Source organism: Yersinia aldovae 670-83 (genome assembly GCF_000834395.1).
GTDB lineage: Bacteria > Pseudomonadota > Gammaproteobacteria > Enterobacterales > Enterobacteriaceae > Yersinia > Yersinia aldovae.
On sequence record NZ_CP009781.1, the window covers coordinates 3,514,597 to 3,572,267 of the forward strand.

Sequence of the window (57,671 nt, forward strand, 5' to 3'; positions counted from 1 at the left end):
AATTTTTGTTGTTGACGCTCCAGCTCTTTTAGCAGGTCAGTTCTGACCTCCCCACGCTCAAGAACATCAATTAAATCAGATGCGGTACGGAAAAATGTGAGTGCGGTGGCAATGTTGTCTAGTGAACGCTGGCTTTGTAATTGTTGTAATAAAAATTCCATTCTGAGCCAGGTGCGCATTTTTTCATTGAGCGGATGTTCAAAAAGTATTGTTGAGGTGAGGTCACTCATCGATGTAGATCCTGTTGGGCCGCTGCTGCCAAGTTTAAATACTGTTGGTGCAAGGAAGCAACACGCGGGGCGATCATGTGTGGATCGCCGCTATTGTCAATAATGTCATCAGCACAGGCCAGCCGTTGTTGCCGGGAAACCTGTGATGCTAAAATATATTCTGCCTGTTGGCGAGTAATACCATCCCGGTCTATGGTTCGAGCGAGTTGTATTTCAGGCGCTACATCTACTACTAACACACGATTAGCACGCTGATGTAAACCATTTTCAACCAACAGAGGGACAACCCAAAGTGCATAAGGTTTATCAATACTGGCTAATTGGCGCTGAGTTTCTTGCTGAATCAGTGGATGCAGCAATGAATTTAACCATGCTTTTTCCTCTGGCTCACTGAAAATTTTGCGGCGCAATGCGCCCCGGTTCAACCAACCATCAGCTTGCAAAATAGTATTGCCATAACGGGATGCAATGGTAGATAACGCTGCTGTGCCCGGCTCAACTATCTGACGGGCAATAATATCAGCATCAACCAGCGGGACACCCAAATGGGCAAATGCATTTGCAACGGTACTTTTCCCGCTACCAATTCCACCGGTGAGAGCCACAATATAGGTCATTGCCTGGCCTTACCTACTGTTATTCGATGGCTGAATTGTATCTGAAAGCACAGGGGAAGGCATAGCGTGGAATGCATTCTATCTGGGGATGGAGAAATAAGTTGTACAGGAAATAAGTAAACAGCCCGGCTGATAAATAAAGATGTCACCAGTGATATTCAGGTAATTTGTGGGATTGTAGCGTAAATAAAGGTGGATTCGCAGTCTTGTCGTAGAATTATTCATGCGTATGATAGCTTCACTGGGATGGCGTGATTTACGCCCGATCACATTTTGCGATCTATCGCCAATAACCAGGAAATTATAAGTCATGCGTATTGAAGAAGGTTTGAAATTAGGCTTTAAAGATGTATTAATCCGCCCTAAACGCTCAACACTGAAAAGCCGCTCTGAAGTGAGCCTGGAACGTCAGTTTACTTTCAAACATTCAGGTTGGAATTGGTCCGGTGTGCCTATCATTGCCGCTAATATGGATACTGTTGGCACCTTCCGCATGGCCGAAGTTCTGGCTTCATTTGATGTTCTTACCGCAGTCCATAAACATTACACGGTTGAACAGTGGAGCGATTTTGTTAAACGAGTTCCTGAATCTGTCTTACGCCATGTCATGGTGTCGACTGGCACGTCTTCTGCCGATTTCGACAAAATGAAGCAAATTCTGGCGTTATCTCCGGCACTGAAATTCATCTGCATCGATGTGGCTAATGGCTACTCTGAACATTTCGTCTCCTTCCTGCAAAAAGCCCGTGAAGCCTGCCCGGACAAAGTGATTTGTGCAGGTAATGTGGTGACTGGCGAGATGGTAGAAGAGCTTATCCTTTCTGGTGCTGATATTGTTAAGGTGGGTATTGGCCCTGGTTCGGTTTGTACTACGCGAGTCAAGACCGGTGTGGGTTATCCGCAGTTATCTGCCGTAATTGAGTGTGCTGACGCAGCCCACGGCTTAGGTGGACAGATTGTCAGTGATGGCGGTTGCTCAGTACCGGGTGATGTTGCGAAAGCGTTCGGTGGTGGTGCTGATTTCGTGATGCTGGGCGGGATGCTGGCAGGGCATGACGAGTGCGAAGGCCGCGTCGTTGAAGAGAATGGCGAGAAGTTCATGCTGTTCTACGGTATGAGTTCAGAGTCTGCCATGAAGCGCCATGTCGGTGGTGTTGCTGAATATCGCGCCGCAGAAGGCAAAACCGTTAAGTTGCCACTTCGTGGGCCGGTAGAAAATACAGTGCGCGATATCATGGGTGGCCTACGTTCTGCCTGTACTTATGTGGGTGCATCACACTTGAAAGAGCTGACTAAACGCACCACCTTTATCCGCGTAGCGGAGCAAGAGAACCGAGTGTTTGGTAGTAACTAATTACTGATTCAGAAGGGCGTTATTTAACGCCCTTTTTCGAAATTCGCCTCTAATACAGAATTGTCCTCAGTTAGCTGTTTTAACCTATAACATCGCCTAGTTGGAATATGGGTAAATACATTGCGATCACTAAAACCCCCACGATACTGCCAATGACTAGCATCAGCAGAGGTTCCAGCATTTGTGTGAGATTATCAGCCAAATCCTGTGTTTGCTGTTGATGCCAATTAGCCAACTTTCCCAGTAGAACATCCAACGCACCAGATTCTTCGCCTACTCGAACCAACTGCTGGCATAGAGCTGGGAATAAATGATGTTGGGCAAGGGTGGTATAGAGTGGAGCACCCTGGCTTATCTGTTTTTGAATCTGTTTTAATGCTTGCTGATATGTATCATTAGTTATGGTGAGAGCCGCCGCTTTTAATCCTGCGACCAGTGGTAATCCAGCTTGTTGTGTAATCGCTAATGTTTGAAAAATCTGGCTCAGGCAACTTCCACGTATTAATGGAGAAATGAAAGGAAGGCGTAGGAGAAGCCTTTGTTCCAATAACTGCCAGTGAGGTTGTTTTTGGCGTAGATAACAATAACCAATACATAATATTGCAAGTAACAGAGCAATATAGGGGCCGTAAAGCGTAATAAATGCCGATATGAAAAGCAGACCCGCAGTCAGCGCCGGTAATGGTGTATCAAATGATTGATAAATTTGTGCAAACTCAGGAAGAACCATGACCAGCATCACAACAGCGACTACCAACGCAATAATGCAAACAAATACCGGGTATTTCAGCGCTTTTATCACTTTCTTTTGTAATTTTTGCTGCTGCTCCTGATATTGAACTAACTGAGTACAGCACTGTTCAAGATTACCGGTAAGCTCCCCCATCGCTATCACTGGTGGATATAATCGGGGAAACGTTTGTGGGTAATGTTCCATTGCTTCAGACAATGGTTTTCCCTGCGCAACTAACTGACTTATCTCGTGTAATAAGCAACGCCACGGTAATGCATCCATCTCTTTGGCTAAGAGTTGTAAGCTATTGACCAAGGGTAGACCGGCTTGAAGTAAAGTGGCTAACTGGCGGGTAACGGTAATCAAACGTTCCCCTTGCCAATATCGAATTGATAAGTGTTTTCCACTTTTTACACTTAATGGCTGTAACCCATGCTGGAACATATATTCATAGACACTATTTTTTTCTGCCGCCAGTATTGCCCCTGTTTGCAATTGCCCTTTGGTTGTCATCGCTTTCCAGTGGAATAAACGACTTTTTATCATAGGGTTACCTCCTCTTCAGTCAGGGCGGTGACAACACGATTAATCTCATCAAGAGTCGTGATTCCCTCCTCGACTAAAGTCAGGCCTGCGCAAAGTAATGTTATCTGCTCTTGTTCGTGGGCTATCTGTACCAGTTGTGATGGGCTGACATTATTGAGCAACGCATGTTGAATTTTTGGGGTTACATTTAACATTTCGTAAATCCCGGTCCGTCCATAATAGCCGGCACAGCAATGCTCACATCCCACCGCCAGATAATGCTGTAAGGGCGCGGTTCTGATTTTGGTTGGTGGCTGAAAGGGAGAGGGAGAGGGTTGACGGCAATGTAAACATAAACGGCGAACCAGTCTTTGTGCGATAACCAGTTTCAGGCTGGAGGCGATCAAATGGCGATCCACTCCCATTTGAGTCAGGCGTATCAAGGTTTCAGCTGTTGAGTTGGTATGTAAGGTTGAAAGTACTAAATGCCCTGTTTGGGCGGCTTTTACTGCTATCTCAGCGGTTTCGTTATCACGGATTTCACCGACCATAATGACGTCAGGGTCTTGTCGTAATATCGCCCGTAATACTCGAGAGAAATCCAACCCTATCTTGCTGTTAGTCTGCGTTTGGTTAATGCCATCAACGGGGATCTCAATAGGGTCTTCAACACTACAGATATTTCTATATGGCTGATTAAGTCGAGCCAGGCTGCAATAGAGTGTTATGGTTTTACCGCTCCCTGTCGGCCCTGTGACCAGAATTAAACCCTGAGGAGACGATAGCGCCTGCGTTAATTGTTGTTGGGCTGATGTTGTTAGCCCCAAGGCTTCCAACTTGGGTTGTTGTTGCATATTAAGTATTCGCAACACAATTTTCTCCCCATGCTGCATGGGGAGTGTGGCTATTCTCATGGAATAACGAGCCGTTCCGAGCTGCAAAGTGAGCTGGCCATCTTGCGGTAATCGCCTTTCAGCGATATTCAGTTTGGCCATAACTTTGAGACAACTGCTGATACGATCGGCTAATTCTACATCAGGAGGCGTGGATTCATGTAACACCCCATCTATCCTGAAGCGAACACGGTAGTGATGCTGATAAGGTTCAAAATGGATGTCTGATGCACGTTTCTGAATCGCTAAACTGAGCGTTTGCGTTATAAATTGAATAACAGGTACATCGCTTTCACTATCCAGCGATGTTTCATCCCAATTCTGCAACGGTGGTGTTGGCGTTTTGCCAATGGGTTGCTCAAGCTCATTTACATAGGCATTTTCTCTATTTTTCACTCTGTTACTTAAGTGGGCTTTAGCCGCGGATTCCAGGTGCAACGATTGTTCAATTTTGGCTTCCGGCCAATATTCCACGGCTATTTTACGCCCACATGTAAAACGCAGTGCAGTCAGTAATTCCTCTTTCACCGCCTCCGAAGAGGCGATAGAAAGACATTTCCGATCAAGTTTTAGTGCGACTACTCGATAGCGGCGGCAGAGTGTGTGCAATTCATCGCTGATTATTTCGCGAGGAAGTATGAGCCGGTCTGTCATTTTGATTATTCCTTATCATCAAATCGGAATACTGCTTTGCAGCTATCCGTTATACCGCTGTCCGTTGCGGTACATGTTTTTTCCCACACCAAATTACCATCGCTGTTTTTGGTTGGTGATAGTGCGAGAGTCAGCCCTGTCAGAGTATTTTGCCCTGTAAGGGTAATCACGCCCTTTGCGACACTCACGGCGCTGACATAACGCGATGACTGCCCAGCCGGGATCCCATGACTACTTGCGTTACAGTTATCCAGATTTGCTTGTTCCAAAGAGCAAAGCTCTATTGCCATTTTGTAAGGAACGATAGTTTGCAGCATATCGGTCAGCGCCGCTTTTTGGATATAACGCTGATAGGACGGAATACCGACACCACTGAGGACAGCAATGATAGCGATCGCAACCATCAGTTCAATTAATGTAAAACCCTTTTGATTAGCCATTTAGCACTCTCCTTGAGTATGAAAAAACGAGGTCAGGGTGCCGTAGTTAAATTGACAATAACAGAAGGATTACATTGAGTTGCGAGGCGTACTGTCGGATATTTTAGTTGTTGCAGAGGAGACACAGATAACTTCGGCGGCGCTCGCAAAACTGAACCAGAATCAAGTTATTGTTATGGTCCGCCGAAGATAATTTGATAGGCTTACTGGAAACGCATTGAGAGGTCTAAAGCCGTAACATGTTTGGTTAGCGCTCCGACTGAGATGAAGTCGATACCGGTTTCAGCATAACTGCGCAGGGTTTCCAACGTGACATTGCCTGAGACTTCCAATTGTGCACTGCCTTGTGTTTTGGTCCGTTCATCGCGCATTTTTACAGCATCGCGCATCATGGGAATAGTGAAGTTATCCAACATTACGATGTCAGCACCCGCATCCAATGCCTGCTGCAGCTCATCAAGGGATTCAACTTCAACTTCTACCGGGACATCGGCATGTATCCAAAATGCTTTAGCAACTGCGTCTTTGATAGAACCGGCTGCAATAATGTGATTTTCCTTGATAAGGAAAGCATCAGATAAACCGAGGCGGTGATTATTACCTCCACCGCAGAGAACGGCGTACTTCAACGCGGTGCGCAATCCAGGGAGGGTTTTTCGGGTATCGAGTAATTGGGTGTGCAGCCCAGCGAGTTCGGCAACATAGCGACTCACTTCTGTTGCAACGCCTGATAGAGTTTGCACGAAGTTAAGTGCGGTGCGTTCGCCGGTGAGCAGGATACGGGCAGGGCCAGTCAGCTTGCAAAGCCGCTGATTCGCCGCCAGTTTATCGCCATCATTAACTAGCCACTCAACTGACACCGTGGCCCCAAGTTGGATAAATACTTCATTCAGCCAGCGTTGACCACAAAAGATACCGTTTTCACGGGTAATGATAGTGGCAGTGGCTTGAGTCTCTGCGGGGAGCAATTGTGCTGTGAGGTCGCGGTCTGGGTTGACCTCGCCACCGAGATCTTCACTCAGAGCCTGAGCAACAGTAAAAGGGATATCACGTTGAATTCGTTCCAATAGCTCGGCGCGGCGGCTGTCGGCATTGTAGCTGCGGGTCGGCATATAAAACTCCGAAATGGCGGATAGATAGTCGTCTAAACATGCTACTCTGTTGCTGGCTGAAGTGCCATCAAAGAGCCGGTTGAATTGTACTATTTAGGGGCTTAGACAAACTATGCAGTTAGAAAACCACTGGCAGTTAGACAATGGCTGGATCTCCGGTGTGAAGCGGGTGGTTTCCCCGCATTTTGATAAGCGACCAGAAGGCGAAGCTCCTTCTCTGCTGGTGATTCATAATATCAGTTTGCCCCCTGGCGAGTTCGGTGGCCCTTATATCGATCAACTGTTCACTGGCACGCTCAAAGCCGATGAGCATCCCTACTTTGCCGATATAGTTCACTTACGTGTTTCAGCCCATTGTCTGATTCGCCGTGATGGTGAGATTATTCAATATGTTCCGTTTGATAAACGCGCCTGGCATTCGGGTGTTTCATCATTTGCCGGTCGTGAACGTTGCAACGATTTCTCTATTGGGATCGAACTGGAAGGGACTGATGTATTACCGTTTACCCCTGAACAATATCAGAGCCTGAGCGAGATAAGCGCCTTGCTGCTTGCCCATTACCCGATAACCGTAGAGCGGGTGACGGGCCACAGTGATATTGCTCCCGAGCGTAAAACTGACCCCGGCCCAGCTTTTGACTGGGTACGGTATCGACAAAGTGTGGCAGGGCTACCGGCATCATCATAATGTCGATTTCTTAATTAGTCAGAGGTTTATGGTTGAATGCTCGCCTGTCTATAGCCTCTTCTGATACTGTTGTATCTATAATGCCGGGAGGCGGATGTTCTGTTTCGGGGCTGGTTAAGTGCAAAGGGAGAATAAGAGCTAATGACACTGTTTACGCTGTTGCTGGTGCTGGCATGGGAGCGCTTATTTAAACTGGGCGAACACTGGCAGTTAGATCACCGCCTTGAAGTCGTATTTGCGCGTTTACATCGGTTTTCGTTAGGGCAAACCATGTTGCTGACCGCTGTATGGATGGGGCTGGTATGGCTGGTTTTACGATTACTGCAAAATATCCTGTTTGGTTTCCCTCTGTTACTGATGTGGATATTAATCTGCCTGTTATGTATCGGGGCGGGCGGCATTCGTAAACACTATCGCGCGTATTTGAAAGCGGCGCGGCAGGGTGATGTTCATGCCACGGATAAAATGGCAGAAGAGTTGGCGTTAATTCATGGTTTACCTCTGGATAGCACCGAGAAAACCAGGTTAGAATCCTTACAAAATGCTTTATTGTGGATAAACTTCCGTTACTACTTAGCGCCAATCTTCTGGTTTGTTGTTTGCGTTAACTATGGCCCGGTGGCATTAGCGGGTTATGCCATGTTGCGTGGCTACCAAACCTGGCTTGCACGTCATCAAACACCATTACAGCGATCTCAATCCGGTATTGACAGTATATTGCATTGGTTAGACTGGATACCCGTAAGATTAGTTGGAGTGGCCTATGCCTTATTAGGGCACGGCGAAAGGGCGCTACCTGCTTGGTTTGCTTCATTGGGTGACTTCCGCTCTTCGCAATTTCAGGTGCTGGTTCAATTAGCGCAGTATTCGTTGGCTCGGGAACCTCATTTGGATTCGGTACAAACACCAAGAGCCGCTGTCTCTTTAGCGCGAAAAGTAACGCTGACGGTGATTGTTGTGGTCGCGTTATTAACGATTTATGGTGCGCTGGTTTAGTCAATGGGATGTTTTTCGGGTTTATAGCGCTGGTAATGATTTATCAGCCTTTTAATGCAATTTCTTAGTATGAATTATTTCTATTTTTTCTTACTAATGAATCTTAGTCACTATTCCAATGTGGAATTAATTTTTTACCATTATTAATCAATGTATTGAGCTGGTTTTATTTGTGTTTATCTGCGATTGACAATCTGACGTCTAATCTGTCTACGTTATATATTTCCTCTTTGGAAAACTTCTGACTTTAAGTTTTACATCTGTACCATCCTCTGATTTTAATAGTTCGATTAAATTCCGAGCTATTCCTTTTTATGATTTTTCTATTTGCCATATCATTTGCCTGACCAATTTCTATTGGCTTATTTGCCCATGCGTTACTCAACTTATTTTAATCTGTATTTATATTTTAAATTGATTTGAATTAATGCGGGTTTGATTATGCCAATAACAAATCAGGAATATTATAATGAGTTCAATTTTTAAAGGTATAGGACGTTACTTAGGCAGTGGCTTTATCAAGAAAACCATTGCCTATGCGCAAATTTTTTTACAAATATTATTAAGCACACTTCCACTGTATTCGATGAGTTTCAGCACTCAGGCGAACAGTGATATTACGAAAAAAACAGTGCTTTTTAAGCGACTTTATACGCTCACTCCAACCGATACACTTGAATCGGTGGCATCAAACTATGGCTTATCTGTGGATGAGCTTTGGGCGTTAAACATCAATTTATATAATAACCGCAGTGCTTTTGACGCAGTCAAGTACGGTGCGGTTGTTTATATTCCTAACCAAGAAGAAGAGCAACAAGCGACGCAGCAAGCCTCTATGGTTGCTTCTCATTTGTCACAGGTTGGGAATTCGTTAAGCAGCGAGGACCGCGTAGGTACATTCTCTCGTTTAGCTAAGGGGATGTTGTTATCTTCCACGGCAAAAACAGTCGAGGAATGGTTAGGCCATATCGGTCAAGCCCAGGTTAAATTGCAAGCTGACGATAAGAATGACTTCAGTGGTTCAGAAGTGGATTTATTTATTCCCCTTTATGACCAACCTGAGAAGTTAGCCTTCAGCCAGTTTGGTTTTCGTCGTATTGATCAACGCAATATTATGAATATTGGGTTGGGGCAACGCCATTATGTATCTGACTGGATGTTCGGTTATAACATTTTCTTTGATCAACAAATATCAGGCAATGCTCATCGGCGCGTAGGGTTCGGCGGCGAATTGGCGCGGGATTACGTTAAGCTTTCGGCGAACAGTTATCATCGCTTGGGTGGCTGGAAGAATTCAACTCGGTTGGAAGATTATGACGAGCGAGCGGCTAATGGCTATGATATTCGCACAGAAGCCTATTTACCTCATTACCCGCAGTTAGGCGGGAAACTGATGTATGAGCAATACTTCGGCAACGAAGTTGCCTTGTTTAGCATTAATGAACGGCAGAAAAACCCATCAGCATTAACTGCTGGTGTGAGCTATACCCCAATTCCACTGGTGAGCTTAGGTCTTGATCACACGATTGGTAATGGTGGGAAAAATAAAACCGGCTTGAATTTAGCCGTTAATTACGAAATAAATACGCCTTGGCAGAAGCAGATAGATCCCGCGGCAGTACAAGCGACCCGGACTCTGGCAGGTAGCCGTATGGATTTGGTCGATCGCAATAACAATATCGTGCTGGAATACCGTAAGCAGCAGGTAGTGACATTAAATTTACCTGAAAAAATCAGTGGGAAAGAGGCACAGGTCTTACCGATAAATTATACCTTTAATGCCCGTCATGGTTTGGATCGTATCGAGTGGGATGCCGCCGATGTGATTCAGGCCGGTGGGCAAGTGAGCAGTCAGGGCAATTTGGCCTATCACGTCGCTTTGCCGCCTTATATTGACGGTGCGGCGAATGCTTATGTATTAAGCGGTCGTGCGGTTGATAAGAAAGGCAATTACTCTGTTTCCAGCTCAACGAATATTTACGTTACCGGCGTGAATATTAACAGTGTAAATAGTATTTCTTCATTAACACCGCCTACATTGCCAGCAAATGCAACCAGTCGTTCCATACTTCAGCTTGCATTAAAGACCGATGCAGGTAAACCGGTCAGCGGTGTTGCGGGCAATATCACTTTTGCAGTTCGCGATGTCACTGGCAATGTTCCTCGAGCCAGAAGTTTCACTCCGGTGGTGATCGGTGATGCACAGGAAATTCAGACCGGCGTTTATGAAGCTGCAGTCACCAGCGGTAGTTCGGTTGGGCGTTTTGAAATTACTCCGACGGTGCGTGGTGTTCAGCTAAATCCACTTATTCTGACCCAATCTGCCGATGCCACTACTGCGACGATTCATAGCAGCGCATCTGTTTCTATTTCTACGCCATCAATTACCACCAATGCTGCGGATAAAACCAAACTTGAAGTGCAAGTGACTGACGCATTTGGTCATCCGGTGCCGGGTGTTGAAGTGACATGGGTAAGCGATTTAAATTCGCCAGGCCTTGAGCACGTCACCAGTATTACTAACGAGCACGGTATTGCAGAAAACAATTTCAGCTCAACCGTGACAGGAACTGCCAATATTACAGTGCAAGTAGGCACTTCAACACCTGTTCAGGCGGGTGCGATTGAAATAAAGGCAGATAACAGCACCATGACGGTGAAAGCCAGTGACTTTACGGTCACGGCCACATCAGTTGTGGCTAATGGCACAGATAAAACCGTTTATAAACTGAAAGTGACGGACAAGCAGGGCAATGTTGTTCCCGCAGCCGCCGTGGAATGGTTGAGCAATATCGGTACATTCATCCAGGCTAGCCCAACGACCACCGGTGCCAATGGGGAAACCTTTATTGAACTGGTGAGTACCGAGGCAGGCACGGCTAAAGTGACCGCGACTATCGGTGGCACGCGTTATAACGCCAGTGATGTGGCCTTTATTGCCGATCGTCAAAGTGCCAAAATTACGTTACTTCCTGCGGGCAAGATTAAGGCCGCAGCCAATGATAATGATTGGATTACTCTCACAGCCAAAATTGTTGATGCGCACAATAACCCGATTAAAAATGAAGAAATTTTCTGGGGTACGCCCAGCCATAAGGTGAAGTTCAGTCCTGCTTCAGCAAAAACTCACACTAATTCTCAGGGTGAGTCAGAGATTAAAGTTGCCAGTGCTCAAGTGGGGGATGCTTCTGTTAGCGCACAGGTAGTTGCAAAGGATTTGTTAATTAACCAAGACAACCAAACGCTGACATTCAGCGCTGATACTGCTACCGCAGGTATTTCTAAATTTCTGACACCTGGCAATCAAGCGCTTATTGCCAATGGTGTGGCAACCGTCAGCTATACGGTATTAGTGGAAGACAGCAAAGGTCATATTGTGCCGAACAGTCAGGTTCTCTGGGAAACCGACTTGGGTGAATTTACTTCGTCGCAGACAACGACAACAGTGACTACTACGGATAGTAAGGGTGAAGCTAGTGTAGCACTGGCCAGTATTAAGGCGGGTTTTGCCAAGGTTAAGGCCGCGGTTAATGGGGTTCCAATTACATCATCGGCCAAGGTTGAATTTACGGCGGATAGTAGCACTGCGACCATCGCCATAACACCCGTCAATAAGCATGTTTACGTTGCTAATGGCGGCGATACCGTTACCTATAACGTTATTGTGTTAGACAAACACCACAATCCGGTTAGGGATGCAGATATAACCTGGAGTACGGTTAATAATCACGTCGTCAAGTATTCACCGGCGAGTAGCAAGACTGATTCAGATGGTAAAGCGACAGTAGCAGTAACATCCACGGCAGCCGGTAGCACTCAGGTTCAGGCAACGCTGGCTAACAATGCCACGGATCTTGCTGATCAAATTAGCTTTAATGCTGATCGCCAGACGGCAGTGATCAAGACTGTGGTGGTAAAAGGTAACAACCAGCCAGCACCTGATGGCTCTGATTTTGTCAGTTATGTAACGACAGTTGAAGATATTAACGGTAACCCGGTTAGCGGGATGATTCTAAGCTGGAACAGCAATATCAATAAGGTTACCAACCAGACCACCACCGATTCCAAAGGTATGAGTACTCAAACCATCACGGGTACACAGGCTGGTAAGGTTGAAGTTTCGGTAGCGTTAAATGAAGGTGATAATGCAAAAATTCCGGTGAAAAGTATTAATGAGGCTGAGTTTGTCGCGGTAACACCTGTTAATGCCAACTCATCCTTGTTATTACTGCCAAAGCTTATTATTGCTGATGATAAGCAAAATGCCACGCTGAAATTTACGCTGCGCGATGCTAATCACAACCCAGTTTCGGGTCTGGCGAATCAGATTAAGGTCACTCAGTCAGTAGCCAACTATGTAACAGTCGGAGCCATTGCTGAAACCACGGTAAAAGGGGTTTATGAAGCTGAGATCAAGGGCACGAAGGAAGGTACGGTGGATTTGATGGCCACAGTTACGGGCCACAATGTGAATAAAACACAACAGCTAACCTTACAGGCTGATCATTCAACTGCAAAATTACAATCAGTTACGCGAAATCAGACCACGGCTAAAGCTGACGGCAAGGAAAGTATTACTTATACCGCAACCGTGATAGATGCTTTAAATAACAAGGAACTAGCTAATGTTTCTGTAGGCTGGAGAACCGATGTTGGTGACATGGTGTCAATGACCAAAACCAATGCATCGGGTGTGACAACTGCCACCCTGACCAGCAAACAAGCCGGTAGTACCAAGGTAACGGCTATTGTCAGCAGTAACAGTGAAATAACGGCAGATGCAGTGAGCTTTATTGCCGGTGATATTTCGAAAGATCACTCAACCAGTAGTTTATCCTCTGCGGATCTGGTGGCGGATGGTGTGACTACCACCAAAGTGACGGTTAAGGTCAATGACCTCAACGGCAACCCATTAACTGGCCAGAGTGGGAAAATTAACGTCACTGCAATTGGCTTAACGGGGCTGGCTTTGCCGAGCCAATTTACTGAAGGGCCTGACGGTGTGTATAGCGCAACCATCACCGGCACTAAAGCGGGGAACGGTGAAATTGTTACTATGCTCGAAGGTAAAGAGTTAGCTAAACAGAAGTTGAACGTTATTGCTGATGAGAGCAGCGCCAAGATTGCTGGCGTGAAGCCATTGAACTTCGGGCCTCTTATCGTGGGCAATAAAGTGACTTATCAGGCGACTATTGCAGATGTTAACGATAATCAGTTAGGTGCAGGTATTCCGGTGCATTGGTCAGTCAACCGCGACACCCTGATGAGTAGTACCACGTTGACTAGCCTAACCAACAGTGCCGGTGTTGCAGAAATGGAAATCAGCCGTGATATGCAAGGTGATGCTCTGGTCACTGCCACGGTCAACAATCACAGTTTGAAGGCGACCGCAGTTAAATTTAGCCGTGGTGGCGTGGATATCAGTAAATCCAGCATTCAGTTTACGCAAGGAAAAATCATTGCTGGTAATTTAGATATTGCCACTATTCAGGTGGATATCCGTGACAGCAAAGGCAATTCGTTACCTAATCTGGCAGGCCAGATAACCACATCACCAAAAAGTGGGGAAAATGGTCTGACAATTAATACCAGCGATAATCCGTCTGGTGGCTATTTGGTCAAGATCACAGGGACTAAGGCCGGTAATCATGCTGTCAGTGTTTCTGTTGAGAATAACGTATTAAAAACAGTCAATGTGGAGATTGTGGGGGATACGCTGACGGCTAAATTACAGGCAATTAGCGTAAACAAAACGACGTTTAAAGCGAATGATGTTGATCAGGTGATTTATACCGTTGAGGTTGTGGATGACAATAAAAATCTGTTGGAGAACTACCCGGTTTCGTGGAGTTTAGCGAAGGGCGAAGGGACGTATGATGGCCAGAGCTACACCAACGCGATGGGCATCGCTGAAACCAGTCTGACAGCAAATCGTCTGGGTGAATATAAAATGGATGTATGGGTTAGAGGTAATAAGAACTCTGCTCAGATAACGGTACCGATTGTCAACAGTATCGCAGGGGATATGGACCCAAGCAAATCTAGTTTTGTGATAGATAGCGGGAACATTGATGCCAGTAATCAAACTGTAGCTAAGTTAACTGCCACGCTAAAAGATAAGTTTGGTAACTTATTAATCGGGCAGACGGTTAATATTAAAGATACTAATAGTCTGAAAGGCTTAACCATGAGTGATAACCCAATGAAAGATAATGGTGATGGGACTTACACTTCTGAAGTTACCGCTAAAATCAAAGGGGATACCAAATTTATTGCCAGTATTAACGGTAAGAATTTGACTCAGCAACCGATACTGATGGTGGGGAATGTTATTCCACAGTTGAGTTTTGGGAATAAGCAAATATCGAGAGTCTATACCCAAAAAGTAGAACAAATACAGTCTCTTAATGGTTTACCTTCTGGGGTTACCGCTAACTGGACCAGCAGTAATACGGAAGTGGCTAAAGTTGATTTAGCCAGTGGTAAAATTCAACTGCTCAAAGCAGGCATAGTAAATATTTCAGTCTATACGTCGCCAACTGAAAAATATGCGATGGGGACGGCCAGTTATCAGTTGACGGTGGACAAAGCGGATCCCAAACTTACCTTTAGTACTAATACACAATCATTAACATGGGGAGATACTGCAACGCCTCAGGATGCTAAATCATCAAATTCTGATGTGCAGGTGAAAGATCTGGTATTGAAGTGGGAAAGTAGCCATACAGATGTCGCCTCTGTTAATGCCTCAGGTGTAGTGAAATTAGTCAAACCAGGCACCACGCAAATAACGGTGATTTCTGAGGAAAATGAGCGTTTCAAGCATAGTGAGAGCCGTTATACCCTAGATTTGAGGAAATTTAAGCAGTCAATCAGCTTTGTTAAAAGCTCACAAGATATCGGTGTAGCACAGAATACCGTTGACTTGCTGAATCTTCAGCAAACACTCACGCCCAATGCTCAGTTACGAACTGAATTGTCATCGAGTGATACCAGTGTTGCACGGGTGAACTCTGGTAATAACAAAGTGGAGATTAGAGGCAAAGGTGGGAAAACTCGGATTACGCTGAAAGTGCTGGGTAATGATTGGTATGAAGAGCAATCAGCCCATTACGATCTGTTCGTCTATGGTAAGCCAAATGTCACAAGCTCCACACGAGTAAAAAGCAATGGTCGAGTGGTGGAAAATGCGAGTGTATGGTCACCGGTGTTTATTGATGATAGCTTAAAAGTAATACTAAGAAATTCAGATGTGGAATATGAAAGAGCAAATTCTGCTACTGTTATTTTATTGGGCGATAATAAGGAACTTGAGAAGAAAACTTTGAATATGGGCGGGGCCAGTACAACAACTGAGTTTGAATTTATGCCAAAACGTGAGTGGTTAAATATGTCACTGAAATTTAAAGCGGTTACTCATGGCGTTCTCAACGATACTGCCGATATTCCAGTGCAAGGGAGTGTTAGTGTAGAGAATACCTTTAAGCCAAATGAAATTTGGAGAGACGCGTTTGTCACTAAAAATTATACATTACATAACAGTGATCACTCGACGCGGGATACTTGTCCCGTAGTACCTGACCTGACAGCCATTCCTTATTCCAAAGTTAATTGGAAGCTGACGGTTAAGCTTGATAAGGAATTATTGCATCCGTTGACAATCGTTGGAATGTGGGCTGATACACCTCGTGATGGTGATGATGTAGACCATATTCTTGCTAAAAATAAAGTGGAACTATTTAATAGTTATAATGGAAGAGGTAGCAATGTATTAGATGCTTGGTGTGTAAAAAAAGATAATGGTGACATTTATACGCTTATGAAAATTGAATATATGGGCAAGACTTATAACTATAAAACCCCCAAATATTTATATTGGGATGGTAGCAATAGTTCTAAAAATAAAGGGATTGACCAGTCTGATGGATTTATACCCAACTAGTCAGCGTTTACATAGTATGAATTAACTCCGCTGCCGGAGAATATAAGAAAAACAAGAGGGCTGCGCCTACCGTGCAGCCCTCTTTTCTATTTTGTCTACGCCGCGATGCCAACAGCCCCCTCAGTCAGTATTTATCCGCCGGCGGTTCGCCAAATAGCGGCATCCCATTGTTATCCCAACTTATTGTTTTTAATCGCGTATGGCGGTTAGGATCATAAAGTGGATCGCCCTCAATTTCTGTGTAGTTACGCGCGTGATACACCAATACATCCTCTCCTTGCTCATTGACGGTAAAACTATTGTGTCCGGGGCCAAATTGACGATTTTGGTAATGCGTCCGAAACACCGGTGCGGGCAGTTTATGCCACTGCGCGGCATCCATGACATCAGCGTTAATATCCGCCCATAACAACCCAATACAATAGTTTTCATCAGTGGCACTGGCGGAATAACTGATAAAAATCCGTTCACCATGTTTGATAACCGCTGGCCCCTCGTTTACCCAAAAGCCTATGATTTCCCAGGGTAACTCGGGTTTAGATAGCATCACCGGCTCACCTTGTAGCGTCCACGGGTTCGCCATCTCAGCTAAATACAGATTTGAATTACCACGAATGGCCGGATCTTTCTGCGCCCATAAATAGTAGTGCTTGCCTTGATGGGTAAAATGGGTGGCATCCAGTGAGAAAGTATCCAACGGGGTGATGATTTGCCCTTTCTCAACCCAGTTGCCTGTTAGCGGATTGGCCGCATCGCACTCTAAAGCAAACATGCGGTGTTGGAATAAGCCGTCGGCAATGTCAGGTGAATGGGCCGCTGCGAAATAGATATACCATTTACCGGCAATAAAATGCAGTTCAGGTGCCCAGATCAAGGCACTCATTGGGCCTTGTTGTGGCTTATGCCACACCGTTACTGCCTCTGCCTGAGCTAAACCTATCAGTGATTTTGCACGGCGTAATTCGAGGCGATCATATTCAGGTACCGAGGCGGTAAAATAGTAATAACCATCCGTGTGCCGATAGATAAATGGATCAGCCCGCTGTTCAATCAAGGGGTTAGGGTAGTGATGCTCACTCATGGCAATTCCTTAATCTTATTTAGCTTCCAGTTGTTTACCGAGGCGATAGTCGCTCAATTCTTGGTAATTGTGGCGACGTTTTTCCAGATCGATTTGAATCTGCTGCATAAGTTTGCGATCCACTTTCAACAACCGCACCACACCGGCGGTAATTAAATAGCCAATTCCTGGAATCACAGTAAATAACAGCACGATACTGTTTAATGCGCTCGGTGCCTGATTGATGGCATCAGCCTGATAACCGGTGGCAGATAGCAGGAAACCGACCATCGCACCCGCCACGGCCAGACCCACTTTTAAGAAGAACAGATTGCCTGAAAAACTGATGCCAGTGATGCGTTTGCCGGTCTTCCATTCACCATAATCATCCACATCGGCCATCAGTGACCAGTGCAGCGGCGAGGGGATTTGATGCAAAATATTGAGCAGGAAGTAGGCTACGACAATCAGTGATGTCAGGTGCGGATTGAGGAAATAGAAGCCGCAGGAGAAAATCGCCAACACAATATTAGTCCAGAAAAACACCTTTAATTTGCAGAACTTATCGGTTAGCGGTTTGGCCAGCGCACTGCCAATCATCATGCCAATCACCCCCAGGCTGATAAACAGGCTGGCGAACGAGAAGGATTGCTGCATGACATAAGTGACGTAATACATGGTGGCCGCCATGCGGATAAAACCGGGGCAGACGTTACAGAAGGTCAGCAACAGAATGCGCACCCACTGGTCATTTTTCCACACATCGCGCAGATCGGATTTCAGGGCATCGTTAGTTGGAATGGCGGGTTTGATCCGTTCCTTTACTGTCATAAAACAGAACAAAAACATAAAGAAGGCGATGGTTGCCAGCACGCCCATTGCCATTTGATAGCCGCGTGCTTTATCCGCACCACCGAACCATTCCGCCATCGGTAACAATGTCATTGATAATATCAATGTCGCAATCCCGACCATGATAAAGCGGTATGACTGACAAGAGACGCGCTCTTTCGGATCAGAGGTAATCACGCCACCCAATGAACAATAAGGGATATTAATGGCAGTGTAAGACAATGACATTAAGAAGTAAGTGGCGAAGGCATAGATCACTTTGCTGTTATAAGTCCATTCAGGGGTAGTAAACATCAGCACACTGAATAAGACATAAGGCAGAGACATCCACAACAGATAAGGGCGGAAGCGGCCATAGCGACTTTGGGTGCGATCCGCGATTGCCCCCATTATTGGGTCAGTGATGGCATCCAAAACCCGCACTGACAGTAGCAGAACCCCCACGAGTGCAGGTGCCAGACCGAAAATATCGGTGTAGAAATAGTTCAGGAACAGCATGATTGCACCACCAATCATATTGCAGCCTGCATCCCCCATCCCATATCCGATCTTCTCTTTTACGGTAAGTGCAGTGGTCATGGATATTCTCTCCGTTATGGATCAGAAACTGTCATTGGGGATGGATTATTGCTGTTCTAATGGCGGAGACATCAGAAGTTAATGGTTGTAGAGATGGACAAACGAGTCATCGCCATCAAAGTGTGATCAGATCGACAAAAAACAGATTGGAAATTTAACATATAAGCATGACCGAACTGGATTGGATGATTAATTGCACCATTACCTTCCGCTTTAGCGGTAAATCAGACAGTTAAATTGGGCGGGGAGTTTTATTGTGGCGGTTGGTTTATTTTTGCTAAACAATAAAATAAACAGGCCAGCACTGGAAGCTGGCCTGAAAGGACTATTTTGTCAGATTTACCCGAAAAACCGGCTACATTCTGCTATCAGAATTTTGCGCGCTGATTACGATTTTTCAGGATATAACCCACCGCTAATACCACCACCCAGGCTGGAATTAACAGCACCGAAATCTGAATACCCGGTGTCAGAAACATAATCACCAAAATACCGGCCATAAAGGCCAAGCACAGATAGTTACTAAACGGATACCAGAATGCTTTGAATTGCGGGACAACGCCCTGACGGTTTTTCGCCGCACGGAACTTCAAGTGTGCGAGGCTAATCATCGCCCAGTTGATCACCAGTGCGGATACCACTAATGCCATCAGCAATTCAAACGCGCGGCCCGGAATCAGATAGTTAATCAGTACACAGAAAGCGGTGGCGAATGCTGAAACCGCAATGGCAATCACGGGCACGCCGCGACCATCTACTTTTAGCAGCATTTTCGGGCCATTACCTTGCTTGGCTAAACCGAACAACATGCGGCTGTTACAGTAAACACAACTGTTGTAGACCGATAATGCGGCGGTCAATACCACGACGTTCAATATCGTGGCGACGATATTACTGTCCAATGCATGGAAGATCAGCACAAACGGGCTGCCGCCTTCCACCACTTTGCCCCACGGGTAAAGTGACAACAAAATTGCCAGAGAACCGATATAGAACAATAGGATACGATAGATAACCTGATTGGTCGCTTTTGGGATGCTTTTAGCTGGGTCTTCTGCTTCTGCGGCGGTAATACCCACTAACTCCAGTCCACCGAAGGAGAACATTATTACCGCCATTGCCATCACTAACCCCATGATGCCATTGGGGAAGAAACCGCCCTGTGCCCATAAGTTGGTGACAGTGGCTTCCGGGCCACCCTGGCCGCTCAGTAATAGCCAGCCGCCAAATACAATCATCGCAATGATAGCGACCACTTTAATGATGGCAAACCAGAATTCCATCTCACCATACACTTTTACATTTGCCAGATTGATGGCATTAATCGCGAGGAAGAATACCGCGGCAGAGACCCATGTTGGGATCTCCGGCCACCAATATTGCACATAGATACCCACTGCGGTCAGTTCGGCCATTGCCACCAACACGTAGAGTACCCAGTAGTTCCAACCGGAGGCAAAACCGGCAAAATTACCCCAATATTTGTAGGCAAAATGGCTAAATGAGCCGGCTACCGGCTCTTCCACTACCATTTCCCCTAGCTGGCGCATAATCAGAAACGCGATAAAACCGCCGATGGCATACCCCAGTAGCACTGAAGGCCCTGCCATCTGAATGGTTTGCGCGATACCGAGAAACAACCCAGTCCCTATTGCGCCACCGAGGGCAATAAGCTGTATGTGGCGGTTTTTAAGCCCCCGTTTTAGCTCTGCACCTTCCTGTTGAACACTCATTCTTGCATCCTCTGTCGTTGTCACTTCTAGCGGGCAAACCCGTTACCTTTCAAGCTACAGAGGTGTTGGCTGAACGTATTGCCCGGCCCATTCTTTGGCCGGGTTTTTGTTTGCCGCCTTCCTGCATTTTGAAATCTATTCGGTATAAATCGGTGCCTTTTGCTATGCGTAAGGTTTTGATTACACTATTCGTATTGTTTTATTTACGGTTGCTTTATTGGGAATTTTCTCTTTAGGCTACCGTTTGAAAGAGAATAGTGGTATGCGGGAATTATTGCATCCGCTTTTTGTTTTAAACGGCCAAGTTTTATGTAAAACACGAAGAAAAATGTTGATACGTGATTAAGCGGTGACTTTCATAAAGTGCTGCAATGTGGATTTATCGAACAAAAAAAGCTCAGTGAGCGATTTTTATTATGGTCTGATCTACTCTCAGGTAAGGGAGTGGGGTAAGACAGAACCTTCTTAGTCTTAACTGAATTTAAAATCATAAATAACGAATAAAAAGGCGAAAATAAAATAACTTTCACGCTTCAGCTTGCCTAATTACCCGTTTCATTAAAGTTAAAACGCGCTACGGTTAGGTAATGGTATTACCACCACTACGTTATCACTTTGCGATGCTTTATCAGTGAAGTTGTTAAAATGTGCGAGGTTTCATGATTTCGGTCAAGGTCCGTCTGGACAGCTAGTGAATACTTTGTTACTTTATCGTCACGTTTTTGAAATTGGTATTACCAATTGACTTCTAGCCTCTCGCAGAGACGATTCACTCAATACGGCTAACAGCGCGACTTACAGAAAATATGGCCTACAACAAAATACGTCAGCCCAAATTGTCAGATGTCATCGAGCAGCAGCTCGAATACCTGATCTTGGAAGGGACGCTACGCCCGGGTGAGAAGTTACTGCCTGAGCGCGAGTTGGCGAAGCAATTTGATGTTTCCCGTCCTTCTTTGAGAGAAGCCATCCAGCGCCTGGAAGCCAAGGGGTTGTTGTTGCGCCGTCAGGGGGGAGGCACTTTCGTGCAAACCAATCTGTGGCAAAGCTTTAGCGATCCGCTGGCTGAACTGCTGGCCGACCATCCAGAATCACAATTCGATTTGTTAGAAACCCGTCATGCCCTCGAGGGTGTCGCTGCCTATTATGCTGCACTGCGTGGTACCGATGAAGACCTGCAACGCATTCGTGAATGCCATACTGCTATTCAGCAAGCGCAGGATAACGGCGATTTGGATGCCGAGGCTGATGCTGTCATGCAGTATCAAGTGGCCGTCACAGAAGCTGCGCATAATGTGGTGTTACTGCATTTACTGCGTTGTATGGGGCCAATGCTGGAACAAAACGTAAGACAAAACTTTGAATTGCTTTACTCGCGCCGAGAAATGCTGGCAACGGTAAGCAGTCACCGCGCCGGGATTTTTGAGGCGATTGTGGCACGCGAGCCAGAGAAAGCCCGCGAAGCTTCACACCGTCACTTGGCGTTTATTGAGGAAATCCTGTTGGATCTTAGTCGGGAGCACAGTCGCCGTGAGCGTTCTTTGCGTCGGCTCCAGCAGCGCAAGGACTAAGAGCTTATCCTGCATTTGGGTCGGTTCTATATGCTTATTTTGAGCACGAAACGCGGCAACTATTACCCAAAATAAGTCGAGTTGCAGGCAGGCGGCAAGGGAATGAATCCCCCGGAGCTTACTTGAGTAAGTGACTGGGGTGAGTGAGTGCAGCCAACGCTCCTGTAGCTTGAAGTATGACGGGTATAAACTGATGGGCCTATCTTCCGGTGTTTTCACCAGGGCACGTGCTTTAGCCTGGGGTTAAAGCACAGGAAGATAGGCTCCAAATAAACCATTAGAAACAGATAAGGAATACCACCATGTCAGAACGTTTAAATAATGACGTGGATCCGATCGAAACCCGCGACTGGCTACAGGCGATCGAATCGGTCATCCGTGAAGAGGGTGTTGAGCGTGCTCAGTATCTGATTGATCAGGTTTTGGGCGAGGCCCGTAAAGGTGGTGTGAGTGTTGCGGCAGGTTCTGCCAGCCGTGATTACATCAACACTATCCCGGTAGAAGACGAACCGGCTTATCCTGGCAACCTGGAGCTGGAGCGTCGTATTCGTTCCGCGATCCGTTGGAATGCCGTGATGACCGTGTTGCGTGCATCGAAGAAAGATCTGGATTTGGGCGGCCACATGGCATCCTTCCAATCTTCCGCGACCTTCTACGAGGTTTGCTTCAACCACTTCTTCCGTGCTCGTAACCAAAAAGACGGCGGCGATCTGGTTTACTTCCAGGGCCACATCTCTCCGGGCGTTTACGCACGAGCCTTCCTTGAAGGCCGCTTGACTCAAGAGCAGATGGATAACTTCCGTCAGGAAGTTGACGGTAAGGGTTTGTCTTCTTACCCGCACCCGAAACTGATGCCTGAATTCTGGCAGTTCCCAACTGTATCTATGGGCCTTGGCCCAATCAGTGCAATCTATCAGGCCAAGTTCCTGAAATACCTGTCTCACCGTGGTCTGAAAGACACTTCAGCACAGACCGTATACGCCTTCTTGGGCGACGGCGAGATGGATGAGCCAGAATCCAAAGGTGCGATCACCATCGCCACCCGTGAAAAACTGGATAACCTGGTCTTCGTTATCAACTGTAACTTGCAGCGCCTTGATGGCCCGGTTACCGGTAACGGCAAAATTATCAATGAGCTGGAAGGCATCTTCAGTGGTGCTGGCTGGCAGGTTCTGAAAGTGATTTGGGGTGGTCGTTGGGATGAGCTGCTGCGTAAAGATACCAGCGGTAAACTGATCCAATTGATGAACGAAACGCTGGATGGCGACTACCAAACCTTCAAATCCAAAGACGGCGCTTATGTGCGCGAACACTTCTTTGGCCGTTTCCCAGAAACGGCTGCATTAGTGAAAGACATGAGCGACGACGAGATCTGGTCTCTGAACCGTGGCGGTCATGATCCGAAGAAAGTCTTTGCTGCACTGAAAAAAGCACAAGAAACTACTGGCAAACCGACTGTTATCCTGGCCCACACCATTAAAGGTTACGGCATGGGCGAAACAGCGGAAGGTAAAAACATCGCCCACCAGGTGAAGAAAATGAACATGGAAGGGGTTCACCACTTCCGCGATCGTTTCAATGTGCCGGTTGCCGATGCTGATATCGAAAAACTGCCATATATCACCTTCGATAAAGATTCCGAAGAGTCCAAGTATCTGCACGAACGCCGTCAGGCGCTGGAAGGCTATGTGCCAACCCGTATGCCTAAGTTCACTGAAAAGCTGGAAATGCCAGCATTGTCAGATTTCAGCGCCTTGCTGGAAGAGCAGAACAAAGAAATCTCTACCACTATCGCTTTCGTGCGTGTGCTGAACGTGATGCTGAAGAACAAGTCTATCAAAGACCGTATTGTTCCAATCATCGCTGATGAAGCGCGTACCTTCGGTATGGAAGGTCTGTTCCGTCAGATTGGTATTTACAGCCCGAATGGTCAGCAGTACACCCCGCAAGACCGTGAACAGGTTGCTTACTACAAAGAAGACGAAAAAGGTCAGATCCTGCAAGAAGGGATCAACGAACTGGGTGCGGCATCTTCCTGGCTGGCGGCGGCGACGTCATACAGCACCAACGATCTGCCAATGATCCCGTTCTATATCTACTACTCCATGTTCGGTTTCCAACGTATTGGCGATCTGTGCTGGGCTGCGGGTGACCAACAGGCACGCGGCTTCTTGATCGGTGGTACTTCAGGTCGTACCACGCTGAACGGTGAAGGTCTGCAACATGAAGATGGTCACAGCCACATTCAGTCACTGACTATCCCGAACTGTATCTCTTACGATCCGGCTTATGCATATGAAGTTGCTGTCATCATGCATGATGGCCTGGTGCGTATGTACGGTGACGCGCAAGAAAATATCTACTACTACCTGACCACGCTGAACGAAAACTATCACATGCCAGCCATGCCACAGGGCGCAGAAGAAGGTATCCGTAAAGGTATCTACAAGCTGGAAACCCTGGAAGGTAAGAACGGTAAAGTACAGTTGCTGGGTTCTGGTTCGATCCTGCGTCATGTACGTGAAGCTGCTCAGATTCTGGCTAACGACTACGGTGTCGGTTCTGACACCTACAGCGTAACTTCCTTCACCGAACTGGCGCGTGATGGTCAGGACTGTGAGCGTTGGAACATGTTGCACCCAACTGAAACCCCACGTGTGCCATACATCGCTCAGGTGATGAATGAAGCACCCGCGGTAGCGTCTACCGACTACATGAAACTGTTTGCCGAGCAGGTTCGTACTTTCGTACCCGCCAGCGATTATCGCGTACTGGGTACTGACGGCTTCGGTCGTTCAGACAGCCGCGAAAACCTGCGTCACCACTTCGAAGTTGATGCTTCTTACGTGGTGGTTGCTGCTCTGGGTGAACTGGCTAAACGCGGTGAAATTGAAGCTTCTGTGGTCGCTGATGCGATTAAGAAATTCAACATCAACCCAGAAAAAGTTAACCCGCGTCTGGCTTAAGAGGTACTGAATAATGTCTATCGAAATCAAAGTACCGGACATCGGTGCAGATGAAGTTGAAGTCACCGAAATTATGGTGAAAGTGGGTGATACCGTTGAAGCTGAGCAATCACTTATCACTGTTGAAGGTGATAAAGCTTCTATGGAAGTCCCTTCACCACAGGCAGGTGTCGTTAAAGAAATCAAAATTGCGGTCGGCGACACTGTCGCGACCGGCAAACTGATGATGATCTTCGAAGCAACAGGTGCCGCTGCGGCACCGGCTAAAGCGCAAGAGCAAGCAGCGGCCCCTGCTCAGGCTGCGGCTCCTGCGGCCAGCGCTGCGAAAGATGTTGCAGTACCCGATATCGGTGGTGATGAAGTTGAAGTCACTGAAATCATGGTTAAAGTGGGCGACACTGTTGCCGCTGAACAATCATTGATCACCGTTGAAGGCGATAAAGCCTCAATGGAAGTACCGGCACCGTTCGCCGGTATCGTGAAAGAGATCAAAATCAGCACTGGCGATAAAGTCAGCACTGGCTCTCTGATTATGGTATTTGAAGTGGCAGGTGCTGCGGCACCAGCAACTGAGTCAGCTCCGGCAGCGGCACCAACTGCACCGGCGGCCTCTGCTGCCAAAAATGTTGAAGTACCCGACATCGGTGGTGATGAGGTTGAAGTCACAGAAGTGATGGTGAAAGTGGGCGATAAAGTGGCCGCTGAACAATCACTGATTACCGTTGAAGGTGATAAGGCCTCAATGGAAGTGCCAGCACCTTTCGCCGGTATCGTGAAAGAGATCAAAATCAGCACCGGCGATAAAGTGAAAACCGGTTCTCTGATCATGGTGTTTGAAGTGGAAGGCGCGGCTCCTGCTGCTGCACCAGCCCAGCAAGCCGCTCCTGCCGCTGCGCCGGCTAAAGCCGCTGCTGCATCGGCACCTGCTGCCAGCAAAGGCGAATTCGCTGAGAATGATGCTTACGTACATGCAACGCCGGTTATCCGTCGTTTGGCGCGTGAATTTGGCGTGAATCTGGCGAAAGTGAAAGGTACTGGTCGTAAAGGCCGTATCCTGCGCGAAGACGTTCAGGCTTATGTGAAAGACGCGGTCAAACGTGCTGAAGCGGCTCCAGCGGGGGCTACCGGTGGTGGTCTGCCAGGTATGCTGCCTTGGCCGAAAGTTGATTTCAGCAAGTTCGGCGAAATCGAAGAAGTGGAATTGGGTCGTATCCAGAAAATCTCTGGTGCTAACCTGAGCCGCAACTGGGTCATGATCCCCCATGTGACACATTTCGACAAAACCGATATCACCGATCTGGAAGCGTTCCGTAAGCAGCAAAACGACGAAGCTGCCAAGCGTAAGCTGGACGTGAAGTTCACCCCAGTGGTGTTCATCATGAAAGCGGTTGCTGCTGCTCTCGAGCAGATGCCACGTTTGAACAGCTCACTGTCCGAAGATGGTCAGAAGCTGACGCTGAAAAAGTACATCAACATCGGGGTCGCGGTAGATACGCCAAATGGTCTGGTCGTTCCGGTATTCAAGGATGTGAACAAGAAAAGCATCACTGAACTGTCCCGTGAACTGATGGCTATCTCCAAGAAAGCGCGTGATGGCAAGCTGACCGCGGGCGAAATGCAGGGCGGTTGCTTCACTATCTCCAGCCTGGGCGGTATCGGGACAACTCACTTCGCGCCGATTGTTAACGCGCCGGAAGTGGCTATCCTGGGTGTCTCCAAGTCTGCGATAGAGCCAGTCTGGAACGGTAAAGAGTTCCTGCCGCGTCTGATGATGCCGATGTCACTCTCCTTCGACCACCGAGTGATTGACGGTGCTGATGGTGCGCGCTTTATCACTATCATCAACAATATGCTGGCCGACATTCGCCGTCTGGTGATGTAATCGTCAAGGCCGGCTTAGCGCCGGCCTTATTACTATTACAGACAGACAAAAGACAGTTATGAACCGGCTTTGTTGGCTTGTTGCATAAGTCGACAAGGTTGTTGAGACACTCGTCACGCGATGCGGCTTTTCAGTTTATTAACAATTCTGTAAACTGCCGCGTGTCAGTATCCCGGTGTATGAACGGCATTATGAAATTAATTAGCCTAACTAATTAGCCTAAAATACCCGATAGATTTCAAGTTGTAGGAAGGCGGCAAACGAGATAACCCCGATGAGCTTACTCAAGTCAGTGATTCGGGTTAGTGAGAGCAGCTAACGCGCCTACAGTTTGAAAGATGAAGGATATTTCGCCGGACAAACAATTAAGAGGTCATGATGAGTACTGAAATTAAAACTCAGGTCGTGGTACTTGGGGCAGGCCCAGCAGGGTACTCTGCTGCTTTTCGTTGCGCGGATTTAGGTTTAGAAACCATTCTGGTTGAGCGTTACTCTACCCTGGGTGGTGTTTGCTTGAATGTCGGTTGTATCCCTTCCAAGGCGTTGTTGCACGTCGCTAAAGTTATCGAAGAAGCTAAAGCATTAGCTGAACACGGTATCGTGTTTGGCGAGCCAAAAACTGACATTGACAAAGTTCGTGTCTGGAAAGAGAAAGTTATCAATCAGTTGACTGGTGGTTTGGCAGGTATGGCTAAAGGCCGTAAAGTCAAAGTGGTCAACGGTTTAGGTAAGTTCACTGGTGCGAACACCCTGGTTGTTGAGGGCGAAAATGGCCCGACGACCATTACTTTCGATAACGCGATTATCGCCGCTGGCTCTCGTCCAATCCAACTGCCATTTATTCCTCATGAAGATCCACGCGTTTGGGATTCAACGGATGCGCTGGCACTGAAAACCGTTCCTGAGCGCCTGCTGGTTATGGGCGGCGGGATCATCGGTCTGGAAATGGGTACGGTTTACCATGCGCTTGGCTCGAAGATTGATGTAGTCGAAATGGCGGATCAAGTTATTCCGGCTGCTGACAAAGACGTAGTGAAAGTCTTTACCAAACGTATCAGTAAGCAATTCAACCTGATGCTGGAAACCAAAGTGACTGCGGTAGAAGCCAAAGAAGACGGTATCTATGTCACGATGGAAGGCAAAAAAGCGCCAGCAGAACCACAGCGTTATGATGCAGTGCTGGTTGCTATCGGCCGCGTACCTAACGGTAAATTGCTGGATGCAGGTCAGGCTGGCGTTGAAGTTGACGAACGTGGCTTTATCCACGTTGATAAACAACTGCGTACTAACGTGCCACACATCTTTGCTATCGGTGACATCGTGGGTCAGCCAATGCTGGCACATAAAGGTGTTCACGAAGGCCATGTTGCTGCTGAAGTTATCTCCGGCATGAAACATTACTTCGATCCGAAAGTGATCCCATCCATTGCGTACACTGAACCCGAAGTCGCATGGGTTGGTTTGACCGAGAAAGAAGCCAAAGAAAAAGGCATCAGCTACGAAACCTCCACCTTCCCGTGGGCGGCGTCGGGCCGTGCTATTGCGTCTGATTGTGCAGACGGTATGACCAAACTGATTTTCGACAAAGAAACACACCGTATCATCGGTGGTGCAATTGTCGGGACTAACGGTGGTGAACTGTTAGGTGAAATCGGTCTGGCAATCGAGATGGGTTGTGATGCGGAAGATATCGCATTGACTATCCATGCTCACCCAACGTTGCATGAATCTGTCGGCCTGGCAGCAGAAATCTACGAAGGTAGCATTACTGACTTGCCTAACCCGAAAGCGAAAAAGAAATAAGTTTTCGCTGACGCAGTAAGATAATAAGCGGCTCCTGAATAGGGGCCGTTTTGATGAAAATAACCCGATTAATGGCTTACACTGGAAAGTGGGACAAATTTCGATTTCAATCCTCCGAAAGCACGCATTTCTACTTCAATTGTTTCGTTATCTATTGTTTTTATCTCGGTAATCAAGAAAATATTGTGGGGAAGAAATATTCTCGTCTCTTCACTATTTTCTAGCAGGGCTGAAATATCTGTACTGTATGTCATCCCTTTGGGATAATGGATTGTGTATAAGATATTAACCTCTCCATCCTCAAGATTATCCATATTAAAACTCATGGCATACTCCTTCTCCTCGGTCGTGCTAAAGAAATTTTCATTACTGTAGGTTTCCTCCTCTATTACCTGTGTTTCAAAATCAACTTTGTTTCTGACCTCGCCGCGATAAACAACATCAGTATTTTCTGCGCTTAAATGTTTGAACGACCTATTTCTAAGGGAGATATTTATATCTGAATGGCGTTTGAGTGCATTGGTCAATTGTTCTATCTCTATTTTAATTTCTGGCGTGATATTGTTGCTTCGTATGGCATTATTGACTCTGATATAGCCAGCTTCAGTATAGTCTCTGAAGGCAAAGTAATCTTGGAAACTGATTTTTTTATCAGTGTTTAATCTATTATATTTTTCAATCTCATCATGTATATCCAGATTGGTTTCATGCCAAAATCCCTTGCTGTAAATACTTTCCATTTCTTTAATGACGACTTCTATTTCACTTTCCTGAATAGGGCTTCTCCTATGTATGACAGTGAATTTACTTTTTTCAGATTGCTGATAATTATCATCCTCGATATCAGATTCTTTCATACTTGATGTATCATATTCATAGTAAGAATCTGAATCCGAGTCCGAGTCTACATTTGATTCTGAGGTGTCTATGTTTAGACGTTTAATCGGTGGTTCTCCACTAAAACTCGGTGCGTCTGGATCACCTAAAAGATAGCCAATGCTGCCATTAATCCTTTTTAATATCCCTTTGGCTTTCGGTTTTGAGCTCACAGATAATAAGGCCGTTTTTTCTGTATTAGCACTGAGTTTAGGTGCTGTGGAGATTCTGGTGGGGGATGGCGCTTTTGTGGTCGGTTTAATTGGTAGCTTTCCTATGGAAAATTTAAATCCTCTAGGTTGTGGTGTAGGTCCTCCGAATAGAAGACCGAGGCCAACCTCTAAAGCAATTTCTTCATCTGTTCTTGCGGGTAATTTCCCCTCATCTTCGGGCACCTCTTTACATGTATGCCCCCTACGCCATTGACAGTGTTGGTGCTGAAATTCTTTCCAATCTTGCCCCACTCTACGTTTAGGTTCTATTGGTCTGGCGTGGGTATCATTAATAAATAGCATTATTAATGGCAGAGATATCATTGCTATTTTATTCATGCAGTATCCTTTTGTATAGATACAATAACTTTTGCTTTAAATGTTTCTGGCGTGATGACGTTATATTTTTTTCTTGTGTAAATGAATTTTATTTTTTAAAGCGAGGGGAATAAGCTATAGATGATAAAATATAATGGAATTTATAGTAATATTAATATAGAGCCTGAGTGATATTCTTTATTTAGGGATAGAACCCATTACGTAATTGGCTGGGCGAAATATCGAAAGTGCGGCGCAACGCCGTAGCGAAATTCGCCGGGCTGGTATAACCCGCAATAGTTGCCGCTTGATCGATAGTGATCCCTTCTTTCTGGATAGCCAGCATGGCGCGTTTTAAACGGCAATGGCGCAAATATTCAAATACCGTAATGTGGTAGCTTTCACGAAAACGTCGCTGCAAAGTGCTTTGACTCATATTAACCAAACGCGCCAATTCACTCATCGATAGATGGTCTGCCTCGCCACTTTCCAGCCAATCACGTACTTGCTGGATTCGATTCATGCCGCGTAAAGAGACTTTATTTTGCTGTAACGCCTGCTGCTCCAGCGAACTGAATGCTTCGATAATTAAGCCAATACATTGTGTTTCACAATGCAAACGTTCCAGTGGGGTTGAAAAGGGCGGAGCACTCGCTATTTTCTGCGCGATGGCTTGGGCGTGAACTGATGGCCGCCATAAATGAATCGCCAGATGCTGCTGAGTAAAGTTGTATAACGTATCCCAGGAGCCAGCTTGCGGTAATAGATCACCATACAGCCATTCACGGTCAAAGGTGAGGGTCAGAGTGCGCTCATGGCTATTGTTCTTACCGTGGCGAGTAAATAGGGTGTTTTCAGTCAGGGAAACCAGTGAGGCATCGCCCTTTTCCTGCAAATGCAGCTCGTTACCGCCAAATGAGATATGTGCGCTGCCGCTGACCACAATTGCTAGTTTCAGCGCCGGATTGAGCTGATTCTGGGTTTTGATATCGTAGAGGTTAGTCACATTCGCGGTATGCAGGAGCAGATGCGGATTCAAACGTAATACCTGAAAATCGCCATACAAAACCGGATCAGTGGACAATGACTTCGCGCCACTCAGTTGATAGTCGCTGGCCACCAGATTTGACTGTTGCACAATTTGGTCGCGATAAATCGGTTTGGATGACGGGGAAATATTGCGCAACTTGTTTTTCTTCACCGCCGACATGATGGCCTCTCTAAAGATATTCATGTTTTGACAACATTGACTTTATAACAAAGGGTTTTGCTGTTTAGACAAACCTTTTTCCCGATTGCAAATGTAACAATTAGCGCGATGAATTGATAATGAAAATAATTATCAATCTTGTTCGTTTTTGTTGCCCTATGAATAGATTGGCAGAGACTTTCCTCTGCTGACATTGGCTGTGGGCGTTTGCATCGGGGAAAGTGTAATGAAAGTAAAATGGCAGCGGCGCTCTCTGACGACCTTAGCGAGCTTGATTGGTCTTTGTATTTCGACTCCGCTTTGGGCGCAGACACAAGATACCACTCAGGCAGGGTCTGATACAGCCGCAACACAACAACAAGAAACAACGGCTAGCGACAACAAAGCAGCCACCGGCGATACTTTGGTGGTCACGGCCCAGCAGCAAGTCCGTCAGGCACTTGGCGCATCGACTATCACGGCGGAAGATATCCGCAAACGTCCTCCAGCTAATGATTTGTCTGAAATTATCCGTACCATGCCAGGTGTTAACTTGTCCGGTAACTCGGCCAGCGGTCAGCGCGGGAATAACCGTCAGATTGATATTCGTGGCATGGGGCCTGAAAACACCCTGATTATGATTGATGGTATTCCGGTGTCGAGCCGCAATGCCGTGCGTTATGGCTGGCGTGGTGAGCGTGATACCCGTGGTGATACCAACTGGGTACCGGCAAATATGGTTGAGAAAATCGAAGTGTTACGTGGGCCTGCTGCCGCGCGCTACGGTAATGGTGCCGCTGGTGGCGTGGTGAATATCATCACCAAACAGCCAGATAAAGAACTGCATGGCAGTTGGAATGCTTACATGAATCTGCCGCAGCATAGCGAAGAAGGCGCGACTCGTCGTACTGACTTCAGCCTGTTGGGGCCACTTAGTGATACCGTCAGTTTCCGTTTATACGGTGGATACAATAAAACTGATGCTGATGATTGGGATATTAACCAAGGCCATGAATCTGCCCGAACCGGTAATCAGGCTGGCACATTGCCTGCTGGGCGTGAAGGGGTTCGTAATAAAGATATCAACGGGTTACTGCGTTGGGAGTTTGCGCAGGGCCAATCCCTGGAGTTCGAGGCAGGTTATAGCCGTCAGGGGAATATTTATACCGGTGATACACAAAATACTAACAGCAATGCCATTGTTCGCAGCTTATATGGTGCTGAAACCAACGTGATGTATCGTGAGAATTTCTCGTTAACGCACCGTGGTTTTTGGGATAACGGTGTTAGTTCAACCTCTTATGTTCAGTATGAACAAACTCGTAACTCGCGTATCAATGAAGGATTAGCCGGCGGAACTGAGGGAATATTTTCTAACAACGGCTTTAACACTATTAAGCTGGACAACTATCTGGCCCATTCCGAGGTTAACCTGCCATTTGAGTTAGGGGTTAATCAAGTGCTGACTGTCGGTGCGGAATGGAATGACCAGAAAATGAATGACCCGACTTCCAACACCCAGACGACAACTGAGGGTGGCAGTGTCAGTGGTTTAACGGGAACAGGCCGAAATACGCGCACCTCAGCACAGATAGCCTCAGTGTTTGTTGAAGATAATATCGAGCTGACAGACACCACAATGCTGACCCCCGCGCTGCGTTTTGACCATCACAGCACCGCAGGGAGCAACTGGAGTCCGGGGTTAAACCTGTCACAAGAACTGGGCGATTACTTCACCATCAAAATGGGCATTGCCCGCGCCTATAAAGCGCCAAACCTCTATCAAACCAACCCCAATTATCTGCTGTATAGCCGTGGTCAGGGTTGCTATGGCGGCGGCGGTAGCTGTTACTTGATGGGTAATGACGATTTATCAGCAGAAACCAGCGTCAACAAAGAGATCGGTTTCGAATTCCATGATGATGGCATTATTGCGGGTATCACTTATTTCCGTAACGATTACCGTAATAAGATTGAGCCAGGTTTAGTTTCCCTGGGAACGGCCAATGGCGGCAGCGGAACTTATGCTAATTCCGATATTTTCAAATGGGAAAATGTGCCGAAAGCGCTGGTTGAAGGGCTGGAAGGTAACCTGACGGTACCCTTCACTGACACGGTGCAATGGAGCAGCAACCTGACTTATATGCTGGAGTCGAAGAACAAAACTACCGGCGATTACTTATCGATTACGCCAGAGTTTACCCTGAACAGCTCAGTGAATTGGCAGGCCACAGATGATTTGTCCTTACTGTCTAGCGTGACATGGTATGGGCGTCAGAAACCGAAGAAATATGACTATCAGGGTCTGCCCGTCACCGGTACGGCGCGCAACGAAGTTAGCCCATATGCCATCTTTGGTCTGAGTGCGAGCTACACAGTGACCAAAAATGTCAGTGTGACCACTGGTATTGAAAATCTGTTCGATAAGCGCCAATTCCGTGAAGGGAATGCCCAGAACGTAGCGAATATCGCCGGTGCCGGTGCAGCAACCTACAATGAGCCGGGGCGGACATATTTTGTTAGCTTGAATACTCAATTCTAAAATTATTTTGTTAAAGCAGAAACAGTCATTATCGGCTGTTTCTGCTGCATTTATCGCCACAATATTTTCCCCTCCTCATTCCGCGTTCTAAAAGCCCCATCAACCGCACGAGATTTTCACCGAGAGATGGTATCCATTCCTAATGTATGGTTATTATGCGGGGAGGTTTTGCGGATGTTCGCCCGCTTGCAAGGGGCTAACTGAGAGCGGTTATCAATAGTTCAGGTGATTACACTGCGCTCAACGATTCAGCAAAAATATAATGTTGCTTTTATGTGAACGAATTAACACTGAGTTCAAATACTGGTATGCTGGCTGAGCGAAACTGGGCATCTTACCTTACACCTGGTGCATCATTGATGATGGCTGGTGACTACAGATAAGCCGAGAAAATATACCCAAATAGATTTCAAGGTGCAGGAAGGCGGCAAACGAGAGAGTCCCGATGAGCTTACATCGGTAAGTGATTCGGGTGAGTGAGAGCAGCCAACACATCTGCGGTTTGAAAGATGATGGGTATAAATGACAATAAAAGCGAGGAGAGAGTCGTGCTAGAAGAATACCGTAAGCACGTGGCCGAGCGTGCCGCTGAGGGTATCGTCCCCAAGCCATTAGATGCATCACAAATGGCAGCGCTGGTTGAATCATTAAAAAATCCGCCTGCGGGCGAAGAAGAATTCCTGTTAGATCTGCTGATTAACCGTGTCCCTCCCGGTGTTGATGAAGCAGCTTATGTTAAAGCCGGTTTTCTGGCGGCCATCGCCAAAGGTGAAGCCTACTCCCCACTGATTACCCCTGAGAAAGCAATCGAACTGCTTGGTACTATGCAGGGCGGCTATAACATTCATCCGTTGATTGATGCGTTAGATAATGAAAAGCTGGCTCCGATTGCGGGCAAAGCCTTATCTCATACCCTGCTGATGTTTGATAACTTCTACGACGTGGAAGAAAAAGCTAAAGCGGGTAATCCGCACGCTAAAAAGATCATGCAGTCCTGGGCGGATGCCGAATGGTATCTCTCCCGCCCACCTTTGGCTGAGAAAATCACGGTAACCGTATTCAAAGTCACCGGTGAAACCAATACCGATGACTTGTCGCCGGCTCAAGATGCCTGGTCACGTCCTGATATCCCACTGCATTCACTGGCAATGTTGAAAAATGCCCGCGAAGGCATTCATCCGGATCAGCCGGGCAGTGTTGGCCCAATCAAACAGATTGAAGAGCTGAATAAAAAAGGCTTCCCGCTGGCCTACGTTGGCGATGTGGTCGGAACCGGTTCTTCTCGTAAATCAGCCACCAACTCGGTGCTGTGGTTTATGGGCGACGACATCCCTTACGTGCCGAACAAGCGCGCTGGTGGTGTGGTGCTGGGCAGCAAAATTGCGCCCATCTTCTTTAACACCATGGAAGATGCGGGTGCACTGCCGATTGAAGTGGATGTCAGCAACCTGAATATGGGCGATGTGATTGATATCTTCCCGTATCTGGGCGAAGTGCGTCATCATGATACTGGCGCGATTTTAGCCACTTTCGAACTGAAAACTGACGTGTTGCTGGATGAAGTGCGCGCCGGTGGCCGTATCCCATTGATCGTCGGCCGTGGTTTGACCACCAAAGCGCGCGAAGCGCTGGGCCTGCCCGTCAGCGAAGTCTTCCGTGTGGCGAAGCCGGTTGCCAAGAGTAACAAAGGTTTCTCGCTGGCACAGAAAATGGTGGGTCGTGCCTGTGGCGTTGCCGGCGTGCGGCCAGGTGAATACTGCGAACCTAAAATGACCTCGGTCGGCTCACAAGATACCACCGGCCCAATGACCCGTGATGAGCTGAAAGACTTGGCGTGTCTAGGCTTCTCCGCTGATTTGGTGATGCAGTCATTCTGTCATACTGCGGCCTATCCGAAGCCAGTAGACGTGACCACTCACCACACATTGCCTGACTTCATTATGAACCGTGGCGGTGTTTCGTTGCGCCCGGGTGATGGCATCATTCACTCATGGCTTAACCGCATGTTGCTGCCAGATACTGTCGGTACTGGCGGTGACTCCCACACTCGTTTCCCTATCGGCATCTCCTTCCCGGCGGGTTCGGGTCTGGTGGCCTTTGCCGCAGCAACCGGTGTCATGCCGCTGGACATGCCGGAGTCGGTGTTGGTGCGCTTTAAAGGCAAGATGCAGCCGGGGATCACGTTACGCGATCTGGTGCACGCTATCCCTTACTACGCAATTCAGGAAGGCCTGCTGACCGTTGAGAAACAAGGCAAGAAGAATATCTTCTCTGGTCGAATTCTGGAAATTGAAGGCTTGCCAGAGCTGAAAGTTGAACAGGCATTTGAACTGGCTGATGCTTCCGCCGAGCGTTCTGCTGCTGGTTGTACCATCAAACTGGATAAAGCGCCGATCATTGAATATCTGCAATCCAACATTGTGTTGTTGAAGTGGATGATAGCTGAAGGTTACGGCGATCGTCGTACACTGGAACGCCGTGTCAATGGTATGGAAAGCTGGTTGGCTAACCCGAATCTGCTGGAAGGTGATGCGGATGCGGAATACGCTGCGGTGATCGAAATCGATCTGGCGCAAATAACCCAGCCGATTCTGTGTGCGCCAAACGATCCGGATGATGCGCGTTTGCTGTCTGATGTGGCTAATAGCAAAATCGATGAAGTGTTTATCGGTTCCTGCATGACCAACATCGGCCACTTCCGTGCGGCTGGTAAGCTACTGGATCAGCACAAAGGCCAGTTGCCAACCCGCCTGTGGGTCGCGCCGCCGACCAAAATGGATGCCGCGCAACTGACCGAAGAGGGCTACTACAGCGTCTTTGGCAAAAGTGGTGCTCGTATCGAGATCCCGGGCTGCTCATTGTGTATGGGTAATCAGGCGCGTGTAGCCGATGGGGCGACGGTAGTTTCTACGTCAACCCGTAACTTCCCGAACCGCTTGGGGAATGGGGCGAATGTGTATCTGGCGTCGGCTGAACTGGCAGCGATTGCATCACTGCTTGGGCGTCTGCCAACTCCTGATGAATATCAAACTTATATGGCTCAGGTTGATAAGACCGCAGCAGATACTTACCGCTATCTGAATTTTGATCAGTTGAGCCAATATACGGATAAAGCGGATGGTGTGATCTTCCAAACCGCCGTCTAAACCGCTATATTCCAGCACTCACGGGAGGCCTATGGCCTCCCGTTTCTATTTTAAAAGTGAAATATTGCCGCTATTTACTGGCTTTGCGAGCTTGCGCTAAGCGAGATAACTAAATACGGTTACAATAATTAAAAGAGCATTAGGAGGACGTGCTATGGACTATGAATTCTTGCGTGATTTAACCGGGCAAGTGCTGGTCAGATTCTCCATGGGACATGAAGTGATCGGCCACTGGCTCAATGAAGAAATTAAAGGCGATTTAGCCAAACTCGATCAAATTGAAGCCGCAGCGGCTGAAGTCAAAGGCAGTGAACGCCAGTGGCAACTGGATGGCCATGAATATACCTTGTGGCTGGACGGTGAAGAAGTGATGGTGCGCGCCAATCAATTAGATATTGAAGGCGACGAGATGGAAGAAGGCATGAATTACTATGACGAAGAAAGCCTCTGCTTGTGTGGTTTAGAGGACTTTCTGCTGGTGTTGCAAGGCTACCGTAACTTCATCATAACTAAATAAAATACCGACCCAAAGAACGTGAAGTTGCAGGTAGGCAGCAAGTGTAGCTAACAACCCTGCGGCTTCAGGTCCGAAGGGGAGTGCGGCTGGCAGACCAACATAACAACGAGCCGAGCACGACCATAGCAACACCCGGCCAGAATGCGGCTGAGGGAGGAGTATTGAGCCATAAACTGGCAATCAATATCGATAACAACGGTGTGAAGTAAGACAGGGCAGCGACCAGTGTGGCGTTGCCTTTTTTCATGGCGATATCCCAGCACAGATAGGCCAGCGCGGTATTAGCCCCCATCAGTAGCAGTTCAAAAGTGGCGCGTTGGGTGAAATGCAACTTACCGGGTGTCAGCATAAAGAACATCACCCACAGGCATAGCGCACAGGCGAGCAAAAACAGTGGTAATGCCCCCGGTCCTCGGCTGTATATCCGCACCAGGTTGGAGTAAGCCGCCCAGGTCAACGCCGCAATCAGCGCCAAACTGTAAGCCAATGGGTTACTGCTAATATTGGTGCGCAAAACAGTGATATCCAGTCCATCACCGCCACTGACTACCCAAATCACACCAAACAGGGCCAGAGCCGCGCCGAGCCACAGCCACCACCGTGCGCGTAGTTTGAGTAGCGGCACCGCCAACAGCAGTGTCAGGCTCGGCCACAGATAATTGATCAGGCCTATCTCCAGTGTCTGCTGACGATCATTGGCCATACCGATGGCTAAGGCAAAAGCCACCATATACACCACAAACAGCAAACCACAACCGTACAGATAAGCCGGATGCTGCCCACGCAGAGTCGGTTTACCCGCCACCAGCCACACTAAAATGCCACTGACACTGTAAATGGCTGCTCCCGCGCCAAATGGCCCCAACGTTTCAGATAGCCCGCGCGTCAAGGCGACACTCATGCTCCAGAGCAGGATCGCAATAATGCCATACAGAGTAGGGAGGCGGTTCATAACAGGGGCGTCATCCTTGAAGTGCTAACCGGGCAAAATACTGTCTGCCCGGTTAATTGGGGCCAAATTGGGTGTATTAGTGATTAATAGCATTTAACTTAATGATATTACTCAAACTACATCACACTTCCGGAATATTGCGGCCATAGTAGATTTCCTGCATTTCTTTATATAGCAGGCGGGTGATGCTTTCTCTTTCTTCTGCGCTCAGCTCTTCTGGCTTGGCATTAAACAGATAATGCTTTAGATCGAAATCTTTTAGCATCATCTTGGTATGGAAGATATTTTCCTGATAAACGTTCACATCCATCATGTGATAAAGCGACTTCATATCGTCAGACATAAAGTTCTGAATAGAATTAATTTTATGGTCGATAAAGTGCTTTATCCCATTGATATCACGAGTGAAACCGCGCACGCGGTAATCCATAGTGACGATATCGGATTCCAACTGATGGATCAGGTAGTTCAGTGCTTTTAGCGGTGAAATCACCCCACAGGTTGAAACTTCAATATCTGCGCGGAAAGTACATAAACCGCCTTCTGGGTGACTTTCCGGATAGGTATGGACACAGATATGGCTCTTATCCAGATGGGCAACCACCGCATTTGGCAGCGGGCCTGGGTGTTCGGAGGTATCGACATCACGCGGATCGACCGGTTCTTCGCTGACCAAAATGGTGACACTGGCACCCTGAGGATCGTAATCCTGACGCGCGATATTGAGAATATTTGCGCCAATGATCGAGCACGTCTCAGTTAAGATTTCAGTCAGGCGATTGGCGTTGTATTGTTCATCGATGTAGGCGATATAGCCATCGCGGTCATCAGGTGTTTTGGCATAGCAAATATCGTAAATGCAAAAACTCAGGCTTTTGGTCAGGTTGTTGAAGCCGTGCAACTTAAGCTTGGACAATTGGGTTCACCTCCTTATTAATGCTCAACATGTCGCCGTTAATGCATTCAGCAGATACTGTGGCAAGGCAAAGCTGCCGACATGAATGGCGGGATTATAGTAACGGCAAGTCAGACCGGCTTCGACAAAGCGGTTTTGCAGCGTGGTCAGATCCAATTGGCGCAATGCCGGGTTTTGTGTCGCCCAGGCAAAGGTCATGATACCGCCGTAATAGGTCGGGATTGCGGCCTGATAAAAACTCACATCGCTGAAATAGTGGCTAAGTTTGTTATGACTATCGACCGCTTCATCTTGTTGCAGGAAGCAGACACCGTTTTGTGCCACGAAAATACCGCCGTCGTTCAGACTGCGGGCGCAACCCGCGTAGAACGCAGAGGTAAACAGGCTTTCACCAGGGCCGATAGGATCAGTACAGTCAGAGATGATGACATCGAATTTTTCAGCGGTTTGATTAACAAAGTTAACGCCATCATCTATCACTAATTTGAAGCGGGGATCGTCATAAGCACCAGCGCTATGATTGGGCAGATATTGGCGGCAGAACTCAACTACTCCGGCGTCAATCTCCACCATAGTAATTTGTTCAATATTCTTGTGGCGGCTGACTTCGCGTAGCATCGCACCATCGCCACCGCCGATGATAAGTACTTTCTTCGCCTGACCGTGGGCCAGCAGAGGGACGTGAGTCATCATTTCGTGATAGATAAACTCATCGCGCTCGGTGGTTTGCACCACGCCATCCAGCGCCATTACCCGCCCCAGTACTGGATTTTCAAAAATCACTAAATCCTGATGCGCGGTTTTTTCGCGGTAAAGTACATTTTCTACTGAAAAATACTGACCGAAGTTGGCATGTAATGTCTCATACCATAGTTCTTTCTGTGACATGTTCGGGGCTTCTCCTTCGCAGTAACAGCCATGAAAAATGGGGCAACATCATAGCCAACTCTGCCTGAGGTTGCACGGCGGGATTTCAGGCAGGTGGGGTAAAGCAGGATCGTTAGTTTGCGTATGCCAATAAACTTAAAGAGTCACGCGCCAGAGATTTGCATTTACTCGGGACTGGAATAGCGATACCTCGTAGGTCACGGTAGCTCTCTTCACCCAATGCTTTCATATTGAAGCTATTATAGTTGCGTAGATCCCAACGATTCTGTTGAGCAAAATAGACAATGGCCCGTTTGATCTCGTTATTAGGTAAATCGTTATAACCGCAATCATTTTTCAGATAAACAAAAACGGCGGTCAGATCAGCAAGATCTTCCGCTTCAGATTCACTTAAGGCAGAACTGGCAGATGAGAATCCGCACAGAGCGAGCAGCAGTATAACTAACGTTGTTCTTTTCATGGCGGAAATAGGCTTATTAATCGTCAACAGACGTTATCACACTGCGATGCCACTGACTAAATTTTATTACATGGGGAGCGATTCACCGCATGATGATTGCTTCTTGACCTTCCCGTAAGGGGAGGGTTTAAGCTCACCTCTATACTGCGGTTTTATGCGCCAAGCCGGTGCTTACTTACACTCTAGAATGGAGACGACCATGCATCGCCGTGATTTTATCAAGTTAACGGCCGCTCTTGGAGCCGCCACTTCACTGCCTTTATGGAGTCGTGCGGCATTGGCTGCCGATTTTACCCCCTTACCGATCCCGCCGTTGTTGCAGCCGGATACTAATGGTCATATTAATCTGAATATTCAGACGGGCACGATGGCGTGGTTACCCTCAGCCGCCACTCAAACCTGGGGCTATAACGGTAATTTACTGGGGCCAGCTATTCGTTTACAGCGGGGTAAACCGGTCACTATTGACGTAACAAATTCCTTACCGGAAGCCACGACCGTACACTGGCATGGCCTGGAAATCCCCGGTGATGTTGATGGTGGGCCACAGGCGCTGATTCAGCCGGGAGCAAAACGTCAGATTGCTTTCACACTTGATCAACCGGCGGCAACTTGTTGGTTCCACCCCCATACTCACGGTAAAACGGGCCATCAGGTGGCGATGGGGCTGGGGGGGCTGGTGCTGATCGATGACAGTGACAGCGGGAAGCTTCCGCTACCAAAACAGTGGGGCGTTGACGATATTCCGGTGATTTTACAGGATAAATTGCTGGGTAAAGAGGGCCAGATTGACTATCGACTGGATGTGATGACGGCGGCGGTGGGCTGGTTTGGCGACAGAATGTTGACCAATGGTGCGCGCTATCCGCAACAAATTACACCGCGTGGTTGGGTGCGATTAAGGCTGCTGAATGGGTGTAATGCGCGCTCACTGAATCTGGCTCTCAGCGATGGCCGCCCGATGTATGTGATTGGCAGTGATGGCGGGTTACTGGCTGAACCGGTAATGGTACGTGAATTGCCGATACTGATGGGCGAACGCTTCGAGGTGCTGGTGGATACCTCTGATGGTAAGCCACTTGATCTGGTGACTTTGCCGGTAAAACAGATGGGAATGACACTGGCACCGTTTGATAAACCGTTGTCGGTACTGCGCATTCAACCGTCATTGGCCGCCGGCAGCAAAGTGTTACCTGACTCGCTAGTTATCGTGCCAGCGCTGGTTGACGCCACGGGCCTGCAAGAACGCTGGTTCCAACTGATGATGGACCCTAAGCTGGACATGTTAGGAATGCAGGCGCTGATGAGCCGCTATGGAATGCAAGCAATGGCGGGTATGAGCATGGATCACGGCGCGATGAAGGGGATGGAGAGTGGCAATATGGCCGGTATGGACCACGGCAATATGAAAGGCATGGATCATGGCGCGATGAAGGCCGCTCCTGCCTTTGATTTCAGCCATGCCAACATGATTAACGGCAAAGCGTTTTCAATGACCGAACCGGCGTTTGACGCCAAACAGGGTAAATACGAGAAGTGGACCATTTCTGGCGAGGGTGACATGATGCTGCACCCTTTCCATGTTCATGGCACGCAGTTCCGTATTTTGACAGAAAACGGCAAGCCACCGGCGGAGCACCGTCGTGGTTGGAAAGATATCGTTTGGGTGGAGGGCGCACGCAGTGAAATATTAGTGCGATTTAGTCAGCTTGCTCCCGCCGCGATGCCGTATATGGCCCACTGCCACCTGCTGGAACATGAAGATACCGGCATGATGCAGGGCTTTACTGTCAGTGCTTAAGTCACTCCCCGGTGAGTTGGCCGGGGATATTCTCTCTTTTATACTTCTAGCAGTTCAGTTAAGGCGGGTTGGAGTATCTGATGACCGCTTTTATCTTTCTTAATGATAAATCCCTGATAATAGCTAAAGCTATCTCTCTGAATTTCTTCTATCAGCCATTCTGAACGTTGGAGAGCGAGTAGACTTTTGGCGGTCAGCCACATCTTGCTGATAAGAAAACAGATAATCACTATCGCTAACCCCACTATCACCCAGAGCATATACGGGGTATCAGAGGGGGCCAGTTCAACGGTTTGTGTTAGAGCTAAATAAAGGGTTACAGCTTGCAGCAACAGTTTGATGACCAGAAAACGGCGGAAGAAGGATGTGAGATGCACGATGCTGAGAAAGCAGGGGTTTTTTAAGGAGGTACGCGTTTCTTGCACCGGGATCCCCCGAACATAAACCATCCATTGTGTCTTTTCTGTCATCAGATAAACCACCCCTTTCTCTGCCATTCGGTGCAAATGTAATGAAACCCAAACACTGAAGACCAAACCGACAATAAGGTAGTAAAAGATCGGGGCGCTCAGGCCAAAAAAGGCGACAAACAAGCTGATGGCGGCGATTACCGTAAAAGTGACGGAATAAAGCCAGATGCTGGTTGATTGATAATTCATTCAAACATTCCTTGTCGAGGGGCTATCCAGAGAAAATACCTGAGCCAAATTTATGGCGCTTTATGGCGCTAGTATATCTCTCAATACGCCAGCTGTTTATCTTTGTTATACTTTCGCCCCGCCACTCCGCGGGGAGAGTGGCAGGATGCCCTGTGAATTGTGTTAAACTAGGGGCATCAATCTGTATCAGTGAAGCTATCTGCACCGGCGACTCATTGATATAAAATCAATAAATTTAAATAGGTATGTTGGCTGTGAAACACACTGTAGAAGTCATGATTTCCGAGCAGGAAGTCAAAACCCGAATTGCCGAACTAGGCCGCCAAATCTCCGAACACTACCGCGACAGTGGCAGTGAAATGGTGCTGGTCGGGTTACTCCGTGGTTCATTTATGTTTATGGCTGATTTATGCCGTGCCATTGATGTTTCCCATGAAGTCGATTTTATGACCGCTTCTAGCTATGGCAATGGCATGAGCACCACCCGCGATGTGAAAATCCTCAAAGACTTGGATGAAGATATCCGCGGCAAAGATGTGCTGATTGTTGAAGATATCATCGACTCAGGTAACACATTAAGTAAAGTGCGTGAAATTCTGCAACTGCGTGGCCCGAAATCATTGGCAATCTGCACATTGCTGGATAAACCGCAGCGCCGCGAAGTGCAAGTTCCGGTTGAGTGGGTCGGTTTCACCATTCCTGATGAATTTGTGGTGGGTTATGGCATTGATTATGCACAACGTTATCGGCATTTGCCGTATGTTGGCAAAGTCGTGATGTTTGACGAGTGATCGGCTACTGCGCGTTGACATTTTAGGCTGATTGAGCCGCGTAGTTAATGGGAGAGGGTGCGTTTGAACACCCTCCCATAACAGCTAGCTTAGCCTTCTTTAGGTTCTTTAGGTTCTTTAGGTTCTTTAGGCAATAACTCCGCCATAGCTTTTCGGTACACTTGTTCAAGTTTCTCCATGTTGGTAGCGGAGACTTCTAAATCCTTCAGCAGGCCGTTCTCTATACCATAGACCCAGCCGTGAATCATGGCTTTCTGTCCGCGCTTCCAGGCGGAGCGAACAATAGTCGAATGACCTAAGTTATACACTTGTTCCACTACGTTGAGTTTGCATAACATATTGCTACGCTCTTCAGGTGGAAACTGGCCTAGCAGTGAGCTGTGTTTGTACCAAAGATCGCGGATATGCAGCAACCAGTTATCAATAAGGCCCATTTCATCGCCTTTAATGGCAGCTTCAACACCACCACAGCCCAGGTGACCACAGATAATGATATGCTCGACCTGTAAAACATCAATGGCGTATTGCACCACTGATAGACAGTTTAGGTCGGTATGGATAACCAGATTGGCAACATTACGGTGAACAAATAATTCACCTGCTTTCAGGCCAGTCAATTCTTCTGCCGGGACGCGGCTATCTGAACAGCCAATCCACAGGAACCGTGGCTTCTGGGCTTTCGCAAGATGTTCAAAAAAACTGGGATCGTCTTTACTGATGGCTTTTGACCAGACGTCATTATTCGCGAGGAGCTTCTTTGTTTCTTCCATTAGTGTAAATAGCCTGTAATGAATGGATTGCGATAGGATAATATACGATAAGGATCACGATTTTGAAATCGGAACAGTGGCCCTGTTGATCGCACCTTTTTATCTGCGCAACATCTTCTCTGTATCTAACTGCTTCTCCTGCCCCCGTAACTTGCCCTGACAGGGAGGGTTATGCAAGCCACGGACGTGCTGTGACCGCTGGGGGCTTCATAGAATAAGGTTCTTTTTTACTTATGACATATGCACTGGAAATAACGCAACTGACCAAAACCTATGCAGGTGGCGTTCAGGCACTGCATGGCATTGACTTGCACGTAGAGGCAGGCGATTTTTATGCTTTACTTGGGCCAAACGGCGCAGGTAAATCCACCACCATCGGTATTATCAGTTCATTGGTGAATAAAACATCCGGTAAGGTACAGGTTTTTGGTTACGATATTGATAATGACATCGTAAATGCCAAACGCCAGCTCGGATTAGTGCCACAAGAATTCAACTTTAACCCGTTTGAGACGGTGTTACAGATTGTTGTCACGCAGGCGGGATATTACGGTGTCACCCGCCGCGAAGCGATGCAACGAGCGGAAAAGTACCTCACTCAATTAGATTTATGGAGTAAACGCAATGAGCGGGCTATTCGTCTCTCCGGTGGGATGAAGCGCCGTTTGATGATTGCGCGTGCGCTGATGCATGAACCTAAGTTACTCATCCTCGATGAGCCGACTGCTGGGGTGGATATTGAGTTACGCCGCTCCATGTGGGGCTTCCTGAAAGAGCTGAATGCGCAGGGAACCACCATCATTCTGACTACCCATTATCTGGAAGAGGCAGAGATGCTGTGCCGCAATATCGGTATTATCCAAAATGGCAATCTGGTAGAAAATACCACTATGAAACAGTTGCTTGGCAAGCTTGAGTCAGAAACTTTTATTTTTGATATTGGCGTGAAAAGCCCGCTACCGAAACTGGAAGGCTATGGCTATCGTCTGACCGACACCTCAACTTTGGAAGTGGATGTTAAGCGTGAGCAAGGTCTGAATGGGTTATTCAGCCAACTGAACGCACAAGGAATTCAGGTACAAAGTATGCGTAATAAGGCTAATCGCCTGGAAGAGCTATTTGTTAACTTGGTTAATGGCAACGGGGGAGATAAAGCATGACCCGCTTGTATTGGATAGCATTGCAGAGTATTTGGATCAAAGAGATCACGCGTTTTGCCCGTATCTGGGTCCAAACATTAGTGCCGCCGGTCATTACCATGTCGCTCTATTTCGTCATTTTCGGTAACCTGATTGGTTCCCGAATTGGTGATATGGGCGGTTTTGATTATATGCAGTTTATTGTCCCCGGCCTGATTATGATGGCAGTGATCACGAACTCTTATGCCAACGTTGCCGCCTCTTTTTATGGTGCGAAGTTCCAGCGCAGTATTGAAGAGCTGTTGGTTGCGCCAGTTCCCACCCATATCGTGATTGTGGGTTATGTGGGTGGTGGCGTGGCGCGTGGGATTTGTGTGGGCATTTTGGTGACGATTATCTCATTGTTCTTTGTGCCACTGCATGTCCACTCCTGGTCAATGATTGCGCTGACATTAATGCTGACGGCAATTCTATTTTCCCTCGGTGGATTACTGAATGCGGTGTTTGCCAAGACGTTTGATGATATCAGCCTGGTTCCCACCTTTGTGCTGACTCCCTTGACTTATCTGGGCGGGGTATTTTACTCGTTATCCTTATTGCCCCCGTTCTGGCAGGCGGTGTCAAAACTTAACCCTATCGTCTACATGATCAGTGGATTCCGTTATGGGTTCCTCGGAATTACCGATGTACCACTGGTGTTGACCATTGGCGTTTTAGTCGTTTTCATCGCGATATTTTATGCGTGGGCTTGGTATTTGATAGAGCGTGGTCGCGGCCTACGTACCTAATCCCCTGCGGCCTTGGCGCTACAGCGGTGTTGGCTACGTTCACTTACCCGAATCACTTACTGATGTAAGCTCATCGGGATGCGTTGACTTGCCGCCTTGCTGTAACGCCAATGACTTTGGGGATGCTCTTCGGGCTAGATGTTGCAGCGGTGTTGGCTATGCGCACCTCTGCAACGTCAATGACTTTGGATCGCATTCTAAGGTTCACTCGTAAATCATTAGTTAGTTAGTTAGTTAATTGTTGTTAATGCTGGAATTTTGTCGTAAGAAATAATGTCGCCATTCAATATCCTCTTTCTCAACGTCCTGCGTCTCGTGCTATGCTGGCGCACCAGATTCTCCCTTTTCAATTCAGCGCCGAAAGCGCATAAGTAGAACGATAATGTGGCATAAAAACAGAATAGCTATTGGGATGCTACTCAGTATTGTCATGTCGGTAATGATACCGGCAGCCTATGCAGATCTCTTACCAAACGAATCGATCCTCACGCCCAGATATATGGTTGCAGAACGCGACAGCGAAGTTTATTCGCTGGTCGGTGAACGGGTGATCCCGGTCGGTGAAATTAAAGAAGATCAACTGATTCAAATATATCCTGCTGCGGCAGAATATTATGAGTTCAAATTTGGTAATGGCATTGGTTTTATTGATAAAGATGATTTACGCGATATCACTAAGGCACGAAAAAGTAACGATTTCCTGGGTGATTTGAATAAACCATTACCAAATCAAAATATTCTGATTAAGCGTGAAACGCATGTTTATTTGGCCCCAGATGTGCGCAGTGAGCAATTTGGCACTTTGGCAGATAATCTGCGCTACCCAATTGTGGGTAAATTAAAAGACCGGCTTAATAGCACCTGGTATCAGGTCAATATTGGCGATCGTCTGGGCTATATCAGTAGCGCCGATGCTGAGATAGACAATGGTATTCCTATTCTGACTTATCACCACATGTTGAAGAATGAAGAGAACAAACGTTTTCGGAATACATCAACGACGACTTCAGATGTGGCGTTCAGTAATCAGATGGCCTATCTCAAGCAGGCGGGTTATGACACCATTTCTCTCTATCAGCTTGAAGGTTATCTCAACAACCAGATTAATCTGCCAGCCAAAGTGGTTGTGCTGACATTTGACGATGGCCTTAAATCGGTTCATCGCTATGCTTATCCGATATTGAAAGAGAATGGTTTCCGGGCCACGGCGTTTATTATCTCATCACGTATTAAGCGCCATCCGCAGAAGTGGAACCCGGACACTTTACAGTTTATGAGTATCTCAGAACTGAAAGAGATTCAGGATGTATTTGATATTCAGTCGCATACGCATTTTCTACACCGGACTGATAATAAACGTAATCCTATTTTATTGAGCCGCTCTTACCATAATATCGTTTTTGATTTTGAACATTCACGGCGGGCATTATCACAGTTTAATCCGCATGTGATTTTTCTGTCATATCCCTTTGGTGGTTTTAACCAAACAGCGATTAATGCAGCGAAGAGTGCCGGTTTCCATCTGGCGGTGACCACCATGCAAGGCAAGGTTAAACCGGGCGATAATCCGTTTACGCTTAAGCGGCTTTATATTTTGCGTACCGATTCAATACCGACAATGGCGGAACGTATCGCCAATGAGCCAGGCCCGGTAGCTGTCAAAGCACCTTCGGTTGAGATGGAGTCTGATTAGTCGTTTCATATCGTGACATTAATATATGAAAAAGGCGCTTTAGTTAAGCGCCTTTTCTATTGGGGCAAGGTCAAGCACGGAAGGGGTTAAGCGACTTGAACCGGCACCGCTTTGGCCTTACGCAGCAACGCATTCTGGCCTTCAAAATAGGCCACTTTCGGGCGGTGCAGACGGGCATCAGCATCAGACATCTGTACATAAGAACAGATGATCAGTTTATCGCCGACACACGCGCAACGCGCTGCTGCACCATTTACCGAGATAATCCGTGAACCACGCTCGGCGGCAATAGCATAAGTGGAAAAACGCTGACCATTATCAACGTTATAAATATCAATAGCTTCGTATTCAAGGATACCGGCGGCTTCCAGGAAATCCTGATCGATGGCGCAGGAACCTTCATAGTGCAAATCAGCTTGAGTGACTTTGACCCGGTGCAGTTTGCCTTGCAACATAGTGCGTATCATAACTCTTACCTTTGACCCTGATTAAATCTGGTGCCAGACCCTATAATCTACTGATACAAGGGAGGCTCAACCACCTACGAATAAAGTGTGCGGCTCAGTTTTGCTGATTTTATGCAACTTGTCTATGGCTGACTTTAATCCTGTAGGGATTGTTCATTTAAAGACAAATACGGTGACGCCATAGCCAGCTCTGGGGGAACCGGATTGAGATATCAGCTTCGCAAATCAACTTGTTGATTATCAATTAGCCGCGCTTTACCCAGCCAGGCTGCCATCAAAATAACCGCTTGTTTGCTGTCAACAGTCAGAGGCTGTAAGGTGTTGGCATCGCGGATAAACAGCTCATCTGGAGTGAAACCAGCGCTTTGCAATTGCTCTGCGGTATCTTCCAACAAATCACCAATCTGCCGTTCGCCTATCATCAATTTATCTGCCAGCGCACGCATTATCTTACACAGCTGTGGCGCGATTTTACGCTCTTCAGCGGTGAGGTAACCGTTGCGGGAGCTTAGCGCCAAGCCGTCTTTAGCGCGTACAATCGGCACACCAACGATATTGATGTCATAGCCCATATCCGCCACCATTTTGCGGATAAGTGCAAGCTGCTGATAATCTTTTTCGCCAAAACAGGCCACATCCGGCTGAACCAGATTGAACAGTTTGCTGACGATTGTCGATACACCACGGAAGTGACCGGGGCGGCTGGCACCTTCTAAAATGGTAGAGAGTGCCGGGACGTCGACATAGGTTTGGCTTTCCAGACCGGCTGGATAAATATCTGCGGCAGCCGGTGCGAAGACCAAATCCACACCGTGGCGAGTCAGTTTTTCACAATCTTCCTGCAAGGTGCGTGGGTAGCAGGCTAAGTCATCCGGGCGTTCAAATTGCAGCGGATTGACAAAAATACTCACTACCACCACATCGGCACGGGTTCTGGCATCTTCCACTAATGTCATATGACCTTCGTGTAGATTGCCCATCGTGGGAACCAGAGCAACTCGCTTGCCTTTCTGCCGCCAGCGGCGAATTTGCTGGCGCAGCAGCGGCAGAGTTTCAATTATCAGCATTCTCTTCTCCGGTAATGAATTTCTTATCATAATAACTTACTGGAATGTGTGCTCTTCTGCCGGATACACACCGCTCTCAACTTCTTGAATATAGAGCTTGATGGCAGCGCGAATATCACCTGCACTTTGCGCCAGGAAGTTCTTGCTAAATTTAGGGGTATGGCCGCAGGTAATCCCCAGCGCATCATGCATAACCAGAATTTGACCGTCGGTTACATTACCAGCACCAATGCCTATCACGGGGATCGCTAGCTCTTCAGTTACTCTCTGCGCCAGCTCTACCGGCACGCATTCCAGTACCAGTAATTGCGCCCCGGCATTTTCAAGCGCCAGCGCATCTTTTAGTAGCTGATTCGCCGCAACTTCTTCTCGGCCCTGAACTTTGTAGCCACCAAAAACATTAACGGATTGTGGGGTTAACCCCAAATGCCCACACACCGGTACGGCACGCTCCGTAAGCATTCGAATCGTGTCGCACAGCCAACTTCCCCCCTCCAGTTTTACCATATTAGCCCCGGCACGCATCAGCTCGGCGGCGTGGGTAAAGGTCAGCTCGGGTGTGGCGTAACTCATAAACGGCATATCAGCTAATAACAGGCAATGAGGCGCACCACGGCGCACCGCACGGGTATGATAAGCCACATCAGCAACGGTGACTGGCAGGGTAGAATCGAACCCTTGCAGCGTCATTCCGAGTGAATCCCCTACCAGCAGCACGTCGATGCCCTGCTCGACGAATAACTGGGCAAAACTGGCATCATAGGCAGTCAGTGTTGCAAACTTACGCAGCTCAAGCTTCCGTTGGCGTAAGTGGCTTATGGTGGTGGCTTTCATCACTCTGTCTCCTGAAGTCGTCCTGTTTATAAAGTTATCTACTTTATAAACAGGCGGATAGACTAATAACGGTGAGGTTATTCGTCGTGAATATAAGATTAACTGTATATCATTCTACTGCAACCTTAGCACCACGGCGAGCAGTGCTATTTTATTTTTATAATCATTAGGATAGCGACGTTTACTCGGTGAAAATATTAAGATGTGGGGTTGGCTAAAATATACAATAAAGAAAAGTGAGAGAGAAGTAGTGGCGATGCGGGATTACCAAAGCACCAAACCGTTTTTATCTATCCGTTTAAGGCATTCAGATAACGCTTCGCCATCGGGGAAAATAAGATCAGGTGCAATATCTGCCAACGGGTAGAGCATAAATTCGCGCTCTTTCAAACCATAGTGTGGCACAGTAAGGCGATCGGTTTTAATCACCAGTGAGCCATACAGCATGATATCCAGATCCAGCGTGCGTGGCCCCCAGCGCTGTTCTTTCCTCACCCGCCCTTGGTTACGTTCAATCGCCTGCGTGTGGTCTAACAATTGCTCTGGCGGGAGGTCAGTATCTAACGCCACCACAGCATTAAGGAAATCGGGTTGATCTTGCGGGCCTAACGGCTTGGTGCGATAAAACGGCGAACACGCCACTAACCGGGTGCGCGGCAGATACTCCAACGCTTCCAACGCCGTTTTGACCTGTTGCAGTGGCATGGACTGGTTACTGCCCAGCGCGATATAGACCCGGTTCATGATGCGAATTATGCCCCTTCTTTACGTGGTGCCGGTTTCCGTGGGCGGCGAGGACGTGAACGCCGTGGTGCCGGATCCGCACCTAATGTATTTAGCATGTTTTTCTGTTGCAGTGGCGTAGCTTCCTGGAATTCTCCCCACCACTGTGCCAGGCGCTGCAACTCATGGTTTTTTTCCACTTCGGAACGCAGCAACAGTAGGTCATAAGCGGCACGGAACTTTGGATGCTCCATCAGTTTATGTGCCCGTTTGCCCTGACGACGCGACAGGCGCAGTTGCAGTAACCAGATATCCCGCACCAGCGAGGTAATACGCTTTGGAATCGCCAACGAACGGCACTCTTCATCCAGCACATCATTCATTGCCAATGCAAAAGCATCGTAATATGCCAGGCCGCTTTCCTGCGTCAATTTCTGCGCATGTTCGATCAATGGATACCAAAGCATAGCGGCAAATAAGAATGCTGGATTGACGCGTTGATCATTATGCAAACGGTGGTCGGTATTTTTCAGCACCTGTTCCAGGATGCGTTCCATCGGCGAGTCATGCTCTTCGGTGAAGTGACGCGCAATCAGTGGGAATAGGGGCTGAAATAGCTGATATTCACACAGTTTCAGATAGGTTTTATAGCCATAACCCGATTGCAGCAGTTTAAGCGATTCTTCAAACAGGCGGGCGGGCGGGATTTCGCGTAGCAAGGAGGCCAGACGTGGGATCGGCTCGGCAGTTTCTGGGCTAAGAGTCATATCAAGTTTTGCGGCAAAACGAACAGCACGCAGCATCCGCACTGGATCTTCACGGTAGCGGGTTTCAGGAGAGCCAATTAGACGGATAATGCCTGCTTTCAGATCACGCAAACCGCCGGTGTAATCGCGCAATGCAAAATCAGAAATACCGTAATACAGGCTGTTAATGGTGAAATCGCGGCGTTGGGCATCATCTTCAATCGTACCGAAGATATTATCGCGCAGCAGCATACCATTTTGCGCCTGCTGAGAAGAATTCTTGTCGCTATCTTCCGCAGGTTGTTGTTCATGGTGACCACGGAAAGTCGCGACTTCAATGATTTCCGGGCCGAACATCACATGAGCCAAACGGAAACGACGGCCCACCAGACGGCAGTTGCGAAACAGCTTTCGTACCTGTTCTGGAGTGGCGCTGGTGGTGATATCAAAATCTTTAGGTTTCTTGCCCAGCAATAGATCACGGACACCGCCGCCCACCAGATAGGCTTCATAGCCCGATTTATTCAGGCGATAAAGAACCTTCAGCGCATTATCGCTGATATCTCTGCGAGAAATATTGTGTTGATCTCGCGGAATAATCGTCATCGAACTCTGTTGTGAAGAGGGCACAGCATGACTTTTGTGGCCGGTATTTGTTCTGGTGGGCCTTCTCTCTTTGCGCGCCACGTTATCTTCACCGGGCACTTTATCTTTACAGGCACTGTTATCACGGGCCGCATTGTCACGGACAGTTTTGTCTTCGCGGACATTTTTGTCATCGCGAATCAGTACCTTACGGCAAAAGTTGGCTACTCGGGTAAAAATGGTACACCTCGATAGTGGCTAATAAATAACAGAACTACAGAAAAACAGCGGCTAATCATAGCTCACCGTGCTTCTTTTGAGAATGCTGTTGTGTTTTCAATGGGGGCTATCGCCCCCTGACGCGGGATTGAGGCCAGCGTCCAATGTTCGACTGCAAAACGTAATAATAACGGCAAATCAAGATCTTGCCAGCATTCTGGCAAGGGTTGACGCAAAAACTTCAGCGCATCAACTAAAACGGGCCGTGGATCGCCATTCGGCAGCGGTATAGCATGATTCTGCTTGGAAAGCTTATTACCCTCATTATTGAGCGCCAGCGGCAGGTGTAAGTAGCTGGGGGCCGGCTGCTGCAACTGCTGATAAAGGGCTATCTGGCGAACTGTCGGTTCAATCAAATCAGCCCCGCGCACCACTTCAGTCACCCCTTGAAAAGCATCGTCAACCACTACTGCCAGATTATAAGCGAACAACCCATCACGGCGACGAATAATAAAATCCTCTTCGGCCAGCGCGGGTTCTGCATACAGTTCACCCAGTAATTTATCACAAAAGGCGTAAATCGGCTGAGTCTGTCGTAAACGAATGGCGGCCCCATGCGCGGGCAAATGGCGATCACGACAATGGCCGTCGTAGAAGCCTCCAAGGTGTTGGATTCTGCTGCGGGTGCAGGTGCAGTAATAACTTAATCCTTGCTGCTTCAACCAATTAAGGGTGGCACGATAAGCGTCATGACGCTGTGATTGATAGATAATCGGGCCATCCCAGTGCAGGCCATAATGGTCTAATGCGGCCAAAATACGGGCGGCAGCGCCAGGGATTTCACGCGGGGGATCAATATCTTCAATACGTACCAGCCAGCTCCCGCCTTGGGCACGGGCTTGCAGGTAGCTACCGAGTGCGGCAATCAGCGAACCGAAATGCAAATCACCTGACGGAGAGGGTGCAAAGCGCCCTACATAGCCTGACTGTCGAGCATTGATATTTTCGGACATAAAAGGGAAGGGAGATCCAACGTGATAAATACGGTGCCGGAGGTGACTCAGGCACCGTGTCATATCCTTGGTATTTGGAGCTGTAGGGTTGTTAGCAACGCTCTCTCATCCGAATCAACTTACTTGAGTAAGCTCACCGGGATTATGAGCCTCATCAGAGGCTCACCCTGGGGCCAGCACTGTTCAAAATGGTTTACAACCAATTTGTCATTTGCTTGCTGCCACCTATAGCTCCAACTTCTTTGGATATACAGATTATTGCTGTATTTAGCCTGCCATCTGCTTTTCGCGGATTTCGGCAAGAGTTTTACAGTCAATGCATAAATCTGCAGTTGGCCGTGCTTCCAGACGGCGAATCCCAATTTCTACGCCACAAGACTCGCAGAAACCGAAATCGTCATCCTCGACTTTCTTCAGCGTTTTCTCGATCTTTTTAATCAGTTTACGCTCGCGGTCGCGGTTACGCAGTTCAAGACTGAACTCTTCTTCCTGTGCCGCACGGTCTACCGGATCTGGGAAATTAGCAGCTTCGTCTTGCATATGCGATACAGTACGATCTACTTCATCCCTGAGCTGGTTGCGCCATGCTTCAAGAATCAGCTTGAAATGCGACAACTGGGCGGCGTTCATATACTCTTCGCCTGGCTTCTCTTGGTATGGTTCTACCCCAGCGATGGCGAGAATGCTCAAGGACGAGGTTTTACGTTTTTGCCCTTCTTGCATGATGCTTCTCCTACAATCATACGCACTTTCGAAATCCCCAATAGGGGGAAAAATCAGGCCGCTATAAATAACAGAAGGAAGGTAGGTTGGCAATTATTCCTGTCGCCTGCTTGACAATGATGTGAAGGAAGGCGTATTTGGCGAGCCACTCAATGCAATAATCGCTTCTTTAATTCAGCGCTTATTGGTTAGAGCGTTTCGTCCAGTAATAGCGGTAAACGGGCATCCAGCGCAATACCGTCAGGCGATAGTTGAAAACCATAACAAATAACCTCCACTCCTGCTTGCTGAGCCTGAGCCAGCAATTCTGCATAGCGACTGTCAATGTGTCGGGCCGCAGAGACTTGTCTGATACCCGTATGCAATACGGCAAAAAAAAGTACTGCCCGGTGACCGTGGGCAACCATGCTTTGTAGTTCTCTAAGATGCTTTTGCCCTCGCAGAGTGACAGCATCTGGGAAATACCCACAGTGTTGTTGTAATAAGGTCACCGACTTGACTTCAATATAGCAGTTAGACCTATTTTCTGCCTGTAATAACAAGTCTATACGGCTGTTCTCATCCCCATATTTAATCTCTCTTTTGACAGAAGTGTAACCAGATAATTCAATTAGCTGGTTATTATCTATCGCTAAACTAGCTAACTCATTGGCACGTAGAGTATTTACGCAAATCCAATCACCGGTTTGGGTTTGAGTTAGCTCCCAACTGTGGGGATATTTCCGTTTCGGATTGTCCGATGTTGAGTACCAGACCGTATCCCCTGGAGTTGCACAGCCGGTCATTGCTCCTGTATTAGCGCAATGAATGGTCAACGCTTCTCCGGCGGGCGTCACAATATCAGCTAAAAAGCGTTTATACCGCTTAATAAGTGTGGCTGGCTGTAACCTTGGGTTAAAAGATAACAATTTGGTGTCAAACAGCATTAAATTTCCTTTTCCTCACGGGCAGCCAGCGGCCAACTTTGCACTATTTTATAGCGGGTGCGGCCTCGGGCGAAGACGGATTCATACAGTGAAAAAGAATTCACAGGGAAAATTTCATTTGTGGTTCTGGCCGGAATGGCGACGGGGCGAATAGCTCCGCGGAATAAGGTGACATGGGGATGAAAAGGCAGTGGTGTTTGGTAACAGCCACTGCGCGCTGCTTGCGAACGCAGTAACTGAGCCAACTGTAACAGTCCGCGCGGGGGATTTTTACAACCCAACCACACCACGCCGGAGCCGGGCCAGTGGCCGATATCATCCAATGTGACATTAAAACCAGACTGACTGATGCGCCCGGCTTGTTGTTGCAATACCTGTGCTTTCGCGTCACTGACCTCACCGAGAAACGCCAGTGTCAGGTGAAGGTTAGCCGCAGCAATAGGGCGGCCAGCTTGTGGCGGGAAGTTATCTGCTCGCCATTGCACCATATTTTGTTGCAAGGCATCAGGTAGTGTCAGGGCAAAAAACAGACGCCGAAAGCTAGTTTTATCAACGGTATTAATCATTAGGCTGGCATAATCACTCGGCTAAATACGCTATACGGTCATGATGTTACAATGACTGACGATGAAAGTAGAGAGTATGGGGAAGAATGTGGTGGTGAGTCAGAGAGAAAATGCTGCGCAGATAGCGGCTTTACCGGTAGGCGAAGTGCTCAGTGAGATCTTATCTGCGTTACAAACCTCACCGCAAGTCTTGCTCCATGCCCCCACCGGAGCCGGTAAATCGACATGGCTACCGCTGCAAATCCTGAAATATAGCAGATTGTCAGGCCGTATTATCATGTTAGAACCCCGGCGGCTGGCAGCAAAAAATGTGGCTTATCGCCTGGCGCAGCAGTTGGGTGAACTGCCGGGCCAGACCGTGGGTTACCGGATGCGTGCCGAAAGCAAAACGGGGCCGAACACGCGCCTGGAAGTGGTAACCGAGGGTATTCTGACCCGGATGCTTCAGCAAGATGCCGAGCTTACCGGCGTTTCATTGGTGATTCTTGATGAATTTCACGAACGCAGTTTGCAGGCTGATTTGGCGCTGGCGCTGTTACTTGATGTGCAGCAAGGGCTGCGTGATGATCTCAAACTGCTGATTATGTCCGCCACGCTGGATAACCTGCGCCTTTCTGCATTGCTGCCATCCGCCCCAGCGATTGTCTCTGCCGGGCGCAGCTTTCCTGTCGATCGCAGCTATCAGCCCTTGTCGAGCCATGAACGGCTGGAGGACGGTGTTGCGAATCGCGTTAAACGATTATTGAACGAGCAAACCGGTTCTTTGCTGCTCTTTTTACCCGGTGTCAGTGAGATTCATCGCGTTATGGAACGGTTACACGGCCAAGTTGCCGGTGATACTGACCTTTGCCCACTGTACGGCGCACTGCCGCTCAGTGAGCAGCAAAAAGCCATTCAACCGGCCCCTGCCGGGCGGCGTAAAGTGGTGCTGGCAACCAATATTGCTGAAACCAGTCTGACCATCGAAGGTATTCGGTTGGTGGTGGATAGTGGGCTGGAACGGGTGGCGCGTTTTGATGTCAAAAATGGCCTGACCCGTTTGGCAACCCAACGCATCAGCCAGGCATCGATGGTGCAACGAGCCGGTCGTGCCGGGCGGCTGGAACCGGGCATTTGCTGGCATCTGTTTGCCAAAGATCAGGGCGAGCGGGCTGCGGAATACAGCGAGCCGGAAATCCTTAATAGTGATTTATGTAACCTGTGGCTGGAACTGCTGAACTGGGGATGTCAGGATGTGGCGCAATTGAGTTGGCTGGATCAACCGCCATCGGCTGCTCTGGCTGTCGCCCGCGACTTGTTGCTGCGGTTAGGGGGCATTAATGTGAACGGCCATTTAACCGGAGCAGGGCGCACGATGGCGACGCTGGGCTGTGACCCCCGCCTGGCCGCCATGTTGTGTGCCGGTGCAGCACAAAGCCCCGACGCACTGGCAACGGCGGCGCTGCTGGCAGCCATTTTGGAAGAACCGCCGCGTTCCGGCCAGATTGATTTACATGATTGGCTTAGTCGCCCGCA

44 protein-coding genes (2 of these 44 only partly in view) are annotated in these 57,671 nt (G+C 47.8%); 18 read left to right on the forward strand and 26 right to left on the reverse strand.

Going from position 1 to position 57,671, the window contains the following annotated elements; translation table 11 throughout:
- Positions 1-230 carry the 5' end (the start) of a cell division protein ZapD gene (gene zapD, locus AT01_RS15830; protein WP_042547819.1) on the reverse strand. Its footprint begins 523 nt before the window's first position, so only the first 230 of its 753 coding nucleotides appear in the window; its start codon is at positions 228-230; the stop codon falls past the left edge of the window.
- Positions 227-847: a dephospho-CoA kinase gene (gene coaE / locus AT01_RS15835; protein WP_004705412.1), complete on the reverse strand. Its 621-nt coding sequence runs from the start codon at positions 845-847 to the stop codon at positions 227-229. The genes zapD and coaE overlap by 4 nt, the downstream gene beginning before the upstream one ends.
- A 310-nt stretch (positions 848-1,157) precedes the next feature.
- Between coaE and AT01_RS15840 the strand changes: the two genes are divergently transcribed.
- Positions 1,158-2,201, forward strand: a complete 1,044-nt coding sequence (locus tag AT01_RS15840; protein WP_004705410.1) for a GMP reductase — start codon at positions 1,158-1,160, stop codon at positions 2,199-2,201.
- A 79-nt stretch (positions 2,202-2,280) separates the two neighbouring features.
- Here AT01_RS15840 and hofC read toward each other — a convergent pair whose 3' ends face one another.
- The 4 genes from hofC to nadC form a co-directional block, all read right to left on the reverse strand.
- Positions 2,281-3,480, reverse strand: a complete 1,200-nt coding sequence (gene hofC / locus AT01_RS15845; RefSeq protein ID WP_042547820.1) for a protein transport protein HofC — start codon at positions 3,478-3,480, stop codon at positions 2,281-2,283.
- Positions 3,477-5,006, reverse strand: coding sequence for a type II secretion system protein GspE (gene gspE, locus AT01_RS15850; RefSeq protein ID WP_042547821.1), 1,530 nt, complete (start codon positions 5,004-5,006; stop codon positions 3,477-3,479). Before gspE ends, hofC begins: the two co-directional genes overlap by 4 nt.
- A 5-nt stretch (positions 5,007-5,011) precedes the next feature.
- Complete coding sequence (ppdD, locus tag AT01_RS15855; RefSeq protein WP_042547822.1) at positions 5,012-5,446, reverse strand: prepilin peptidase-dependent pilin; 435 nt, start codon at positions 5,444-5,446, stop codon at positions 5,012-5,014.
- A 203-nt stretch (positions 5,447-5,649) separates the two neighbouring features.
- Complete coding sequence (gene nadC, locus AT01_RS15860; RefSeq protein WP_004705243.1) at positions 5,650-6,558, reverse strand: carboxylating nicotinate-nucleotide diphosphorylase; 909 nt, start codon at positions 6,556-6,558, stop codon at positions 5,650-5,652.
- 112 nt (positions 6,559-6,670) lie between these two features.
- Here nadC and ampD point away from each other — a divergent pair, with 112 nt between their 5' ends.
- The 3 genes from ampD (at position 6,671) to AT01_RS15875 (ending at position 16,184) form a co-directional block, all read left to right on the forward strand.
- Positions 6,671-7,246, forward strand: coding sequence for a 1,6-anhydro-N-acetylmuramyl-L-alanine amidase AmpD (ampD, locus tag AT01_RS15865; protein WP_042547823.1), 576 nt, complete (start codon positions 6,671-6,673; stop codon positions 7,244-7,246).
- A 141-nt stretch (positions 7,247-7,387) separates the two neighbouring features.
- Positions 7,388-8,242, forward strand: a complete 855-nt coding sequence (gene ampE, locus AT01_RS15870; protein WP_042547824.1) for a beta-lactamase regulator AmpE — start codon at positions 7,388-7,390, stop codon at positions 8,240-8,242.
- Between the two features lie 469 nt (positions 8,243-8,711).
- Entirely contained in the window at positions 8,712-16,184 is a 7,473-nt protein-coding gene (locus AT01_RS15875; RefSeq protein WP_042547825.1) for an inverse autotransporter beta-barrel domain-containing protein, read from the forward strand.
- A gap of 124 nt (positions 16,185-16,308) precedes the next feature.
- Here the strand turns inward: AT01_RS15875 and AT01_RS15880 are convergent, their stop codons facing one another.
- From AT01_RS15880 to AT01_RS15890, 3 genes are all read right to left on the reverse strand, one after another.
- Complete coding sequence (locus tag AT01_RS15880) at positions 16,309-17,265, reverse strand: glycoside hydrolase family 43 protein (protein ID WP_042547826.1); 957 nt, start codon at positions 17,263-17,265, stop codon at positions 16,309-16,311.
- Positions 17,266-17,280: 15 nt separating this feature from the next.
- Positions 17,281-18,675 (reverse strand): glycoside-pentoside-hexuronide (GPH):cation symporter, encoded by a 1,395-nt coding sequence (locus tag AT01_RS15885; RefSeq protein ID WP_042547827.1) that lies wholly within the window; start codon positions 18,673-18,675, stop codon positions 17,281-17,283.
- A 368-nt stretch (positions 18,676-19,043) separates the two neighbouring features.
- Positions 19,044-20,408, reverse strand: coding sequence for an amino acid permease (locus tag AT01_RS15890; RefSeq protein WP_042547828.1), 1,365 nt, complete (start codon positions 20,406-20,408; stop codon positions 19,044-19,046).
- Between the two features lie 806 nt (positions 20,409-21,214).
- Between AT01_RS15890 and pdhR the strand changes: the two genes are divergently transcribed.
- The 4 genes from pdhR to lpdA all read left to right on the forward strand — a co-directional run bounded on the left by pdhR (position 21,215) and on the right by lpdA (position 28,630).
- The gene (gene pdhR / locus AT01_RS15895; protein WP_004705257.1) at positions 21,215-21,979 is read left to right on the forward strand and encodes a pyruvate dehydrogenase complex transcriptional repressor PdhR; all 765 of its coding nucleotides are present in this window, start codon (positions 21,215-21,217) and stop codon (positions 21,977-21,979) included.
- Positions 21,980-22,281: 302 nt separating this feature from the next.
- Positions 22,282-24,945, forward strand: a complete 2,664-nt coding sequence (gene aceE, locus AT01_RS15900; protein ID WP_004705259.1) for a pyruvate dehydrogenase (acetyl-transferring), homodimeric type — start codon at positions 22,282-22,284, stop codon at positions 24,943-24,945.
- A gap of 13 nt (positions 24,946-24,958) precedes the next feature.
- On the forward strand, positions 24,959-26,827 hold the full coding sequence (gene aceF, locus AT01_RS15905; RefSeq protein ID WP_042547829.1) for a pyruvate dehydrogenase complex dihydrolipoyllysine-residue acetyltransferase: 1,869 nt from the start codon (positions 24,959-24,961) through the stop codon (positions 26,825-26,827).
- A 378-nt stretch (positions 26,828-27,205) separates the two neighbouring features.
- Positions 27,206-28,630, forward strand: coding sequence for a dihydrolipoyl dehydrogenase (gene lpdA / locus AT01_RS15910; protein ID WP_162484248.1), 1,425 nt, complete (start codon positions 27,206-27,208; stop codon positions 28,628-28,630).
- Positions 28,631-28,698: 68 nt separating this feature from the next.
- On the opposite strand, the gene AT01_RS15915 is transcribed toward lpdA, so the two are convergent.
- Positions 28,699-30,057 carry an ADP-ribosyltransferase gene (locus tag AT01_RS15915; protein ID WP_042547830.1) on the reverse strand — a complete coding sequence of 453 codons (1,359 nt, stop codon included), beginning with the start codon at positions 30,055-30,057 and terminating at the stop codon, positions 28,699-28,701.
- A gap of 181 nt (positions 30,058-30,238) precedes the next feature.
- A complete protein-coding gene (locus AT01_RS15920) occupies positions 30,239-31,246 on the reverse strand; it encodes an AraC family transcriptional regulator (RefSeq protein ID WP_042547831.1) in 1,008 nt (335 codons plus the stop codon).
- A 226-nt stretch (positions 31,247-31,472) separates the two neighbouring features.
- Here AT01_RS15920 and AT01_RS15925 point away from each other — a divergent pair, with 226 nt between their 5' ends.
- The 3 genes from AT01_RS15925 (at position 31,473) to yacL (ending at position 37,430) form a co-directional block, all read left to right on the forward strand.
- The gene (locus AT01_RS15925) at positions 31,473-33,767 is read left to right on the forward strand and encodes a TonB-dependent siderophore receptor (protein WP_042547832.1); all 2,295 of its coding nucleotides are present in this window, start codon (positions 31,473-31,475) and stop codon (positions 33,765-33,767) included.
- A 548-nt stretch (positions 33,768-34,315) separates the two neighbouring features.
- Positions 34,316-36,913, forward strand: a complete 2,598-nt coding sequence (gene acnB, locus AT01_RS15930; RefSeq protein WP_042547833.1) for a bifunctional aconitate hydratase 2/2-methylisocitrate dehydratase — start codon at positions 34,316-34,318, stop codon at positions 36,911-36,913.
- A gap of 154 nt (positions 36,914-37,067) precedes the next feature.
- Positions 37,068-37,430 carry a protein YacL gene (gene yacL / locus AT01_RS15935; RefSeq protein ID WP_004704231.1) on the forward strand — a complete coding sequence of 121 codons (363 nt, stop codon included), beginning with the start codon at positions 37,068-37,070 and terminating at the stop codon, positions 37,428-37,430.
- 64 nt (positions 37,431-37,494) lie between these two features.
- Here the strand turns inward: yacL and yddG are convergent, their stop codons facing one another.
- The 4 genes from yddG to AT01_RS15955 form a co-directional block, all read right to left on the reverse strand.
- Positions 37,495-38,382, reverse strand: a complete 888-nt coding sequence (gene yddG / locus AT01_RS15940; RefSeq protein WP_042547834.1) for an aromatic amino acid DMT transporter YddG — start codon at positions 38,380-38,382, stop codon at positions 37,495-37,497.
- Between the two features lie 121 nt (positions 38,383-38,503).
- Positions 38,504-39,298, reverse strand: coding sequence for an adenosylmethionine decarboxylase (speD, locus tag AT01_RS15945; protein ID WP_042547835.1), 795 nt, complete (start codon positions 39,296-39,298; stop codon positions 38,504-38,506).
- A gap of 24 nt (positions 39,299-39,322) precedes the next feature.
- Positions 39,323-40,186, reverse strand: coding sequence for a polyamine aminopropyltransferase (gene speE / locus AT01_RS15950; protein WP_042547836.1), 864 nt, complete (start codon positions 40,184-40,186; stop codon positions 39,323-39,325).
- A gap of 112 nt (positions 40,187-40,298) precedes the next feature.
- Positions 40,299-40,646: a YacC family pilotin-like protein gene (locus AT01_RS15955; protein ID WP_042547837.1), complete on the reverse strand. Its 348-nt coding sequence runs from the start codon at positions 40,644-40,646 to the stop codon at positions 40,299-40,301.
- Positions 40,647-40,845: 199 nt separating this feature from the next.
- On the opposite strand from AT01_RS15955, the gene cueO reads away from it, so the two are divergent.
- Positions 40,846-42,447, forward strand: coding sequence for a multicopper oxidase CueO (cueO, locus tag AT01_RS15960; RefSeq protein WP_042547838.1), 1,602 nt, complete (start codon positions 40,846-40,848; stop codon positions 42,445-42,447).
- Between the two features lie 38 nt (positions 42,448-42,485).
- On the opposite strand, the gene AT01_RS15965 is transcribed toward cueO, so the two are convergent.
- A complete protein-coding gene (locus AT01_RS15965) occupies positions 42,486-43,106 on the reverse strand; it encodes a hypothetical protein (protein WP_004704237.1) in 621 nt (206 codons plus the stop codon).
- Between the two features lie 245 nt (positions 43,107-43,351).
- On the opposite strand from AT01_RS15965, the gene hpt reads away from it, so the two are divergent.
- Positions 43,352-43,897, forward strand: a complete 546-nt coding sequence (hpt, locus tag AT01_RS15970; protein WP_186366999.1) for a hypoxanthine phosphoribosyltransferase — start codon at positions 43,352-43,354, stop codon at positions 43,895-43,897.
- A gap of 89 nt (positions 43,898-43,986) precedes the next feature.
- On the opposite strand, the gene can is transcribed toward hpt, so the two are convergent.
- Positions 43,987-44,667: a carbonate dehydratase gene (can, locus tag AT01_RS15975; RefSeq protein WP_042547840.1), complete on the reverse strand. Its 681-nt coding sequence runs from the start codon at positions 44,665-44,667 to the stop codon at positions 43,987-43,989.
- Positions 44,668-44,900: 233 nt separating this feature from the next.
- Here can and AT01_RS15980 point away from each other — a divergent pair, with 233 nt between their 5' ends.
- The 3 genes from AT01_RS15980 (at position 44,901) to AT01_RS15990 (ending at position 48,287) form a co-directional block, all read left to right on the forward strand.
- Complete coding sequence (locus AT01_RS15980) at positions 44,901-45,827, forward strand: ABC transporter ATP-binding protein (protein WP_042547841.1); 927 nt, start codon at positions 44,901-44,903, stop codon at positions 45,825-45,827.
- A complete protein-coding gene (locus tag AT01_RS15985) occupies positions 45,824-46,594 on the forward strand; it encodes an ABC transporter permease (protein ID WP_042547842.1) in 771 nt (256 codons plus the stop codon). The genes AT01_RS15980 and AT01_RS15985 overlap by 4 nt, the downstream gene beginning before the upstream one ends.
- Positions 46,595-46,976: 382 nt before the next feature.
- Complete coding sequence (locus AT01_RS15990) at positions 46,977-48,287, forward strand: polysaccharide deacetylase family protein (protein ID WP_042547843.1); 1,311 nt, start codon at positions 46,977-46,979, stop codon at positions 48,285-48,287.
- 86 nt (positions 48,288-48,373) lie between these two features.
- On the opposite strand, the gene panD is transcribed toward AT01_RS15990, so the two are convergent.
- The 5 genes from panD to pcnB all read right to left on the reverse strand — a co-directional run bounded on the left by panD (position 48,374) and on the right by pcnB (position 52,730).
- Positions 48,374-48,754: an aspartate 1-decarboxylase gene (gene panD, locus AT01_RS15995; protein WP_042547844.1), complete on the reverse strand. Its 381-nt coding sequence runs from the start codon at positions 48,752-48,754 to the stop codon at positions 48,374-48,376.
- A gap of 212 nt (positions 48,755-48,966) precedes the next feature.
- Entirely contained in the window at positions 48,967-49,821 is an 855-nt protein-coding gene (gene panC / locus AT01_RS16000; protein ID WP_042547845.1) for a pantoate--beta-alanine ligase, read from the reverse strand.
- Between the two features lie 36 nt (positions 49,822-49,857).
- Entirely contained in the window at positions 49,858-50,655 is a 798-nt protein-coding gene (gene panB, locus AT01_RS16005; protein WP_042547846.1) for a 3-methyl-2-oxobutanoate hydroxymethyltransferase, read from the reverse strand.
- 264 nt (positions 50,656-50,919) lie between these two features.
- The gene (gene folK / locus AT01_RS16010; protein WP_042547847.1) at positions 50,920-51,399 is read right to left on the reverse strand and encodes a 2-amino-4-hydroxy-6-hydroxymethyldihydropteridine diphosphokinase; all 480 of its coding nucleotides are present in this window, start codon (positions 51,397-51,399) and stop codon (positions 50,920-50,922) included.
- 8 nt (positions 51,400-51,407) lie between these two features.
- Complete coding sequence (pcnB, locus tag AT01_RS16015; protein ID WP_231583110.1) at positions 51,408-52,730, reverse strand: polynucleotide adenylyltransferase PcnB; 1,323 nt, start codon at positions 52,728-52,730, stop codon at positions 51,408-51,410.
- 27 nt (positions 52,731-52,757) lie between these two features.
- On the opposite strand from pcnB, the gene AT01_RS22365 reads away from it, so the two are divergent.
- Entirely contained in the window at positions 52,758-52,964 is a 207-nt protein-coding gene (locus AT01_RS22365; RefSeq protein ID WP_042548667.1) for a hypothetical protein, read from the forward strand.
- 47 nt (positions 52,965-53,011) lie between these two features.
- On the opposite strand, the gene gluQRS is transcribed toward AT01_RS22365, so the two are convergent.
- The 4 genes from gluQRS to thpR all read right to left on the reverse strand — a co-directional run bounded on the left by gluQRS (position 53,012) and on the right by thpR (position 56,156).
- Positions 53,012-53,941, reverse strand: coding sequence for a tRNA glutamyl-Q(34) synthetase GluQRS (gluQRS, locus tag AT01_RS16025; RefSeq protein WP_042547849.1), 930 nt, complete (start codon positions 53,939-53,941; stop codon positions 53,012-53,014).
- A 267-nt stretch (positions 53,942-54,208) separates the two neighbouring features.
- The gene (gene dksA / locus AT01_RS16030; protein WP_002209354.1) at positions 54,209-54,664 is read right to left on the reverse strand and encodes an RNA polymerase-binding protein DksA; all 456 of its coding nucleotides are present in this window, start codon (positions 54,662-54,664) and stop codon (positions 54,209-54,211) included.
- A gap of 188 nt (positions 54,665-54,852) precedes the next feature.
- A complete protein-coding gene (sfsA, locus tag AT01_RS16035; RefSeq protein WP_004704266.1) occupies positions 54,853-55,590 on the reverse strand; it encodes a DNA/RNA nuclease SfsA in 738 nt (245 codons plus the stop codon).
- The gene (gene thpR / locus AT01_RS16040) at positions 55,590-56,156 is read right to left on the reverse strand and encodes an RNA 2',3'-cyclic phosphodiesterase (protein WP_042547850.1); all 567 of its coding nucleotides are present in this window, start codon (positions 56,154-56,156) and stop codon (positions 55,590-55,592) included. Before thpR ends, sfsA begins: the two co-directional genes overlap by 1 nt.
- Positions 56,157-56,232: 76 nt before the next feature.
- Between thpR and hrpB the strand changes: the two genes are divergently transcribed.
- Positions 56,233-57,671, forward strand: the 5' portion of a protein-coding gene (gene hrpB, locus AT01_RS16045; protein WP_042547851.1) for an ATP-dependent helicase HrpB. 1,051 nt of this gene lie beyond the right edge of the window; 1,439 of the gene's 2,490 nt are visible here — the first part of the coding sequence; its start codon is at positions 56,233-56,235; the stop codon falls past the right edge of the window.

Bases quoted from the DNA above. Each gene is read 5' to 3' on its own strand.
- ampE (WP_042547824.1), top strand. From the start codon at position 7,388: ATGACACTGTTTACGCTGTTGCTGGTGCTGGCATGGGAGCGCTTATTT.
- cueO (WP_042547838.1), top strand. From the start codon at position 40,846: ATGCATCGCCGTGATTTTATCAAGTTAACGGCCGCTCTTGGAGCCGCC.
- AT01_RS15920 (WP_042547831.1), bottom strand. From the start codon at position 31,246: ATGTCGGCGGTGAAGAAAAACAAGTTGCGCAATATTTCCCCGTCATCC.
- panB (WP_042547846.1), bottom strand. From the start codon at position 50,655: ATGAAAGCCACCACCATAAGCCACTTACGCCAACGGAAGCTTGAGCTG.
- AT01_RS15840 (WP_004705410.1), top strand. From the start codon at position 1,158: ATGCGTATTGAAGAAGGTTTGAAATTAGGCTTTAAAGATGTATTAATC.
- AT01_RS15925 (WP_042547832.1), top strand. From the start codon at position 31,473: ATGAAAGTAAAATGGCAGCGGCGCTCTCTGACGACCTTAGCGAGCTTG.
- AT01_RS15915 (WP_042547830.1), bottom strand. From the start codon at position 30,057: ATGAATAAAATAGCAATGATATCTCTGCCATTAATAATGCTATTTATT.
- aceE (WP_004705259.1), top strand. From the start codon at position 22,282: ATGTCAGAACGTTTAAATAATGACGTGGATCCGATCGAAACCCGCGAC.
- folK (WP_042547847.1), bottom strand. From the start codon at position 51,399: ATGAACCGGGTCTATATCGCGCTGGGCAGTAACCAGTCCATGCCACTG.
- ppdD (WP_042547822.1), bottom strand. From the start codon at position 5,446: ATGGCTAATCAAAAGGGTTTTACATTAATTGAACTGATGGTTGCGATC.
- AT01_RS22365 (WP_042548667.1), top strand. From the start codon at position 52,758: ATGACTTTTGTGGCCGGTATTTGTTCTGGTGGGCCTTCTCTCTTTGCG.
- thpR (WP_042547850.1), bottom strand. From the start codon at position 56,156: ATGATTAATACCGTTGATAAAACTAGCTTTCGGCGTCTGTTTTTTGCC.
- can (WP_042547840.1), bottom strand. From the start codon at position 44,667: ATGGAAGAAACAAAGAAGCTCCTCGCGAATAATGACGTCTGGTCAAAA.
- AT01_RS15955 (WP_042547837.1), bottom strand. From the start codon at position 40,646: ATGAAAAGAACAACGTTAGTTATACTGCTGCTCGCTCTGTGCGGATTC.
- hpt (WP_186366999.1), top strand. From the start codon at position 43,352: ATGTTGGCTGTGAAACACACTGTAGAAGTCATGATTTCCGAGCAGGAA.
- AT01_RS15880 (WP_042547826.1), bottom strand. From the start codon at position 17,265: ATGAGTGAGCATCACTACCCTAACCCCTTGATTGAACAGCGGGCTGAT.
- AT01_RS15985 (WP_042547842.1), top strand. From the start codon at position 45,824: ATGACCCGCTTGTATTGGATAGCATTGCAGAGTATTTGGATCAAAGAG.
- AT01_RS15965 (WP_004704237.1), bottom strand. From the start codon at position 43,106: ATGAATTATCAATCAACCAGCATCTGGCTTTATTCCGTCACTTTTACG.
- gspE (WP_042547821.1), bottom strand. From the start codon at position 5,006: ATGACAGACCGGCTCATACTTCCTCGCGAAATAATCAGCGATGAATTG.
- nadC (WP_004705243.1), bottom strand. From the start codon at position 6,558: ATGCCGACCCGCAGCTACAATGCCGACAGCCGCCGCGCCGAGCTATTG.
- panD (WP_042547844.1), bottom strand. From the start codon at position 48,754: ATGATACGCACTATGTTGCAAGGCAAACTGCACCGGGTCAAAGTCACT.
- lpdA (WP_162484248.1), top strand. From the start codon at position 27,206: ATGAGTACTGAAATTAAAACTCAGGTCGTGGTACTTGGGGCAGGCCCA.
- aceF (WP_042547829.1), top strand. From the start codon at position 24,959: ATGTCTATCGAAATCAAAGTACCGGACATCGGTGCAGATGAAGTTGAA.
- ampD (WP_042547823.1), top strand. From the start codon at position 6,671: ATGCAGTTAGAAAACCACTGGCAGTTAGACAATGGCTGGATCTCCGGT.
- yacL (WP_004704231.1), top strand. From the start codon at position 37,068: ATGGACTATGAATTCTTGCGTGATTTAACCGGGCAAGTGCTGGTCAGA.
- coaE (WP_004705412.1), bottom strand. From the start codon at position 847: ATGACCTATATTGTGGCTCTCACCGGTGGAATTGGTAGCGGGAAAAGT.
- AT01_RS15890 (WP_042547828.1), bottom strand. From the start codon at position 20,408: ATGAGTGTTCAACAGGAAGGTGCAGAGCTAAAACGGGGGCTTAAAAAC.
- pdhR (WP_004705257.1), top strand. From the start codon at position 21,215: ATGGCCTACAACAAAATACGTCAGCCCAAATTGTCAGATGTCATCGAG.
- hofC (WP_042547820.1), bottom strand. From the start codon at position 3,480: ATGATAAAAAGTCGTTTATTCCACTGGAAAGCGATGACAACCAAAGGG.
- AT01_RS15885 (WP_042547827.1), bottom strand. From the start codon at position 18,675: ATGACCACTGCACTTACCGTAAAAGAGAAGATCGGATATGGGATGGGG.
- dksA (WP_002209354.1), bottom strand. From the start codon at position 54,664: ATGCAAGAAGGGCAAAAACGTAAAACCTCGTCCTTGAGCATTCTCGCC.
- panC (WP_042547845.1), bottom strand. From the start codon at position 49,821: ATGCTGATAATTGAAACTCTGCCGCTGCTGCGCCAGCAAATTCGCCGC.
- pcnB (WP_231583110.1), bottom strand. From the start codon at position 52,730: ATGACGATTATTCCGCGAGATCAACACAATATTTCTCGCAGAGATATC.
- AT01_RS15875 (WP_042547825.1), top strand. From the start codon at position 8,712: ATGAGTTCAATTTTTAAAGGTATAGGACGTTACTTAGGCAGTGGCTTT.
- gluQRS (WP_042547849.1), bottom strand. From the start codon at position 53,941: ATGTCCGAAAATATCAATGCTCGACAGTCAGGCTATGTAGGGCGCTTT.
- yddG (WP_042547834.1), bottom strand. From the start codon at position 38,382: ATGAACCGCCTCCCTACTCTGTATGGCATTATTGCGATCCTGCTCTGG.
- AT01_RS15990 (WP_042547843.1), top strand. From the start codon at position 46,977: ATGTGGCATAAAAACAGAATAGCTATTGGGATGCTACTCAGTATTGTC.
- speE (WP_042547836.1), bottom strand. From the start codon at position 40,186: ATGTCACAGAAAGAACTATGGTATGAGACATTACATGCCAACTTCGGT.
- sfsA (WP_004704266.1), bottom strand. From the start codon at position 55,590: ATGCTGTTTGACACCAAATTGTTATCTTTTAACCCAAGGTTACAGCCA.
- AT01_RS15980 (WP_042547841.1), top strand. From the start codon at position 44,901: ATGACATATGCACTGGAAATAACGCAACTGACCAAAACCTATGCAGGT.